The sequence below is a fragment of the Fulvimarina fulva genome (assembly GCF_039652615.1).
Lineage (GTDB): Bacteria > Pseudomonadota > Alphaproteobacteria > Rhizobiales > Rhizobiaceae > Fulvimarina.
Window position 1 is genome coordinate 287,468 of sequence record NZ_JBDJAC010000003.1, and the last position, 53,809, is coordinate 341,276.

General features: G+C 62.3%; 49 protein-coding genes and 2 pseudogenes (1 of these 51 only partly in view). 19 read left to right on the plus strand and 32 right to left on the minus strand.

Translation table 11 applies throughout. From position 1 onward, the window contains the following. The 6 genes from ABDX79_RS06855 to ABDX79_RS06880 form a co-directional block, all read right to left on the minus strand. On the minus strand, nt 1-901 hold the 5' portion of the coding sequence (locus tag ABDX79_RS06855; RefSeq protein ID WP_346219527.1) for an ABC transporter permease. 110 nt of this gene lie to the left of the window's left edge; only the first 901 of its 1,011 coding nucleotides appear in the window; its start codon is at nt 899-901; the stop codon falls past the left edge of the window. Beyond that, complete coding sequence (locus ABDX79_RS06860; protein WP_346219528.1) at nt 902-2,419, minus strand: sugar ABC transporter ATP-binding protein; 1,518 nt, start codon at nt 2,417-2,419, stop codon at nt 902-904. A 7-nt stretch (nt 2,420-2,426) separates the two neighbouring features. Beyond that, nucleotides 2,427-3,608 carry a Gfo/Idh/MocA family protein gene (locus tag ABDX79_RS06865; RefSeq protein WP_346219529.1) on the minus strand — a complete coding sequence of 394 codons (1,182 nt, stop codon included), beginning with the start codon at nt 3,606-3,608 and terminating at the stop codon, nt 2,427-2,429. A gap of 11 nt (nt 3,609-3,619) precedes the next feature. Further along, nucleotides 3,620-4,681, minus strand: a complete 1,062-nt coding sequence (locus tag ABDX79_RS06870) for a sugar phosphate isomerase/epimerase family protein (RefSeq protein WP_346219585.1) — start codon at nt 4,679-4,681, stop codon at nt 3,620-3,622. A gap of 137 nt (nt 4,682-4,818) precedes the next feature. Beyond that, the gene (locus ABDX79_RS06875) at nt 4,819-5,850 is read right to left on the minus strand and encodes a LacI family DNA-binding transcriptional regulator (RefSeq protein WP_346219586.1); all 1,032 of its coding nucleotides are present in this window, start codon (nt 5,848-5,850) and stop codon (nt 4,819-4,821) included. Between the two features lie 425 nt (nt 5,851-6,275). Further along, nucleotides 6,276-7,139, minus strand: a complete 864-nt coding sequence (locus tag ABDX79_RS06880; RefSeq protein ID WP_346219531.1) for an oxidoreductase — start codon at nt 7,137-7,139, stop codon at nt 6,276-6,278. A 94-nt stretch (nt 7,140-7,233) separates the two neighbouring features. Between ABDX79_RS06880 and ABDX79_RS06885 the strand changes: the two genes are divergently transcribed. Next, on the plus strand, nt 7,234-8,136 hold the full coding sequence (locus tag ABDX79_RS06885) for a LysR family transcriptional regulator (protein ID WP_346219532.1): 903 nt from the start codon (nt 7,234-7,236) through the stop codon (nt 8,134-8,136). Between the two features lie 42 nt (nt 8,137-8,178). On the opposite strand, the gene ABDX79_RS06890 is transcribed toward ABDX79_RS06885, so the two are convergent. Continuing rightward, nucleotides 8,179-8,766, minus strand: coding sequence for a TetR/AcrR family transcriptional regulator (locus tag ABDX79_RS06890; RefSeq protein WP_346219533.1), 588 nt, complete (start codon nt 8,764-8,766; stop codon nt 8,179-8,181). Nucleotides 8,767-8,886: 120 nt separating this feature from the next. On the opposite strand from ABDX79_RS06890, the gene ABDX79_RS06895 reads away from it, so the two are divergent. The 3 genes from ABDX79_RS06895 to ABDX79_RS06905 are packed head-to-tail and all read left to right on the plus strand — an operon-like array spanning nt 8,887 to nt 12,690. After that, the gene (locus ABDX79_RS06895; RefSeq protein ID WP_346219534.1) at nt 8,887-9,387 is read left to right on the plus strand and encodes a (2Fe-2S)-binding protein; all 501 of its coding nucleotides are present in this window, start codon (nt 8,887-8,889) and stop codon (nt 9,385-9,387) included. After that, nucleotides 9,384-10,442: an FAD binding domain-containing protein gene (locus tag ABDX79_RS06900; protein ID WP_346219535.1), complete on the plus strand. Its 1,059-nt coding sequence runs from the start codon at nt 9,384-9,386 to the stop codon at nt 10,440-10,442. The genes ABDX79_RS06895 and ABDX79_RS06900 overlap by 4 nt, the downstream gene beginning before the upstream one ends. Then, nucleotides 10,435-12,690 (plus strand): xanthine dehydrogenase family protein molybdopterin-binding subunit, encoded by a 2,256-nt coding sequence (locus tag ABDX79_RS06905; RefSeq protein WP_346219536.1) that lies wholly within the window; start codon nt 10,435-10,437, stop codon nt 12,688-12,690. Before ABDX79_RS06900 ends, ABDX79_RS06905 begins: the two co-directional genes overlap by 8 nt. 567 nt (nt 12,691-13,257) lie before the next feature. Here ABDX79_RS06905 and ABDX79_RS06910 read toward each other — a convergent pair. Further along, entirely contained in the window at nt 13,258-13,581 is a 324-nt protein-coding gene (locus ABDX79_RS06910) for a hypothetical protein (RefSeq protein WP_346219537.1), read from the minus strand. A gap of 119 nt (nt 13,582-13,700) precedes the next feature. Continuing rightward, nucleotides 13,701-14,408, minus strand: coding sequence for a GntR family transcriptional regulator (locus ABDX79_RS06915; RefSeq protein WP_346219538.1), 708 nt, complete (start codon nt 14,406-14,408; stop codon nt 13,701-13,703). 213 nt (nt 14,409-14,621) lie between these two features. Between ABDX79_RS06915 and ABDX79_RS06920 the strand changes: the two genes are divergently transcribed. The 5 genes from ABDX79_RS06920 to ABDX79_RS06940 all read left to right on the plus strand — a co-directional run bounded on the left by ABDX79_RS06920 (nt 14,622) and on the right by ABDX79_RS06940 (nt 20,048). Next, on the plus strand, nt 14,622-15,584 hold the full coding sequence (locus ABDX79_RS06920; protein ID WP_346219539.1) for a Bug family tripartite tricarboxylate transporter substrate binding protein: 963 nt from the start codon (nt 14,622-14,624) through the stop codon (nt 15,582-15,584). Between the two features lie 112 nt (nt 15,585-15,696). Next, a complete protein-coding gene (locus tag ABDX79_RS06925; protein ID WP_346219540.1) occupies nt 15,697-17,238 on the plus strand; it encodes a tripartite tricarboxylate transporter permease in 1,542 nt (513 codons plus the stop codon). Then, on the plus strand, nt 17,225-17,719 hold the full coding sequence (locus ABDX79_RS06930) for a tripartite tricarboxylate transporter TctB family protein (RefSeq protein WP_346219541.1): 495 nt from the start codon (nt 17,225-17,227) through the stop codon (nt 17,717-17,719). The genes ABDX79_RS06925 and ABDX79_RS06930 overlap by 14 nt, the downstream gene beginning before the upstream one ends. Before the next feature lie 73 nt (nt 17,720-17,792). Then, nucleotides 17,793-18,866 carry a tartrate dehydrogenase gene (locus ABDX79_RS06935; RefSeq protein WP_346219542.1) on the plus strand — a complete coding sequence of 358 codons (1,074 nt, stop codon included), beginning with the start codon at nt 17,793-17,795 and terminating at the stop codon, nt 18,864-18,866. A gap of 12 nt (nt 18,867-18,878) precedes the next feature. Continuing rightward, complete coding sequence (locus ABDX79_RS06940; RefSeq protein ID WP_346219543.1) at nt 18,879-20,048, plus strand: mandelate racemase/muconate lactonizing enzyme family protein; 1,170 nt, start codon at nt 18,879-18,881, stop codon at nt 20,046-20,048. A gap of 57 nt (nt 20,049-20,105) precedes the next feature. Here ABDX79_RS06940 and ABDX79_RS06945 read toward each other — a convergent pair whose 3' ends face one another. Further along, nucleotides 20,106-20,807: a helix-turn-helix transcriptional regulator gene (locus ABDX79_RS06945; RefSeq protein WP_346219544.1), complete on the minus strand. Its 702-nt coding sequence runs from the start codon at nt 20,805-20,807 to the stop codon at nt 20,106-20,108. A 73-nt stretch (nt 20,808-20,880) separates the two neighbouring features. Here ABDX79_RS06945 and ABDX79_RS06950 point away from each other — a divergent pair, with 73 nt between their 5' ends. The 3 genes from ABDX79_RS06950 (at nt 20,881) to ABDX79_RS06960 (ending at nt 23,948) form a co-directional block, all read left to right on the plus strand. Continuing rightward, nucleotides 20,881-21,453: a glutathione S-transferase family protein gene (locus ABDX79_RS06950; RefSeq protein WP_346219545.1), complete on the plus strand. Its 573-nt coding sequence runs from the start codon at nt 20,881-20,883 to the stop codon at nt 21,451-21,453. A gap of 463 nt (nt 21,454-21,916) precedes the next feature. Further along, on the plus strand, nt 21,917-22,615 hold the full coding sequence (locus ABDX79_RS06955) for a DUF2848 domain-containing protein (RefSeq protein WP_346219546.1): 699 nt from the start codon (nt 21,917-21,919) through the stop codon (nt 22,613-22,615). 10 nt (nt 22,616-22,625) lie between these two features. After that, nucleotides 22,626-23,948, plus strand: a complete 1,323-nt coding sequence (locus tag ABDX79_RS06960; protein ID WP_346219547.1) for an amidase family protein — start codon at nt 22,626-22,628, stop codon at nt 23,946-23,948. Nucleotides 23,949-23,993: 45 nt separating this feature from the next. On the opposite strand, the gene ABDX79_RS06965 is transcribed toward ABDX79_RS06960, so the two are convergent. From ABDX79_RS06965 to ABDX79_RS07035, 15 genes and pseudogenes are all read right to left on the minus strand, one after another. Then, nucleotides 23,994-27,584, minus strand: a complete 3,591-nt coding sequence (locus ABDX79_RS06965) for a hydantoinase B/oxoprolinase family protein (RefSeq protein WP_346219548.1) — start codon at nt 27,582-27,584, stop codon at nt 23,994-23,996. An 87-nt stretch (nt 27,585-27,671) separates the two neighbouring features. After that, a complete protein-coding gene (locus ABDX79_RS06970) occupies nt 27,672-28,952 on the minus strand; it encodes a TRAP transporter large permease (protein ID WP_346219549.1) in 1,281 nt (426 codons plus the stop codon). Then, on the minus strand, nt 28,949-29,497 hold the full coding sequence (locus ABDX79_RS06975; protein WP_346219550.1) for a TRAP transporter small permease subunit: 549 nt from the start codon (nt 29,495-29,497) through the stop codon (nt 28,949-28,951). Before ABDX79_RS06975 ends, ABDX79_RS06970 begins: the two co-directional genes overlap by 4 nt. A 101-nt stretch (nt 29,498-29,598) precedes the next feature. Continuing rightward, the gene (locus ABDX79_RS06980; RefSeq protein ID WP_346219551.1) at nt 29,599-30,639 is read right to left on the minus strand and encodes a TRAP transporter substrate-binding protein; all 1,041 of its coding nucleotides are present in this window, start codon (nt 30,637-30,639) and stop codon (nt 29,599-29,601) included. A 25-nt stretch (nt 30,640-30,664) separates the two neighbouring features. Next, on the minus strand, nt 30,665-31,480 hold the full coding sequence (locus ABDX79_RS06985) for a putative hydro-lyase (protein ID WP_346219552.1): 816 nt from the start codon (nt 31,478-31,480) through the stop codon (nt 30,665-30,667). A gap of 56 nt (nt 31,481-31,536) precedes the next feature. Continuing rightward, nucleotides 31,537-32,457: a LysR family transcriptional regulator gene (locus ABDX79_RS06990; protein WP_346219553.1), complete on the minus strand. Its 921-nt coding sequence runs from the start codon at nt 32,455-32,457 to the stop codon at nt 31,537-31,539. Nucleotides 32,458-32,465: 8 nt separating this feature from the next. Next, a complete protein-coding gene (locus ABDX79_RS06995; protein ID WP_346219554.1) occupies nt 32,466-33,686 on the minus strand; it encodes an Nramp family divalent metal transporter in 1,221 nt (406 codons plus the stop codon). Nucleotides 33,687-34,361: 675 nt separating this feature from the next. Next, on the minus strand, nt 34,362-34,739 hold the full coding sequence (locus ABDX79_RS07000; RefSeq protein ID WP_346219555.1) for a cytochrome o ubiquinol oxidase subunit IV: 378 nt from the start codon (nt 34,737-34,739) through the stop codon (nt 34,362-34,364). Then, nucleotides 34,736-35,362: a cytochrome c oxidase subunit 3 gene (locus ABDX79_RS07005; RefSeq protein WP_346219556.1), complete on the minus strand. Its 627-nt coding sequence runs from the start codon at nt 35,360-35,362 to the stop codon at nt 34,736-34,738. Before ABDX79_RS07005 ends, ABDX79_RS07000 begins: the two co-directional genes overlap by 4 nt. Continuing rightward, entirely contained in the window at nt 35,359-37,443 is a 2,085-nt protein-coding gene (locus ABDX79_RS07010) for a cbb3-type cytochrome c oxidase subunit I (protein ID WP_463671129.1), read from the minus strand. Before ABDX79_RS07010 ends, ABDX79_RS07005 begins: the two co-directional genes overlap by 4 nt. A gap of 17 nt (nt 37,444-37,460) precedes the next feature. Further along, entirely contained in the window at nt 37,461-38,381 is a 921-nt protein-coding gene (locus ABDX79_RS07015; protein ID WP_346219558.1) for a cytochrome c oxidase subunit II, read from the minus strand. A gap of 439 nt (nt 38,382-38,820) precedes the next feature. Beyond that, complete coding sequence (locus ABDX79_RS07020) at nt 38,821-39,042, minus strand: hypothetical protein (RefSeq protein WP_346219559.1); 222 nt, start codon at nt 39,040-39,042, stop codon at nt 38,821-38,823. Next, nucleotides 39,042-39,617, minus strand: a complete 576-nt coding sequence (locus ABDX79_RS07025) for an APC family permease (protein ID WP_346219560.1) — start codon at nt 39,615-39,617, stop codon at nt 39,042-39,044. The genes ABDX79_RS07020 and ABDX79_RS07025 overlap by 1 nt, the downstream gene beginning before the upstream one ends. A gap of 88 nt (nt 39,618-39,705) precedes the next feature. Further along, nucleotides 39,706-39,909, minus strand: a pseudogene (locus ABDX79_RS07030) (transposase); the annotation flags it as partial. Nucleotides 39,910-40,024: 115 nt separating this feature from the next. Beyond that, nucleotides 40,025-40,600 (minus strand): annotated as a pseudogene (locus ABDX79_RS07035) (IS630 family transposase); the annotation flags it as partial. Nucleotides 40,601-41,006: 406 nt separating this feature from the next. Here ABDX79_RS07035 and ABDX79_RS07040 point away from each other — a divergent pair. Next, nucleotides 41,007-41,953, plus strand: a protein-coding gene (locus tag ABDX79_RS07040) for an IS630 family transposase (protein WP_346219561.1) whose coding sequence is annotated in 2 segments (ribosomal slippage) — nt 41,007-41,343 and nt 41,343-41,953 — 948 coding nt in all. Because the reading frame shifts where the segments join, the coding sequence is not laid out codon by codon here. Between the two features lie 340 nt (nt 41,954-42,293). Here the strand turns inward: ABDX79_RS07040 and ABDX79_RS07045 are convergent. The 3 genes from ABDX79_RS07045 to ABDX79_RS07055 form a co-directional block, all read right to left on the minus strand. Beyond that, nucleotides 42,294-42,503, minus strand: a complete 210-nt coding sequence (locus ABDX79_RS07045) for a cold-shock protein (RefSeq protein ID WP_346219562.1) — start codon at nt 42,501-42,503, stop codon at nt 42,294-42,296. 225 nt (nt 42,504-42,728) lie between these two features. Next, nucleotides 42,729-43,112, minus strand: a complete 384-nt coding sequence (locus ABDX79_RS07050; RefSeq protein WP_346219563.1) for a response regulator — start codon at nt 43,110-43,112, stop codon at nt 42,729-42,731. Continuing rightward, nucleotides 43,102-44,634, minus strand: coding sequence for a sensor histidine kinase (locus ABDX79_RS07055; RefSeq protein ID WP_346219564.1), 1,533 nt, complete (start codon nt 44,632-44,634; stop codon nt 43,102-43,104). The genes ABDX79_RS07050 and ABDX79_RS07055 overlap by 11 nt, the downstream gene beginning before the upstream one ends. Before the next feature lie 714 nt (nt 44,635-45,348). Here ABDX79_RS07055 and ABDX79_RS07060 point away from each other — a divergent pair. From ABDX79_RS07060 to ABDX79_RS07080, 5 genes are all read left to right on the plus strand, one after another. Next, the gene (locus tag ABDX79_RS07060; RefSeq protein ID WP_346219565.1) at nt 45,349-45,534 is read left to right on the plus strand and encodes a hypothetical protein; all 186 of its coding nucleotides are present in this window, start codon (nt 45,349-45,351) and stop codon (nt 45,532-45,534) included. Between the two features lie 241 nt (nt 45,535-45,775). Further along, nucleotides 45,776-46,294: a DUF421 domain-containing protein gene (locus ABDX79_RS07065; protein ID WP_346219566.1), complete on the plus strand. Its 519-nt coding sequence runs from the start codon at nt 45,776-45,778 to the stop codon at nt 46,292-46,294. A gap of 16 nt (nt 46,295-46,310) precedes the next feature. Next, nucleotides 46,311-47,204: a transglutaminase family protein gene (locus ABDX79_RS07070; RefSeq protein WP_346219567.1), complete on the plus strand. Its 894-nt coding sequence runs from the start codon at nt 46,311-46,313 to the stop codon at nt 47,202-47,204. A 401-nt stretch (nt 47,205-47,605) separates the two neighbouring features. After that, a complete protein-coding gene (locus ABDX79_RS07075) occupies nt 47,606-49,660 on the plus strand; it encodes a putative bifunctional diguanylate cyclase/phosphodiesterase (RefSeq protein WP_346219568.1) in 2,055 nt (684 codons plus the stop codon). Between the two features lie 130 nt (nt 49,661-49,790). Next, a complete protein-coding gene (locus tag ABDX79_RS07080) occupies nt 49,791-50,270 on the plus strand; it encodes a BLUF domain-containing protein (RefSeq protein ID WP_346219569.1) in 480 nt (159 codons plus the stop codon). Between the two features lie 97 nt (nt 50,271-50,367). Here ABDX79_RS07080 and ABDX79_RS07085 read toward each other — a convergent pair whose 3' ends face one another. After that, the gene (locus ABDX79_RS07085) at nt 50,368-50,991 is read right to left on the minus strand and encodes a 3-oxoacid CoA-transferase subunit B (protein ID WP_346219570.1); all 624 of its coding nucleotides are present in this window, start codon (nt 50,989-50,991) and stop codon (nt 50,368-50,370) included. Then, a complete protein-coding gene (locus ABDX79_RS07090) occupies nt 50,991-51,695 on the minus strand; it encodes a CoA transferase subunit A (RefSeq protein WP_346219571.1) in 705 nt (234 codons plus the stop codon). The genes ABDX79_RS07085 and ABDX79_RS07090 overlap by 1 nt, the downstream gene beginning before the upstream one ends. A 421-nt stretch (nt 51,696-52,116) precedes the next feature. On the opposite strand from ABDX79_RS07090, the gene queF reads away from it, so the two are divergent. Continuing rightward, a complete protein-coding gene (gene queF / locus ABDX79_RS07095; RefSeq protein WP_346219572.1) occupies nt 52,117-52,578 on the plus strand; it encodes a preQ(1) synthase in 462 nt (153 codons plus the stop codon). 36 nt (nt 52,579-52,614) lie between these two features. Here the strand turns inward: queF and ABDX79_RS07100 are convergent, their stop codons facing one another. Both ABDX79_RS07100 and ABDX79_RS07105 read right to left on the minus strand, forming a co-directional pair. Beyond that, nucleotides 52,615-53,559 (minus strand): bifunctional helix-turn-helix domain-containing protein/methylated-DNA--[protein]-cysteine S-methyltransferase, encoded by a 945-nt coding sequence (locus ABDX79_RS07100; RefSeq protein WP_346219573.1) that lies wholly within the window; start codon nt 53,557-53,559, stop codon nt 52,615-52,617. Then, a partial coding sequence (locus ABDX79_RS07105; RefSeq protein ID WP_346219574.1) for a hypothetical protein occupies nt 53,547-53,809 on the minus strand: 263 nt, incomplete at its 5' end. The genes ABDX79_RS07100 and ABDX79_RS07105, both read right to left, overlap by 13 nt.

Sequence of the window (53,809 nt, forward strand, 5' to 3'; positions counted from 1 at the left end):
TGTCGATGAGGCTGAGAATGAGGACGCCTACGACGGTGCCCCAGACCCGGCCGAACCCGCCTTTCAGCACCGTTCCACCGATAATGACGGCGGCGATCGCCTCGAGCTCCCATAACAATCCGGTGGTGGACGAGGCCGAGCCGAGGCGCGGCACATACATGATCGTTGCAACGCCCACGAGCATGCCCTGAAGCATGTAGGTGATCAGCCGTACCCGCTCGACGGGAATTGCCGAATAGCGGGCCACCTGATCGTTCGAGCCGATCGCGGCGCAATGCCGGCCGTAGGCCGTCTTTCGCATGGCGATTTCGCCGAGGATCGCGACGATGGCAAAGACGATAATGGGCCAGGCGATACCGAGGACGCCGCCGTAATATACCGGGCGGTAGACCTCGCGGAGCGAAAAATCGAGCGACAGGGTTCCGCCGTCGGCGAGCCAGATGACCAGCGAACGGAAGATGCCGAGCGTTCCGAGCGTGACAATGAATGCCTCGATCCGTCCCGCCGTGATCAGGATGCCGTTCAGAAATCCGGCCGCAAGCCCCAGCGTGAGGCAGGCCATCATGCCAAGAATGATCGTGCCCCAATTGATGCCGACCGACGGCACCAGCGCATTGAGAACGATGATCGTGAGGCCCGCGAGAAAGGCCGACATCGACCCGACTGAGAGATCGAGGCCGCCGATGGTGATGACGAAGGTCGCACCGACCGCGATGATGCCGATGAAGGAGGATCGCGCCAGAACGTTGGTGACGTTGCCGGCGGACAGGAAATTGTCGTTCAGCGACATGCCGAACAGGACGAGGGCGACAAGCGCGATGACCGGCCCCCAGACGTGGAGATCGAAGCGCGGCCCGCTGTTTTCGGCGGTTGAGGCTGGTTTGGTTTCGCTCGCGGACATTCAGGCCACCTCCTCGAACATCTCGCTATCGAGCCCCATGGCGCGGCGGACGATGGCTTCTTCGGTCATCTGATCCCCGGCCAGCTCGCCCGTGATACGGCCCGAGCGCATGACGAGCACCCGGTGGCAAAGCCCGATCACCTCCGACATCTCCGACGATATGACGATGACGGCGCGCCCTTCGGCTGCGAGCGAATGAATGAAACTGTAGATCTGCTGCTTGGTGCCGATGTCGATGCCGCGCGTCGGCTCGTCGAGGATGACGATTTCCGGCTCGACCAGCATGGTCTTGGCGAGAAGCAGCTTCTGCTGATTGCCGCCGGAGAGGTTGCCGACCGGACCATCGAGCGATGCTGCGCGAATGTCGAAGCGCTTCACCGCCTCATCAAGCGCCTTCTGTTCAGCTTTCCGGTCGACGAAAAGGCCGGAAAAACGATCGAGCCCGAGCAGCGTCAGATTCTCGCGCATCCCGTATTTGAGGAGAAGGCCCCGCCCCTTGCGGTCTTCGGTGAGATAGGACAGGCCATGTGAGACCGCATCGCGGCAATGGCGTATGCGGACCACTTCGCCGTTCCGCCTTATGGTGCCCGAGCCCTCGCGCAGTCCCATGATGCCTTCCATCAGCTCGGTGCGCCCCGCGCCGACGAGCCCCGCGAAGCCGAGCACCTCACCTTTCGCGAGGTCGAAGGAGATGTGCCGCGCATGGCCCGGGACCGAAAAATCCTCGACCGTGAGGGCCGGCGTTGCCTGTGGCGGCTGCGTCTTTGCCGGAAAGAGATCGCTCAGTTCGCGGCCGACCATGTCGCGCGCCATACGATCGGCGTTCGTCTCCGACACCGTCACGCTGGAGATCATCGCGCCATCGCGCAACACCGTGACTTCGTCGGCGACGCGGACGATCTCGTCGAGCTTGTGGGAGGTGTAAAGGATCGCGACGCCCTCGGCCTTGAGCCTTGCGATCTGCTCGAACAGGACCTCTGCCTCGCGCGAAGTGAGCACGGCCGTCGGCTCATCCATGACGAGAACCCGGGCGTTTCGTGCAAGCGCCTTGGCAATCTCCACCATCTGCTTTTGCGACACCGAAAGGCTGGAGACCGGACGGCGGGTATCGATCGGCGTCGAGAGCTGATCGAGAAGGCTCGACGCACGCTGGCGCATTGCCTTCCAGTCGAGAAAGAGCCCCGTCCTGAGCTCGCGTCCCAGAAAGACATTCGCTTCCGCCGACAACTGTTCGGCAAGATTGAACTCCTGGTGGATCAGGACGACGCCCCGGTTTTCCGCTTCGTCGCTGGAAGCAAAGCTCACCGGCTTGCCGTCGAGAAGAATTTCGCCGCCCGAAACCGGCTGATAGCCGGTCAGGCATTTCATCAAGGTCGACTTGCCCGCCCCGTTCTCACCGACCAGGGCGTGAACCTCGCCAGGCCGAAGCGCGAAATCGACGCCGTGCAGCACCTCGACCGGGCCGAAGGACTTCCAGATCTGCCGGGCTTCGAGAATTGGGTATGGGCGTTCGCTCATGCCGTTCTCATAGCTTCGTCCATGCGCCGCCCGCTTTCGACGAAGCGACGCAGGCCTCGATAAAGGCCATGCCCTCGATACCGTCCTCTATGGTGACGATACCTAAACTCTTGGACGGGGGTCTGCCTTCATCGAGCGCGTTGATGAGATCGGCGGCCTCCGCATAGATCGTGGCGAAACCTTCGAGATAGCCTTCCGGGTGCCCGGCCGGGACACGCGTGACGCGGTTCGCGGCGCCGACGCCGCCCGCCCCTGCCCGGGTCAGGAGCTGCTTGGGCGCGCCGATCGGCGTGAACCAGAGCTTGTTCGGGTCCTCCTGATGCCAGGAGAGGCCACCCTTGGTGCCGACGAGGACGAGGGAGAGGCCGTTTTCGTGGCCGACGGCAACCTGGCTTGCCCAGAGCGAACCTCTGGCGGCGACACCGTCCCGTTCCTTGAAGCGCAGCAGCATCTGGGCGTTGTCATCGAGCACGCGGCCCTCGCCGAAGCTCGTCAGTTCGCAGGCAAGGCTCTCGACCGTCAGGCCGGTGACGAAGCAGGCGAGGTTGAAAGCGTGGGTGCCGACATCCCCGATCGTGCCGCCCGCGCCCGCCTTTTCCGGATCGACGCGCCATGCAGCCTGCTTGGATCCCGTGTCCTCCACCTTGGTGGCGAGAAAATCCTGGATGTATTCGGCCTTGACGATGCGGATCGGGCCGAGCGCGCCGGCCTCGATCATCGCCTGTGCCTGCCGGATCATCGGATAGCCGGTATAATTGTGCGTGAGAGCAAAGGCCTTGCCGGAGCGCCTGACGATCTCGCCAAGCTTATCCGCCTCTGCCCTGGTCGTCGTCACCGGCTTGTCGCAGATGACGTGATAGCCGGCCTCGAGGAAGGTCTTGGCCACCGGAAAATGCATATGATTGGGCGTGACGATCGCCACCGCCTCAATGCCATCCTCCCGCTCCTTCTCGGCTTTCGCCATCTCCTCGTAGGACCCATAGCTGCGCGATGGATCGAGCCCGATCTCGAGAGCCGAGGCTTTCGCCTTTTCAGGCGTCGATGACAGCGCCCCGGCGACGAGCTCGAACCGGTCGTCGATCCGGGCGGCCATGCGGTGAACGGCGCCGATGAAAGCGCCCTGCCCGCCACCGACCATGCCGAGGCGGATGCGGCGTCCGCGCTTGTCGTCGCGTCCTTCGATGGTCATGGCGCCACTCCTTATGAATCGATACCGAGCATGCGGCGGTTGGCGGCGTCGTCGGTGCCGCCCGACGCGAAGTCGTCGAAAGCCTTGTCGGTGGTTTGAATGATGTGGTGGGCGATGAAGGGCGCGCCCTCGGCAGCGCCCTGTTCCGGGCTCTTCAGGCAACACTCCCATTCGAGAACCGCCCAGGAATCATAGCCATATTCGGCCATCTTCGAGAAAATCGCCGAAAAATCGACCTGCCCGTCACCGAGCGAGCGGAAGCGCGCCGCGCGCTTCGTCCATGGCTGATAGCCGGAATAGACGCCTTGGCGCGCAGTCGGATTGAACTCGGCATCCTTCACGTGAAACGCGCAGATCCGCTCGTGATAGACGTCGATGAAGCCGACATAATCGAGCTGCTGCAAGACGAAGTGGGACGGATCATAATTGATCTGAAGGCGCGGGTGGTTGTCCGCCGCTTCAAGGAACATCTCGAAGGTCGCGCCGTCGAAGACATCCTCGCCGGGATGGATCTCGTAGCCGACATCGCAGTCCGCTTCATCGAAGGCGTTGAGAATAGGCACCCAGCGCCTCGCAAGCTCTTCGAACGCCGTGTCGATCAGACCGGCAGGGCGCTGCGGCCAGGGATAGAGAAACGGCCAGGCCAGCGCGCCCGGAAACGTCACATGGCTCTTGAAGCCGAAATGCGCCGACGCCTTCGCGGCCATCTTCAACTGGTCGACCGCCCATGCCTGTCGCGCCTTGGGATTGCCGCGCACCTCCGGTGCCGCGAACCCGTCGAACGCTTCATCGAAGGCCGGGTGGACGGCAACGAGCTGCCCTTGCAGATGGGTCGAGAGATCGGTGATCTCGACGCCGGCTTCCCTAGCGATACCGGCAATCTCGTCGCAGTAGGTTTTCGATTCGGCCGCTTTGGCAAGATCGATCATGCGCGCGTCCCAGGTGGGAAGCTGGACGCCCTTGTAGCCATGACCTGCGGCCCAGCGGCAGATCGCGCCGAGATCGTTGAACGGCGCATCGTCTCCGGCGAACTGGGCGAGAAAGATTCCCGGCCCCTTCATCGTCTGCATCATCATCCTCCCAAACGCCGCCTCCTTGCAAAGGACGCAGCTTGAAACGTCGCACCATCACGGCGCGACGTCACCGAACGGAAGACTTGCATATAATTTTCGCACTTTGAAGTGCGCACGTCAAAACTCTCACGCAAATGTCAGAATGGCAGATTTTCACGGATAAAGATGTCGATCCGGATGCGCTCCTGCTCCTCTATGATGCTTGTCCGGTTGGCCGCAGCCAGCAAGATGCGGGCGGCAGAGCGGACTTGATGGCCCGGGTTCTGAGCGAGCACGGCGTCGAACACCCCCTCCCGAAGAGCTTCGATGGAATGGTCGGTCAATTCGTGACCGACGGTGATCGGGCGCTGGTCCTTCGAGATGCCCGAAAGTGCCTTTGCAACCCCCATATTGCCGGCTCCGGCGTTATAAAGGGCAATGAGATCCTGCTTCGTATCGACGAGCGCCCGTGTCGCCTCTTCCGTGCGTCCCCGATCGTCACGGGTCTCGGTCACTGGGCATATCGAGAGATTGGGAAACTGCCGCTCCAGCACTTGCGAAAAGCCGAAACAGCGATCGACGTGATCGCGCAGCGAGAGCGAGCCGACGAGGACGCCGACACTCCCCCTTCGTCCGCCCGCGAAACGCCCGATCAAGGCACCGGCGCTACGCCCGGCCGAGGCGTTGTCGATCCCGACGAACCGGATCCGGCGTGAGGCCGGGATATCTGAGATCAACGTCACGACACGGACCCCATCGAGAACAAGCCGATCCACTGCGCGGCGCACGTCCGGATGGTCGAGCGCGACGATCGCCGCACCGTCGACCGCACGGTCGATGCCATCGATTGCCGCGGCGAGTTCTTCGGGCTCGAAAACGTCGGCCTGGAGCGTTTCCACCACCGTCCGGCTCGTCAAAAGCCATTCGCGCATACCCTCAATCTGCCTGGCGAGATCGGCCATGAAGGCGTTGGTACCCGTCGGCAGCATGAAAACGAAGCGATATCGCCTGCGACGCGCGAGCCCCGCCGCCAGTGGATCCGGCCGGTAGCCGAGTTCGGCCATGGCAGCCTTCACCCGCTCGACCGTCTTCGCCCTGACGTTGGGTCGCCCGTTAATCACGCGATCCACCGTGGCAAGCGAAACTTCGGCCTTTCTGGCGACGTCGGTTAAGGTCGGGATGACGCTCATGATCATCTAGAAAGCACGGCTTTCTGATGTGCGCAACTCAATGATGTCTCGGCTGGAGGAGAGATTGGGGACGAGCGAAGCGGAAGGCCATCACATCGCGTTCGCAGCGAATGGCACCGGACGGATGGCCGATCGCCTGTGCGTATCGAGATTTCGGATCAGATCGGTCTGGAGGCCAATAGCCTGTCCTTCGATTGAAACTTTGTGGCCAACCCGCAGGCGCCTGCGAACACCATTTCCACCGTTCCCACGGCAGCTGAGATTTCAATCCAGACGCAAGTCGAGGCGGGCTGGATCGATGCTTGCCGCCCAGATGTAAATTCGCATGAGGGGCGATTTTTGCAGCGCTGAGGGCGGCGGCACCCGGACGGCGTTCCAAAGAACTGCTCGCCATCCGGGATTTTGGGCTCGGTACCGATCGATTTTCAGGCACCGATCCGATCGAGTTCGGCGATCGCGGTCTCGGGGAGTTCGAGTTCGGCGGCTGCGAGGTTCTCGGTCAGATGATCGATCGATGATGTTCCGGGGATCAACAGGATGTTGGGAGAACGCTGAAGGAGCCAGGCCAGCGCGACCTGAAGCTCGCTCGCTCCCACCTCGCGGGCGACTGCCGACAACCGTTCCGACTGCAAGGGGTTGAACCCTCCGAGCGGAAAGAACGGCACATAGGCGATGCCGGCGCTGGCGAGGTCATCAATAATCGCATCGTCATCACGGTGGGCGAGATTGTACATGTTCTGCACACAGACGATCTCTTCGATCCGGCGACCTTCTTCGATCTGCGCGGCGGTCACATTGCTCAGCCCGATATGGCGAATGAGCCCTTCTCTCTTCAAATCGGCGACTGTTTCCAACGGTTCGGCAATCGATCCGGCTTCCGGGCCGTGGGGTCCGCCAAGACGAAGATTGACCACCTCGATCGCATCAAGTCCGAGATTGGCGAGGTTGTCCTCGACCGCCTTCCTCAGCGCATCCCGAGAGATAGCCTTGTTCCACGAGCCGTCTTCGCCTCGCAAAAAGCCGATCTTGGTGACGAGGGTCAGATCGTTCGGATAGGGGAACAACGCCTCCCTGATCAGCTGGTTGGTGATGTGGGGACCATAGAAATCGCTGGTATCGATATGGTCGACGCCGGCCTCGAGCGCCCGCCTCAGAACGGCGAGAGCTTGGTCTCGATCTTTTGGCGGTCCGAAGACGCCTTTTCCCGCAAGTTGCATCGCGCCGCAACCCATCCGCGTCACGCGGCGGTCGCCGAGAAGAAAGGTTCCGGCTTTTTCGATCTTGGTCATTGTCGTCTCCTTTGCTGTTCGGCCTCTATCTATGGACGTTGATAGCGTGCGATAATCGGCACACAGCCGCACAGCTTGTTCGGAGAATCGAACAATGGTCGATCTCGACGATCTTCCCGAATTCATCGCCGTCGTTCGCTCTGGCGGATTTCGCGAAGCAGCGCGATCAAACGGGAAAAGTCCGTCCAGCCTCAGCGAAGCGGTCCGCAGGCTCGAAGCGCGCGTCGGTGTCCGTCTTCTGAACCGGACGACGCGCAGCGTCACGCCGACCGAAGCCGGGTGGCGCTTGATGGAGCGGCTCGACCCGGCGCTTGGCGAAGTCGAGGCCGCGCTGGACGTGGTCAACCGTTACCGCGACCGCCCGTTCGGCACGCTTCGTCTCAACGTGCCGGCCGTGGCGGCCCGCCTGGTTCTGCCACGGTTCATCCCGGCGTTTCTCGAAGCCTATCCCGATATTCGCGTCGAGATCATCGCCGAGGACAGTTTCGTGGATGTTCTCGCAGCCGGTTGCGACGCCGGCATCCGCTACGACGAACGGCTCGAACAGGACATGATCGCCGTCCCCATCGGGCCGCGCACACAACGCTTCGCAACGGCCGCCGCGCCCGGTTATCTCGATCGCAAGGGGCGCCCGACCCATCCGAGGGATCTGCTGGGTCACACCTGCCTGATCGGCCGCTTTTCGAGCGGCGCCGAAACGAGCCCATGGGAATTTGAACGGGCCGGCGAGATCGTCAGGATCGAGCCGCCTGCCCGCCTCACCGTCAGCGTTGGAACCGCAACCGATCTTGCGATTGCGACCGCGATAGAAGGCGGCGGTGTGATCCAACTCTTCGAGGACTGGCTCACCCCACACATCGAGACCGGTCGTCTGGAGCCGATTCTGCCCGATTGGTGGCAGTTGTTCACCGGGCCATTTCTCTACTATTCCGGGCGCCGCCAGCTGCCCGGTCCACTTCGCGCCTTCGTCGATTTCACGCGAGACAAACGCTGGTAGGCAGTGCACACCTTTCTCAGCAAGGCCTTCGCCTTAAGATCGTCATGTCCGGCTGAGACCATCGATCAGTGCGTCGATCATCCTGCCCGCATCCTCCTGCCAACCTTCGTGATCGCGCACCATGGCGATGCCGACGATCGAATAGAGAAGATCGGCGGCGGTGACGCTCTCGCGCAGACGTCCTTCGTTCACCGCGCGCTCGATCAGGCCCTGCAGAGGCTCCAGAACTCGAACCGACATTCTCCTGGAAATCTCGGACGTCTTCGGAGCGCTGACGGCGAGCGCCGTGATCATGCCGCGCTTCGTCGCCGTCAGGGCGATCATCGCGGCAGCCCAGCGGCGGAGTGCGGCGACCCCGTCGATCGCCGGATCGTCCCTCAGTTCCCGCGCGAGCACGCCCATCGCGTCGACCTCGCGCGTATAGACCGCCTCGTAGAGAGCCTCGCGCGTCGGAAAGTTGCGATAGAGCGTCGCGACGCCGACACCGGCCCGTTTCGCGATTGCCTCCAGGTTGACCGGCGCACCGTGCTCCTCCGCCAAAACGGCCTTGGCGGCCTCGAGCAAGGCCTCCCGGTTTCTGAGGGCGTCCGCGCGGGGCCTGCGCGGGGCTTTTCCCTCAGCCGGCATCATTTTCTCATTCGGGGCCATTGAAAACGGAGGGACCCTCCACATAAATCATATCAGTTCCGATAATGCCCGTTCTGGACCACCGGTTCTCTCGAGCCCCCTAGCATGAAACGGAGGCGTCGCATGCCACTATCCATCAATCTGACGATCAATGGCGAGGCCCATGCGATCGATCTCGACGATCCGCGCGTCACGCTTCTGGATCTCCTGCGCGAGCGGCTCGGCCTGACCGGCGCCAAGAAGGGCTGCGATCGCGGGCAGTGCGGCGCCTGCACGGTGCTGGTCGATGGCCGAAGGATCAACGCCTGCCTTGCGCTCGCCGCAAGCCAGGACGGCGCCGAGATCCTCACTATCGAGGGCCTTGCGAACGGCGAAGGGCTACACCCGTTGCAGCAGGCCTTCATCGACCATGACGGGTTCCAGTGCGGCTTCTGCACGCCGGGCCAGATCATGAGCGCGGCGGGCCTTTTGTCCGAAGCCAGAACCGGCGGGGACCCCGAGCGCATCCGGGAGCTGATGAGCGGCAATCTCTGCCGCTGCGGCGCCTATGCCGGGATCGTTGCCGCCATCGAAGCGGTCGAGAACGGCACCGAACAGACCAGGGCTCAGGGAGAGACGGCATGAAACGGTTCGATTACGTCCGGCCCGAAACCGTCAGCGAAGCGATCGAGGCACTGGCGGCCCAAAATGCTGCCGTGCTCGCCGGCGGCACCAATCTCCTCGACCTGATGAAGGGCAACGTCGCCCGACCCGACCGCATCGTCGACCTGACGCGGGTGAGCGGCCTCGACGCGATCGAGGCGCTGGACGACGGCGGCATGCGGATCGGCGCGCTCGTGAAAAACTCCAACCTTGCCTATGACGAGACGTTCGCGGCACGTTATCCGATGGTCGCCGAGGGGCTCCTGTCAGGTGCTTCGGCGCAGCTTCGCAATGCGGCGAGCGTCGGCGGCAATCTTCTCCAGAAGCCACGCTGCCGCTACTTTCTCGATCCGGCGAGCGCCTGCAACCGCCGTTCCCCCGGAAGCGGGTGCGATGCGATCGGCGGCGATACCGAGGGCATGGCGATCCTCGGATGGACCGAGTCCTGTATCGCTGTCCATCCGTCCGATTTCTGCGTCCCGCTTGCCGCGCTCGGCGCCATCGTCGAGGTGGAGGGACCGGATGGATCGCGAGAATTGCCGCTCGGCGATCTGCACCGCCTGCCGGGCAACACCCCGGACCAGGAGACGACGCTTCGAGCCAGAGACATCATCACCGCGATCCGGCTACCCGCTGATGCGGCGCGTTTCGCCGACCATTCCCGATATCTGAAACTGCGCGATCGCACGTCCTATGCCTTCGCGATCGTCTCGGCGGCGGCGGCGCTCGAACTCGACGGCGAACGCATCGTCGAGGCGCGGCTCGCACTCGGCGGCGTCGCGGCGAAACCCTGGCGATGCGAGGCCGCCGAAGATGCGTTGAAAGGCCGTCCCGCAACCCGCGAGAGCTTTGAAACCGCCGCGAAGGCGGCCCTTCAGGAGGCAAAGCCGGTGGGCGAGAACGGTTTCAAGATCGATCTGGCCGCTCGCATCCTCGTGCGGGCCCTGTTGAGGGCGAAAGCGGGAACGCCGGCGCAGATGCCCGCTCTTCCCGCTTCCGTGTTCGAACCCGTCGAAGGAGAATTCGACCATGTCTGAGACAGCGATCACCTCCACCACATTGCGCCAGCGGCACGGATCGAATGCCGGCCAGCCGATGACCCGGCGCGACGGACTCGATAAGGTCACGGGTGCCGCGCCCTACGCGGCGGACCGGCGACCGGACGGACTGCTTCACGCGGTCTATGCGGCGGCCACGATCTCCAGTGGCCGCGTCACGGCGCTGGACGTTATGGCGGCCAAGGCCCATCCCGGCGTCGTTGCGGTTCTGACGTCGGACAGTCGGCCGCCGCTCGCCGGCGATCCTGACGCAAAGAGCAATCCCCTCGCCTTCAGGCTGGATATGCTGCAGAGCAAAGACGTCCGTTATGCCGGCCAGCCGATCGCTGTGGTCGTTGCCGAAACCCTCGAGGCGGCGACGGAAGGCGCGGCGCTGCTTGATCCGCAATACGAAACCGCGACGCCACGCGTCGGTCTCGATGTCGATGGCAGCTTCGTGCCCCAGGCCGTCGGTCCGGGCTTTCCGCCAGAGGCTTCGGTCGGCGATGTGGAGTCCGGTCTGTCCGGGGCCTCGACGACGATCGAGGCGCTCTACGAGACGCCGCCGCAATATCACAACGCCATGGAGCCGCACGCGATCGTCGCCGAATGGGACGGCGACCGTCTGACCGTGGATACGCCCTCCCAGGGCATGGCGATGACGCGTGCACGGCTTTCCGAACTGTTTGGCATCCCGGCCGAGAACATTCTCGTCCGCAGCCCCTATCTCGGCGGCGGTTTCGGCTCGAAGGGCAGTGTCACCGGGCCGGTCGCCCTCGGTGTCCTCGCGGCGAAGGCCGTCGGACGCCCGGTCAAGCTCGTCGTGCGGCGCGAGCAGATGTTCGGCCCCCTCTCCCACCGCGGCGCGACGCGTCAGACCCTCAAGCTCGGTGTCGGTGAGCGCGGCGCACTCACCGCGCTGTCGCACCACACCTTGACGACGACGAGCCTCCACGACGACTTCGTGGAACCTGCCTCGAACGCCAGTCAGTCTCTCTACGCGAGCCCGGCGATCCGCATCAGCCACGAAGCCGTGCGGACCCATATCGGCACGCCCGGCTTCATGCGCGCTCCCGGCGAGGCGACCGGCTCGATTGCCCTTGAAAGCGCGATGGACGAGGCCGCCCATGCGATCGGCATGGACCCGCTCGCCTTCCGCCTTGCCAATTATGCCGATGTCGAGCCGATCTCCGGCAAGGCGTTCACCTCCAAATCCCTACGCGAATGCTATGCGGAAGGCGCGGAGGCGTTCGGCTGGGATCGACGTTCGACCGAACCGCGCTCGATGCACGACGAAAAGGGCCTTCTCGTCGGATGGGGCGTCGGCTCTGCGGTGTTCTTCGCCGGCATGATGCAGGGCGAGGCCCGCGCCATCCTCAAGGATGACGGGATGGGGCGTATCGAGGTCGGCATCCACGATATGGGACAGGGAGCCTGGACCGCTCTCGCTCAGGTCGGAGCCGACGCGCTGGCGCTCGATCTTTCCCAGGTCGAGTTCGTCTCGGGGGATTCGAGCCTGCCGAACGGAGGCCTTGCCGGAGGCTCGACCCACACGGCGACCGCCGGCTCGGCGATCGACAAGGCCGGTATGGCGGTCCTCGGCGAACTCGCGGCACTCGCCGCCGCGAACGAGAGCTCGCCGCTTTTCGGTGCCGACAATACCGGGCTTTCGGCAAAGGATGGCCGGCTTTACGTGTCGGACGAACCGCAACGCAGCCAATCCTATGGCGAGATCCTGAAGCAGGCCGGCAAGACCTCGATCGAGGCGATGGGCCAAATCAGCTCCGAACCCCATGGCGCGACCGACGACTACGCGCGCCACTCCCACGGTGCGGTGTTCGCCGAGGTGAAAGTCGATCCCGACCTCGGCCAGATACGGGTCAGCCGCATGGTCGGTGCCTTCGCCGCCGGCCGGGTGATCAATCCGCGCCTCGTCGAAAGCCAGCTCTATGGCGGGATGATCTGGGGGCTTTCCTTTGCCCTCCATGAAAAGGCGGTAACGGACGCGCGAAGCGGCCGGATCATGAACGCCGATTTCGCCGGCTATCACGTCCCCGTTCATGCGGACGTCCCGGCCATGCAGGTGATCATGATCCCGGAGGAGGACCGGCTGGTCAATCCGCTCGGCGTCAAGGGGGTCGGCGAGATCGGCATCGTCGGCTCGGCGGGCGCGATCGCCAACGCGGTCTGGCACGCGACCGGCCGCCGCATCCGTCACTTCCCGATCGGGCCGAAAGATCTTCTATAGGAGCCCCACTGATTGCGGTGGCACCCCCAGGCAGATTGTTGCCGCAAGCTTGATGCCGACGAGGCAATTGCCGGGACGCTTGTCATAGCGGGTGGCGATTCTGAGGGTCGCGTCCCAACGAATGGCGAAGCTGCGCAATCATCGAGGGATCGGCGGCCGGTTCCAGTTGCGAGACGGAACCGAACCGACGCTTTCCCGGATGACCAAGCCCTTGATGAACCGACGCGCGCTAGTCGAATAGAGCGGCAAAGCCGAGACGTTCGCATAGAGAATGCCCTCCTCCCAGGCCGCGCGCGCCTGTTCGTCGAAGCGCTCGGCTCCGGCGCGCTGGGAAATCCTGATCCCGAACGGGGCGAAGCAACCCGTCCGCGATCATCTCGAAATGCATGTCGCTGCGGCAATGCCACACGATCCGCCGATCCCTGCCGACAACGCAAATCTCCGTCGCCTTGCGGCGGACGTCCAATCCAACATCGTCTCCCGTCGCTGCTTTCCATTTCTTCGAGAATCAACAGCGGGAAGCTTCGCCTCCCCGCCGGAGAGCAGCAACCTCATGTATGGGATGCATCAGATCCCGGAACCGCCCTGTTCGAGAAAGTCGCTTTCCAGTGCGGGTTCGATAGGGTGTCCGCCCGCCAGATTGCGGTCGGCTGTAGGCGTCGGAAGCGGCATCCAGGCGACGAGATCGTCGTCTTCATAGGTGACCGGCGCCTCGGGCCCGCTATCGGTCGCGATCCAGCATTTCTCGTGGGCGCCGCGCGGCATCGCCCAGCGAACCGTATCGACTTCCGGCGGTCCCTGTTCGCCGCCGCGCACGGTCACGAGAATGCGCTGGCCGCTGCGGTCGGCCCCCTTCATCGCGGCCCAGCCTTGATTGACGGTCTCTGCCATCTCGAAATTCCTCCCTATGGTGCGCCCCGCTCGGGCCGCGATAACCTATGAGGCCTTGCGTCGAACCTTAGCCAAGCCACGCCCGATCTGTCGATGTCGGCGAAAACGCCCTCCATGCCTTACAGATACCTCATGTCGTAGCGTTTCAGGATCGCCATGATCAGGTCGCGGGCGTTTTCCTTGTGCGCCTGGGCCGCACGGCGCGCGTCTTCCGGCCGGCCCGCAGAAAGCGCCGCGATGATGGCGCGATGCTCGCCGATCGAAGGCGTTGGCTTGGGGCGCAGATTCAGCGTCAACCGTCGCGCACGATGGGACTGGTCCAGATTGACGGTCGCGATGCGCTTCAGCCGGCCATTGCCGGCCTCCTCGATCAAGGCTGCGTGAAACTCGCCGTCCTTCGCAGCCCAGACTTCAAGATCGTCATCCTCGAGCGCCGCCTCGCCCGCGGCGGTCAGCGCTGCAAGCCTCAAGCAGATCGGTTCGCGGCGCTCCTCTGGCAGGGATGCGATGAGAAAGGCGGCCATGCCCTCGACCGCGACGATGACATCGTAGACCTCGCGCATATCGTCCGGCGACAGAGCACAGATGACGACGCCGCGCTTGGTGCGCAGGTCTACCATTCCTTCCGCCTGAAGCTGGATGATCGCCTGATGGACCGGCGTCCGGCTCATGCCGAGCCGTTCTGCGATCTCGAGCTCCGAGCCCTGAAAGCCCGGCGGGAACAGCCCGTCGCGAATCGATGTCTTGATCGCATGATAGGCGGCGTCGACGAGGCTCGAACGCGGCGCAGTCCTGCGGTCTTCAAATGATAATGCTGTGTCCGACACGAGCGAAGATCCTTCCGTCCTGCCGTCGACCCTAGCCGTGAAGCGATCTGCGGACAAGCAAGTTTGCACGCCTTGTTGCATGCAACAGCGCGTGCATCATTGACAGGCGGGCTTATTTCGTGCCTCCTTGATCATGAGATCCGTCAGGACTGCGCGTGGAGGACGCGCCGTCTCAAAGGAAACGGCGGACGAGATTCATGGGAGGAACCATTCATGCGCATAACCACGCTTCTATCGACCGCCGCCTTGGCCTTTGCCCTGTCGGCAGGCATCGCAAGCGCTCAGGACTATCCGTCCAAACCGCTCAACTACATCATCCCCTTCAATGCCGGCGGCGAGTCGGACGTCGCGGCGCGCTTCCAGCAGCCCTATCTCGAAGAGGCGTCCGGTCAGAACGTCGTCGTTCAGTATATTTCCGGCGCGGGCGGCGCCCAGGCCTGGTCGCAGCTCAACGGCATGGAAGCCGACGGCTATACCATGATGGGCTCGAACCTGCCGCACATCATCCTGCAGCCGATGGCGCAGGATGTGGGCTACAAGACCGACGACATCACCAATGTCTATTTCTTCCAGTATACGCCCGATGCCCTGCTCGTTCCGGCCGGCAGCGACTACAAGACGCTGGAAGATTTCGTGAACGCCGCCAAGGAGACCCCGGGCGCCGTCACCGTCGCCGGTTCGGCCACCAATTCGGCGAACCATGTTGCCGCGACGAAACTCAACGAGCTGGCCGGCATCCAGACCACCTATATTCCGTTCTCGGGAACGAGCCCCTCCGTGACGGCGCTTCTCGGCGGTCAGGTCCAGGCGGCATTCAGCTATTCCACCGCAGCGCTCAACCAGGGCGATCAGGTGCGCGTCCTTGCCGTTGCGGCCGAAGAGCGGCTGCCCGCTCTGCCCGACACGCCGACCTTCAAGGAGCTCGGCTATGACATGGTGGGCGGGGCCTATCGCGGCGTCGCAGTTCCGAGCGGAACGCCAGAAGACATCCGCACCAAACTCTCCGATCTTCTGGGCGAGGTGAACGCCAATCCGGAATTCGTGAAGAAGATGGAGGATGCCGGCTTCGTGGTGATCTCCGTTCCCTATTCGGACGTGCCGGCCTTCATGAAAGAGCGCCAGGCGCAGTACGATTCAGTCGCAAAGATCATGGGCATCGAGACCTCCTCGAACTGATCGCTTCCGGCGCGCGGCCTTGGCCGCGCGCTTTGCCTTGCGGGCGATCGGAGGCTGACGGTTTGAACCGGGCCGCTCTTTTTGCCTGCGCACGCCGCGGCAGGACATTCCCATGGACAAGCTTTTCTATTTTCTCGAAGCCTTGAGCTTCGCCAATCTCGGTCTCGCTTTCGCCGGGGTGCTGGCGGGGATCGTGATTGGCGCCTTACCCGGCCTGTCGGCGACGATGGCGGTGGCCGTGCTGGTGCCTTTCACCTTCACCATGAACCCGGCCTCGGGGCTGATCGTCCTTGGCGCGATCTATACCGGGGCGATCTATGGGGGATCCTATTCGGCGATCCTCGTCAATGCGCCGGGAACGCCGTCCGCCATCGCGACGACCTTCGACGGATTTCCCATGGCCAAGCGGGGCGATGGCGCGCTGGCGGTGTCGATCGCAACGCTCGCCTCCGTCATCGGCGGTCTCGTCGGAGCGCTCATGCTGATGTTTCTTGCGCCGCCGCTCGCCACCGTGGCGCTCGCCTTCGGGCCGCCTGAATATTTCTGGCTCGCGGTCTTCGGCCTGACGCTGATCTCGGCGCTCTCCGTCGGCAATCTCATCAAGGGCCTGATGGGCGCCTGTTTCGGGCTTCTCCTGTCGATGATCGGCGTCGCCGTCATCGGCGCCGATGTGCGCTTCACCTTTGGCAGCCAGACGCTGATCGGCGGCATCGACATCGTGGCGGGGCTGATCGGTCTTTATTGCATTCCCGTCCTGATCGATCTCGTCGCGACCAAGGACCCGCATCTGAAGGTCGCAAGCGATTCGTCGGGCTTCAGGCTCGGCGAGTCCTTCGCGATCCTGATGCGCAATAAGGTCAATGCCATCCGCAGCGCGGTCATCGGCACCGTGGTCGGCATCCTGCCGGGCGCCGGAGGCTCGGTGGCCAGCCTCGTCTCCTATTCGGAAGCCCGGCGCTCCTCGAAAAACCCGGAGAATTACGGCAAGGGCGAACCCGGCGGCATCATCGCGACGGAAGCGGCCAACAATGCCACGGTGGGCGGCGGCTTCATCCCGACCCTCGTTCTCGGCATTCCCGGCACGCCGCCGGATGCCGTCATCCTCGGCGCGCTTCTCGTCCAGGGCATCAAGATCGGCCCGCAGCTCTTCACCTCGCAAGGATCGATCGTCTACACCTTCATCTTCGGCCTCCTGATCGGCACGCTTCTGATGCTGCCCATCGGCCTCGTCGTCGGCCGCTACGCCTATAAGAGTATCGTCGCGATCCCGAAGGCCGCGCTCGTTCCGACCATCGCCTTCCTCACCGTCATCGGCTCCTTCGCGATTCACAACAATCTGCACGATTCAGCCGTCATGCTGGGTCTCGGAATCATCGGCTGGGGTCTCAACCGGGCGGGCTTTGCACCCTCCCCCATCGTCCTCGGGCTCGTTCTGGGCCAGATCGCCGAACAGGGCTTCGTTCAGGCCTATCTCATCGGCAATGCGCAAGGGAACGTTCTCGGCCAGTTCTTCGGCCGGCCGATTTCGCTGGCGATCGCCGCCTTCTCCCTCATCACCCTGTTCTATCCGCTGATCGCCGGGGCGATCGGCGCGCGGCGGGCGAAAAAATCGTCCGTCGATCAAACCGTGGAGAGCCGCGATGGCCAGCCTTAAGTCGGTCCATGATCCACTCGGCACCGCCGTTGCCGCAGGCTTCGTCTTCGTCGGCGTCTTTCTCGCCTACGACTCGCAATCCATGACAGCGATGGGCTCGGTCTTTCCGATCACCGTCTCGGCGGCGATGGCCATTCTCGGCCTCGTCCTCGTCGTGCGAAATCTCGTTCTCGGCATGCGCCATCACGCCGAGGCCGCGAGCGGGTCGCAGGAAGACGTCGGCGTCGATGGCGGCTCGAACATGCGCCGCCTGCTCTTCGTCATCGCCATGATCGCCTGGATCGCGCTTGTGCCGGTACTCGGCTTCTTCGTTTCCAGCTGCCTTGCCTATTTCGCGATCATGATTGTCTCGGTCCATGAGCGCATGGGCCTCAAGGAGGGCGCGCTTCTGATCGTGCTCGGCTTCGTCATCCTCGGCGGCTTCACACTGGTGATGTCGAAGGTTCTCCTCATCCCGATGCCGCGCGGCATGTTCTTCTGATCCTCGCGCGCCCGTCGCGCGTTCACCGAAGACGAAACGCCGTCCATCCACGCTAGAGCTGAAAGACCATCGCATGTCCAAGACCAACGCCCTCAAGATCGCCACCATTCCCGGAGACGGGATCGGCCGCGAAGTCGTGCCGGAGGGCATGCGCGTGCTGGAGGCTGCGGGCCGCAAATTCGACATTGCCTTCCAGTTCGACGAGGTGGACTGGAGCTGCGACGTCTACAAAAAGACCGGCCGGATGATGCCCGAGGACGGGCTCGAGGGCTTCAAACAGCATGATGCGGTGTTTCTGGGTGCCGTGGGCTGGCCGGACGTGCCGGACCACGTCTCGCTCTGGGGCCTGTTGATTCCGATCCGCCGCACCTACCACCAATATGTCAATCTGAGGCCCTGCCGGCTTCTTCGCGGCACCACGAGCCCGCTTGCGGGGCGCGGGGCCGATGACATCGATTTCTACGTCGTGCGTGAAAATGTCGAAGGCGAATATTCCGAAGCCGGCGGGCGTCTCTATCGCGGCATGGAGGACGAGATCGCCATTCAAGAGGCGATCTTCACGCGGCGCGGTGTCGACCGCGTGATGCGCTACGCCTTCGAACTCGCCAAGACCCGGAAGCGCGGCCATGTGACCTCGGCGACGAAATCCAACGGCATCGTCCATACGATGCCTTTCTGGGACGAGCGCTTCAAGGCGGTGAAGGCCGACTATCCCGACATCGAGACCAGCCAGTATCATATCGATATTCTCTGCGCCCATTTCGTCCAGCATCCCGACTGGTTCGACGTGGTGGTCGGCTCCAATCTCTTCGGCGATATTCTCTCCGATCTCGGCCCCGCCGTCGCCGGCTCCATCGGCATCGCGCCCTCGGCGAACATCAATCCGGAAGGCGATTATCCCTCCATGTTCGAGCCGGTGCATGGCTCGGCGCCCGATATCGCCGGACAGGGGATTGCCAATCCGATCGGCCAGATCTGGTCGGCGGCCATGATGCTCGACCATCTCGGCCGCCCGGAAGCGGCCGCCGCCGTGATCGAGGCGATTGAGACCGTGATTGCCGATCCGGCATCACGCACGAAGGATATGGGCGGCAAGGCGACCACGGCCGAATGCGGCGAGGCGATCGCACAGGCTCTCGCCAGCTGACGGAAAACCACCATGCGCATTACCGAAATTCGCGAGAAGACCGTCTCGATCGCCAGCCCGATCGCCAACGCCTTCATCGATTTCTCCAGAATGACCTGTTCGGTCGTCGCCGTCGTCACCGATCAGATGCGGGACGGCAAACCGGTGATCGGCTTCGGCTTCAACTCCAATGGCCGTTATGGCCAAGGCTCGCTCATGCGCGAGCGCTTCATCCCCCGGCTGATGGAGGCGGACCCGAACAGTCTCGTCGACGAGGCGAACAGCAATCTCGATCCCTTCGCCATCTGGTCGAGGATGATGACGAATGAAAAACCCGGCGGGCATGGTGAGCGCTCGGTCGCTATCGGCACGATCGACATGGCGGTCTGGGACGCCGTCGCAAAGATCGAGAACAAGCCGCTCTATCGCCTCCTGGCCGACCGCTACCGGGACGGCGTCGCCGATGACAGCGTCTGGGTCTATGCCGCCGGCGGCTATTATCATCCGGGCAAGGAGATCGAGGGGCTGAAGGACGAGATGAAGTCCTATCGCGATCGCGGCTACCGGGTCTGCAAGATGAAGATTGGCCTCGCCTCGCTCGCCCACGACGTGAAGCGGGTGGAGGCGGCGCTCGAGGTCCTCGGCGAGGGCCAGAACCTGTGTGTCGACGCCAATGGCCGTTTCGATCTCGATACCGCGATCGCCTATGCCAAGGCGCTCGAACCCTATGATCTCTACTGGTATGAAGAGGCCGGCGACCCGCTGGACTACGCGCTGCAGGCCGAGCTCTCAAAGCACTATTCCGGCCGCATGGCGACCGGCGAAAACCTCTTTTCCATGCAGGATGCCCGCAATCTCATACGCCATGGCGGCATGAACCCGGCGCGCGATATCCTGCAATTCGACTGTGCGCTTTCCTATGGCCTCGTCGAATATATGCGCACGCTCGACATGCTGGCCGAAAACGGCTGGTCCTCGCGCCAGGTGGTGCCCCATGGCGGACACCAGATGTCCCTCAACATCGCCGCCGGCCTGCATCTCGGCGGCAACGAATCCTATCCGGACGTCTTCCAGCCCTTTGGCGGCTTTGCCGACGATATCGCGGTGGAGGACAGCTGCGTCGGCCTGCCCGACCTGCCCGGGGTGGGGTTTGAGGGAAAATCGGCGCTCTACGAACTCTTCAGGCGTGAACTGGTCGATTGAAGCACCGGACGTCTGTATCTTGAGAACCGACCCCGGCTTCATCAGCCGGATACGGTATCAGTTGCAATCCCCTGCACCGGTGCCCCAGCGAGCGACATAGTCGCGCAACAGGTTCGCCCTCCGCGGCCGGAAGCTGGTTCCACCGGGGCGCAGCTCCGCAATGCGGCTGACGTGGAAGAGCCGGTAGTCCTGACGAAGCTGGCAGAAACCAAGCAGCATCAGTGCCGCCGGGCTGTATGAGAGGCCAAGCGGCCAGATCTCTCTTTCGGTGACGCGCTCCTGCAAGTCGCAATAGGAGATCCATAGGCTCGTCTCGTCCCAGCACGCTTGCCGCACCAGATCGATGTCTATGCTCACCTGCGGCCGGGCGTCCACCGGCCGCCAGGACCGCAGGATCGTATGCATGGACTGACGGCTCTGCCCCTCCGGGAGCGTCGCGATAATCCGGGCAATTGCGTCGCGTCCCGCGCGGGACAAAGCAGCATCGCCAAGCTGGTCGAGACTGCCGATCCCCAGCATCAGAGCTTCGATCTCGATCCGTGAAAAGCTCTGCGGCGGGAGCACCGGATCTTCGGTCAGCGTATAACCATAGCCCGCCGCGCCATCGATCAGTGCGCCTCCAGCGCGAAGGGTGGCTATATCGCGATAGAGTTGCCGGCAGGAGATTTCGGTCTCGGCGGCAAGACGCGCCGCCGTCACCGGTGCCGGAAGACGGCGCAGCGCATCCATCAAGCGCATCAGTCGATCCTGCCGGGCCATTTCCTACTGCCTCACTCTGTCAGGAGGGCCAGTCTAAGCCGGTCTCGTCGAAACCAGAAGCGAGACTCCCCCCATGGCAACCCTTTATCATTCTCCGCAATCGCGCTCGGACACCGTCATGACGCTGGTCCGGATGTTGAAAGCGGATGTCGAAATCCGCGAGGTCACGATCCCCCGTCAGGACGGTTCCGGCGCACCGGACCCCGACAATCCCCATCCCGAAAAGAAGGTGCCCTATCTGGTGGACGGCGACGAAGCCGTGCGGGAACGTGGCGCGATCATGCTTTATCTGACGGATGCCTTTCCCAAGGCGAAGCTGGGGCCTCTTCCAGGAGAAGCTGGTCGCGGCGCTTACCTGTCATGGTTGTTCTATTATCAGGGTGTGATGGAGCCTGTGATCATTTTGAAGTGGGCGGGATTGAGCCATCCCGCCGTGACCTCTTCGTTGCGAGACTTCGACAGGGTGGTCGCCAATCTGTCGGAAGCCCTCGCGAAAGGCCCGTGGCTTCTCGGAGATCGCTTCAGCGCCGCCGACATGTTGTGCAGTTCACCCTTCGTCTGGTTTCCGGACCTGATGCCGGACAATGAAGCGATCCAGTCATGGTCCGCCCGCTGCGCTGAGCGCATGAGCGAGGCAACGGCCTGAGATTGAGAAAGGGGCAGACCGGCCTTCATTATCGGTCTGCCCTCCATTGCGGCCATTCGTTCGTCCTATCCGGCTTCACGCGGTCGCCTGAAGCGCTTCCTCAAGCCGTTCGATGCCGGCCTGGATCTGCTGCTGCAGCGGTCCGCGCGTCTCGAGCGGCCCGGTCATGGGATCCATGGCAACTTCGATGAAGGAAAAAACGGGCGGCATCGGTACGGAGCCGGATCGGTGCGAAGATCAGCGCGAACGGGCGCCGGCTTTACATTGCCCCGCTTGGCGGCATGGCACTGCCTCTAGCCGCCGACCGCGAACGCCATCACCTTGCGACGCGCGAGAGACAGCCGCCATTGCCGTTTGCGCCGGTGTGATCGATAAGGCCAGAGACGATTGTCCTACGAAACCCGTCTGATCGCTTCGCGGTGCCGGATTTCATAAACCACGAGTTCCACCAAAGGGTTATGCCATGGATGCTGTTCTGAAAATCCGTCTTCCAGGTTCCGAGCCAAAAGCGGTGCCGATCAGGAACGCAATCATCGCCGGATGGACCGGGCGCGATCGGGCGTCGGTGGATCATCATATCGCCGAGCTGAAGGAGATCGGCGTCCCGCCGCCCTCGACGGTGCCGCTTTTCTACCGGGTCAGCGCCCTGCTGTTGACGAATGCGGCGACGATACAAACGGTCGGAGGAACCGGATCGGGCGAGGTCGAACCCGCTCTCATCGACGACGGCGAAGCGCTCTATCTCGGGCTTGGCTCGGACCATACGGACCGGGAACTGGAAGCCCAATCGGTCGTCATGTCCAAGCAGGCCTGCCCGAAGCCCGTCGCGGTGGATGTCTGGCCCTTCGCGGAGGTGAAGGATCATCTCGACGAGATCGAGCTGCGGTCCTTCATCCGCGACGACACGTCCGCCGACTGGGTTACCTATCAGGATGGCACGGTGGCAAAGATCAGGCCCCTTGCCGAGCTGATCGAAACCTGCCCGCTTTCTGCCGGAAACGGACGGCTTGAGGCCGGCACCGCCATGATGTGCGGCACGCTAGGTGTCCTGTCGGGCGGCGTCAGGCCGGCCCGCTTCTTCCGCATGGAGATGCACGATCCGGTGCTCGACCGGACGATCGAGTATCGCTACGAGACCGAATATCTTCCCATCATTGCCTGAGGCCGAGATTATGCGCGTTCCCTCCTTCATGAGCCAGGCCTCCGGTCGTCTTCGCTTTCGCGCAGTGGACCGGGCCGCCGATGCTGTGAGACGTGTCCACGAACTCGGCGAGGCGACCGCCGGCACGATCTTCACCCGCTTCAATGCGGCGAAGATCGTTGCCCGAGCCGAGACCGTGGACCGGGATTCGACCCTCAAGGAGGGGCTGTTGGCCGGGGCCCTCGTCACGATCAAGGATCTCTTCGACGAAGAAGGCGAGGTCACGACGGCCGGTTCGCGGCAGCTCGAAGGCGCATCGCCCGCGACAAGCGATGCCGAGGCGGTGAGACGGCTTCTTGCGGCAGGCGCGGTGCCGTTCGGGCGCACCTCGATGACCGAATTTGCCTATTCCGGGATCGGGCTCAATCCGCATTTCGGAACGCCGGGCAACAGCCATGATCCCGAGCGCATTCCGGGCGGCTCGACTTCGGGCGGCGCGATCGCCGTCGCCTATGGTCTGGCCGATGCAGCGCTCGGCTCGGATACGGGCGGTTCGCTCCGCATTCCGGCAGCCTTCAACGCGCTTGCAGGGTTCAAGCCCACGCAGTCATCGGTTTCGCTGGAGGGCGGCTTCCCGCTTTCGAAAAGCTATGACAGCTTCGGCGCGATCGCCCCCGAAATCGCCACTTGCGCCGCCATCCACGCGGTTCTTTCCGGCGATGCGCTTCCGCAGGAAGGCTCAACGGAAGAACGCCCCCTGCGCTTCGCCGTTATGCGCACGCTCGTCACCGACGACATGGACGAGGCCGTGACGCGGGATTTCGACGGCGCGCTCGAACGTCTCGAAGAGGCCGGGCACGACATCACCGACGTGACGCTCGACGCGCTTTCCGCGACGGGCGCGGTCAACCGGATCATCGTCGCGGCGGAGGCCCATGGGGTCCATCGCGATCATCTGAACGCACTGGAAACGTCCGGCGATCCGCGTGTCCTGAAGCGGATTCGCGCCGCCGAGACATTCTCAGAGATCGAGATCAGCGACGCGTACGAAACGCGCAAAAGAGCGGTTGCGGCCTTTAAGGAACTCGCCAGCGGTTACGATGCGATCCTCATGCCCACCGTGCCGATCGTCGCGCCGCTGATCGAAGAGGTGGAGGACGATTTCGATCGTCTGAACGCCCTCGTCCTGCGCAATCCCTCGACGGTCAACTTCGTCGACGGATGCGCGGCCACTGTCCCGATGCATTCGGGCGACGGCCTGCCGACGGGGCTGATGATCGTCGGCCCCGCTGGCTGCGACTGGCGGGTTCTTCAAATCGCCGACATGGTCGAAGCGCTTCTCGCGGAGGCTTGAAGCGCCTTCTATCTCCGTTCGGCTCAGTGCCAGCCGGATACGGTATCATTCCGGCTTGCCGAAGCCGCCGCCGCCGGGGGTTTCCATGACGAAGACGTCGCCCACAGCCATCTCCACCTGATCGTTGCCGGACAGCGCCTCGACCTTGCCGTCGGCGCGTTCGACGGCATTGCGGCCGGGTGCGCCCGGCTCGCCGCCTTCAAGCCCGGCGGGCCGGGTCTCACGGTGTGAGGACAGGACCGTCGCAGTCATCGGCTCGAGGAATTTCAGCCGCCGCACGATGCCGTCGCCGCCGTGATGACGGCCCGCGCCGCCCGAACCACGGCGGATCGAAAATTCCTCGACCCGTACCGGGAAGCGGCTTTCGAGAACCTCCGGATCGGTCATGCGCGTGTTCGTCATATGGCTGTGAACGGCGCTTGCGCCATCGAAATCCTCGCCGGCTCCAGTTCCCCCGCAGATCGTCTCGTAGTTCTGATGGGTTTCGTTGCCATAGACGAAGTTGTTCATCGTGCCTTGTGACCCCGCAACGACCCCGAGCGCACCGTAAAGGGCGTCGGCGATCGACTGACTGACCTCGGTGTTGCCCGAGATCACCGCCGCCGGATAGGCCGGGTTGATGAAGCTGCCCTTGGGAACCTTGATCTCCAACGGCTTCAGACAGCCCTCGTTCATCGGAATGTCGGAACCGACGAGCGTGCGGAAGACATAGAGAACGACCGCATGGCAGATCGAGAGCGGGGCGTTGTAGTTGTAGCGGTCCTGATCGGAGGTCCCGGCAAAGTCGATGACCGCCTCGCGCGCCTCGCGGTCCACCGTGATCGCAACCTTGATCTCGGCGCCGCTGTCCATGGGATAGGTGAAGGAGGCGTCCTTCAAGACGCCAAGCACCCGGCGCACGCTCTCCTCGGCATTGTCCTGCACATGGGCCATGTAGGCGTGAACCACGTCGAGGCCGAACTGGGAGACGATCTTGAGAAGCTCTTCCGTTCCAGTCGCATTGGCCGCGATCTGGGCGGAGAGGTCGGCCATGTTCTGGTCGATGTTGCGGCAGGGATAACGCCCGGAGGCGAGAATCTCGCGGGTTTCCTTGGCCCGGAACGCCCCCTTCTCGACCAGAAGGAAGTTGTCGATGACGACGCCTTCCTCCTCGATCGTTTCGCTGTCGGGCGGAGCGGAGCCCGGCGTCTTGCCGCCGATATCGGCGTGGTGTCCGCGAGAGGCCGTGTAGAAGATGATCTCGTCTCCGGCTTCATCGAACACCGGCGTGATCACGGTTACATCGGGCAGATGGGTGCCCCCGTTGAAGGGGTTGTTCATCATGAAGACGTCGCCGGGGTGAATATTCCCCTCGTTCTGGCGGATGACCGTGCGCACGCTCTCGCTCATGGAGCCGAGATGGACGGGCACATGGGGCGCGTTCGCGACAAGATTGCCCTTCGGATCGAACAGGGCGCAGGAGAAGTCGTAGCGTTCCTTGATATTGACCGAATAGGCCGTGTTGGCGAGGGTCGCGCCCATCTGCTCGGCGATCGACATGAAGAGGTTGTTGAAGACTTCGAGCATGACCGGATCGACATCGGTTCCGATCGCCTTTTCCCGCGAGATCTCCTTGACGCGGGTGAGAATCAGGTTGCCCCCGTCGATGCATTCGGCCCGCCAGCCGTCCTCGACGACATTGGTTCCGGTCGGCTCGATCAGGATGGCCGGTCCGTCGACCTCCTGGCCCTTTGCCATCTCAGTGCGATCGATCAGCGGCACGTCGCGCCATTTACCGCCTGAGAACATGCGGGCCGTGCCGGCCTCGGCCTTGCTCGTCGCGGTCGCGGGCAGTTCCACATCCTCGCCGGTCTCTCCGATTGCCTCGGATGTCAGGAGATCGATGATGAGGATCTCCGTGTCGGGCACGAAGCCGAATCTCTGCTTGTGAGCCTTTTCATAGGCCTCGCGCATCTCGCCTGTCGGGCCGAACGGAACGGCAAGGGTCTGATGGGCACCGCCGGTGCGAATATGCGCGGTTCGAATGAGCGTGATGCTCTCTTCGCCGATCCCCTGATCGGTCACTTCCTTCGTCACCGCGCCATCGAGTTCGGCGAGCGCCTTCCCGGCTGCGTCCACCTCATCGATCGATCCGCCGAACTGATGCTCGCGGATCGCGCGCACATCGGCAAGGCCCATTCCGAAGGCGGAAAGAACGCCTGCGAACGGGTGGATGAAGATGCGCTTCATGCCGAGAACGTCCGCGACCTGACAGGCGTGCTGACCGCCCGCCCCGCCGAAGCAGTTCATCGTGTAATTGGTCACGTCATAACCGCGCTGGACCGAGATCTTCTTGATCGCGTTGGCCATGTTCTCGACGGCGATCCGCAGGAAGCCCTCGGCAAGCTCTTCCGCCGAGCGGTTCTGACCGGATTCGGCGTTCACCTTTGTCGCGAGGGCCGCGAATTTCTCGCGGGCTGCGTCGGCGTCCAGCGGTTCGTCTCCGTTCGGGCCGAAGACATGGGGAAAGTGATCGGGCTGGATCTTGCCGAGAAGGACGTTGCAGTCGGTGACCGCCAGTTCGCCGCCGCGGCGGTAGGAGGCGGGACCGGGATTGGCCCCGGCGCTTTCCGGGCCGACCTGAAGCCGCCCTTGCGCGTAGGTCAGCAGCGATCCGCCGCCGGCCGCGACCGTATGGATCGACATCATCGGCGCACGCATGCGAACGCCCGCGACCTCGGTCTCGAAGGAGCGCTCGAAGCTTCCGGCATAGTGGCAGACATCGGTCGAGGTGCCGCCCATGTCGAAGCCGATGAGCTTGTCATGCCCGGCGGCCTCGGCGCTGCGGACCATGCCGACGACGCCGCCCGCCGGCCCCGAGAGGATCGCATCCTTGCCCTGAAAGAGGTTTGCTGCGGTAAGGCCGCCATTCGATTGCATGAACATCAGCGCGTCGACCCCGCCCTCGTCGGCGGCGAGCGCATCGCTGACCTGATCGACATAGCGGCCGAGAATGGGGGAAAGGTAGGCGTCGACGACAGTTGTATCGCCACGCGAGACAAGCTTGATCAGCGGGCTCGCCTCATGACTGAGCGAGATCTGATCGAAGCCGATTTCCCGGGCGATCTCGCCGATCCGTTTTTCATGGGCCTGATAGCGATAGCCGTGCATCAGGGCGATGGCGGCGGCGCGGAAACCCTCGTCGAACGCTCTCTGCAAAGCCGCGCGTACCGTGTCCTCGTCGAGCGGACGGACGGTCTCGCCCTCGGCGGAGATGCGCTCGGGCACCTCGATCACCTCGTCATAGAGAAGGCTCGGCAGCACGATATCGAGATCGAAGAGTTTCGGCCTGTTCTGGTAGCCGATGCGCAGGAGGTCGCCGAAGCCTTCCGTGATGAGGAGAAGCGTGCGCTCGCCCTTGCGCTCCAGAAGCGCGTTCGTCGCAACGGTGGTGCCCATCTTCACGGCCGAGATGCGTCCGCGCGGCATCGGATCACCGTCATCGAGGCCGAGCATCTCGCGGATCCCCTGGACGGCGGCGTCCTTGTAGCGTTCGGGATTTTCGCTGAGGAGCTTGTGCGAGACGAGCTCGCCCTCGGGCGATTTTCCGACGATATCGGTGAACGTGCCGCCGCGATCGACCCAGAACTGCCACATGGAACTATACCTTTCGTCTTCACGCCCCCCGAAGGCGGGCGCGTTGTTCAAGTTTCGTCGGCGCGCTGGCAGCGCCGGTCGGAGGGTTCAGAGTGCGCCTGGCAGGAACAGGGCGATCTGCGGGAATGCGATCAGCGCAGCCGCCATCAGCAGCATCACGAGCACATAGGGAATGGCCCCGATCATCACGTCGCTCATGGAGCCCGATTTTCGCGCCCCTTGCACGACATAGAGGTTGAGCCCCACCGGCGGGGTGATGAGCGCCATCTCGACGAGAACGATCATCAGGATGCCGAACCAGATCGTGTCGTAGCCCTGGGCTTCGACCAGCGGCACGATGATCGGGATCGTCACCACCATCAGGGACAGCGTCTCGATGAAGAAGCCGAGCACGATGTAGATGAGGACGACGACGAGGATCGTCGAAAGCGGCGTCAGGCCGAGCCCTTCCAGAAAGCCGCGCAGCGCCTGGCCGAGACCCGCCGATGCGAGTGTGAAGTTGAGAAACGAGGCGCCAATCACGACCAGCATGATCATCGAGGTGATCTTGAGGGTGCCCCTCAGGCTCTCGCGCATCATCCCGAAGGAGACGCCACCAAAGGCGAGCGCGATGACGAGGGCGCCGGCGACCCCTACGGCCGCAGCTTCCGTCGGCGTCGCCCAGCCCTGATAGATCGTCCCGATGATGATGGTGAAGAGCAGGATGATCGGGACGAGATCCTTCAGCGCCTCCAGCATCTGGGCGAGCGGGAAGAAACGTCGCTCGCCGCCGAGGGATGGCTTTATCGTGCACAAAAGCGCCGTGACCGCGACGAAGGCGAGCGCGAGGAGGATGCCGGGAACGAGACCTGCGAGAAACAGCTGCGGGATCGAGGACTGGGTGAGGAAGCCGTAGACGATGAGGTTAATCGAGGGCGGGATCATGATGCCGAGCGTTCCGCCGGCCGCGATCGCGCCGGAGAACAGCTTCGGATCGTAGCCGAGCTTCTCGGCCTGGGGCATCGCGACGGTCGCAACCGTTGCCGAGGTCGCGACGGACGATCCCGATGTCGCCGAGAACATCGTCGCCGTTGCGATATTGGCGTGGATCAGACCGCCCGGAAGCCATGAAATCCAGCGGTCGAGCGCAGCATAAGTGCGTGTCGCGACACCCGAGCGCACAAGGATTTCTCCGAGGAGAACGAAGAAGGGGATAGCGATCAGCGTCGCGCTGTTGGAGGACGACCAGACGAGATTGCCGAGACCGCGCAGAAGCGGAAAGGGCGAGAAGAACTGATCGACGCCGAAGCCCAGCAGGAAGAGAACGATACCGACGGGGATGGACAGGGCGAGAAGCCCCAAGAGAGCGGTGGAAACATAAAGGATCACGACATCATCTCCTGCTCGGAGGAGGAACCAATCGCAGCTTCTGCGCGATCGAACTTACCCTGGAAAACGAGAATCGCGCTGCCGACGAGCGTCAGCCAGGCCATCGCCGCGAACCACGCCCAACCGGCGAACCAGGGGAGCTGCACGAGGGCGAGCGGCGTTTCGAGCTGGGTGTTGGCGGCCGAGCCGTTAGCGATCGAATTCGCAACGACCGGCCAGCACTGGACGGCGATCACCGTCACCGTCGCGGCCAGAACCGCCTGCGAAAGAAGGTCCATCATGACGCGGCCCCTGGAGGCCAGCCGTATTCTCAGGATGTCGATCCGCACATGGCCAAGTTCGAGCATGGTGAAGGCCATGCCCCAGGACGTCGCGATCGCCATCACATAGCCGCTGATCTCATCGGTCCCGCCGAAGGAATGGCCGAACTGCCTGAGGACGATGTCGGCAAGCACGAAGGCCGCGCAGGCAAGAAGCATCACGCCAATCAGGATGGCGACCCAAAGATTCAGTCGCCTCAAAAACAACAGTCCCGTTTCGATCATGATCGCGACCTCGTCTGCGCGGATTTTCAAGGGAGAGAGCGGGCCACGCCGGCGGCGCCTGAAAAGGCTTGCCCATTGAAAGTGCCGCCGGCAGAGCCGGATCAGTTCAGCGGAATGGCGACGCCGACCGTCTGGCCGACGGTGTCGTTCCAGCGCTTCGACCATTCCGGGCCGGCGCGTTCGGCCCATTCCGGCAGCACGTCGGCCTCGAGAATCTTGCGGGCCTCCGCGAAGTCCTCGTCGCTGGCGGCGACCAGCGTCATGTTGCGCTTGTCGCCGGAGGCGCATTCACCCTCGCCGGTCAGACAGGCGATGTCGTTTTCGAGCGCGTTCTGGGCCGAAGCCCAGGCCGGGTCCTCGAAATTCGTCTTGATCTCGGAACTGATCGTCTTCTGGAGCTCGGGCGAGAGCGAATTCCACTTGTCCATGTTGATCGCGGTCACGACCGGGTCCCAGCCGCCGAGCGGCAGCGGCATCAGATGGGTGGAGACTTCCCACCAGCCCGCGCTGTATCCCGAGCCCGCGCCGGTCACCGCGCAGTCGACGACGCCCTTCTGCAGCGCGCCCGGAACCTCCGAGAAAGCGACATTGATGCCCTCGGCGCCCAGCGCCTCGAGGAACTTGGCGGTCATGCGGCCCGAGGCACGGACCTTGAGACCCTTCAGATCGGAAAGACCGGAAATGTCGTGATTGCAGAAGACGACCTGCGGCGGATAAGGAGCGATCGCCAGAACATGGCTGTTGAAACGCTCCTCGAAGATGTCCTCCACCATCGGCCGCGCCGCATCCACCATCGCGCGGGCATCGCTGGCATCGACCGCGACGAGGGGAACGTCGAGACCTTCGAGTTCCGGAGCATCGGCGACGGCATAGTCGGAGACGGTCATGCCGACGTCGAAGACGCCCTGTCCAAGCAACCGGAAGACATCCGCCGTGTCGACCCCCATCTGGTCATGGGTCGTGAGCGCAACCTGAAGCTCGCCGTTCGTGGCGGCCGGCAGCGTTTCTTCCCAGAAGGTCTTCTCGTACTGCTTATGAAGCGGAAGGCTCGACCAGCTTCCAACGACGTTGAGGCTTTCGGCATGGGCCGGCAGAACGGTCATTGCGGTCGCTGCGGCGAGTGCGAGGGTCGTTTTCGTCATGGTTGTATCTCCGTTGAGGTTGATGTCAGGCGGCGGAAAGGATCGGGTGCTCGGCGTCTTCCGGCACGTCGGTAATCAGCATATGGCCCGGCTTGTGGGTGATGCAGACCGGCAGCCCGGCCTGTTCAAGCGCGACCTGTGGCGTGACACCGCAAGCCCAGAAGGCCGGCACATGGCCTTCCGGCAAAGGAGCGGAATCGCCCCAGACCGGTTTCGAAAGATCGTCGATCCCGATGGCGGCCGGATCGCCCACATGAACCGGTGCGCCATGAGCGTAGGGAAAGCGGGCGCAGATGCGCATCACGTCTTTGACGCGGTCTTCTGCGATGGCACGCATGGAGACCACCATCTTTCCACCGAACGGGCCGGCGGGAACGGTGTCGATCGCGGAGCGAAACATCGGCACGGTCCGGTCGTTCTCGATGTGCCACATGGGAATGCCCGCCCGCGTCAGCGCGTTCTCGAAGGTGAAGGAGCAGCCAAGGGCAAAGGCGACGAAATCATCCTGCCAAAGGTCGGAGATATCCGTCAGGCTTTCGGCGAGTTTTCCGTTCCGATAGACATAATAGGCTGGCACATCCGTGCGGATGTCGACGCTCATCCCGAGCGTCTTCATCATCGGATCGCCCGTATCGGTAACGCCGACCAGCGGACAGGGCTTCGGATTTCGCTGGCAGAAGCGCATGAAGTCGAGCGCGGCCCGCTCCGGCATGATCGCCACATTGGCCTGGAGCGTCCCGATGCCCAGCCCGGCGGTGTGGGACCTGTATTCGCCGGCCCGAACAACCTGGCGAACCTCGACGGCGCTTCTGGTTTTCAGGGTCTCGTATGTCGTTGCCATGAACCTGCCTCCTCAAGAGGCGATTTGAACGCATGGCGCTTATAAGTACAAATCGATTATTTTTCTCCTTTGGTATCAGGATTTTTGATATCAACGTAAGCGATAGCTGCTTCCCGCGACAGTCGCGCAGCCTGCTCGACGAGATGGCGTTTCGGATCGCCGATATAGGACGCGGTGAAACATAAGGCCGGCGCCTTCCATCCCGGATTGAAGGTGCAGATCGTTCCCTTTTCCAAATATGGCCTCGCGAGCGTCTCGGGGAGCGCAGCAACCCCTATGCCGGCCTCCACCAAACGGAAACAGGCCGAGAGCGAGGACGAGGGAAACATCGAGATGTCCGGACCGACATGTTCGAGAAGCCGTTCCTTCAGCACCCGATAGGGCTGGGTCTGACGCCCATAGGTGATGACCGGACGCTTCAGCCACGACGCCTCGCTCGCGCCGGGGCGCTCGTCCTGCACCGAGCGATACCAGCCGAGCTCGAACGGCGGCAGCTCTATATTGTCGACCCGATGCTCGGAAATCGGGCCGAGAAGAAAAGCCAGATCGATCTCGTAATTCAAAAGCGCCGCGCGCAGATTGACCGAGATATCGACATCGATTTCGATCCTGAGTTTGGGAAACCGCTGATGAAGACGGGAGACGAAGTCGGGCAGCCAGCACTGGGTGACGGTCTCCGATGCCCCGATCCGCAGAAAGCCCTCGAGCGTACAGTCGGCGATCACATGTTCCTCGACGAGTTCCGAAAGGTGCTCGAAGCGTTCCGCGTAGACGTAGAATATTTCGCCGTCGCTGGTGAGGCGCATCCCGCTCTGCGTTCGCTCGAAAAGCAGCTTGCCAAGCGAAAGTTCGAGCTTCTTGATCCGCGCGGTGACAGCGGGCTGCGAGATGTTCAGGGAAACGGCTGCCTTGTTCAGCCCGCCAAGGCGAACGGTTGCGAGAAAGGACCGAATTTCGTCTGAATTGAGCCGTGCCATCCCGGATGTCAGCCGATAACGCCGAAGACGTTGAGTAGCGTGTAGGCGCCGAGAAAGGTGGATAACAGGAGGACGAGCACCGCGAACCCGTTGCCGACCGGCCCGTTGACGTATCTGCCGAGAAGCGCCTTGCGGTTCATGACGAGGAGCAGGAACAGGGCGACGAGCGGAAGGAGCAGGCCATTGGCGGCCTGGGCCACAAGGATCGCCCGGACAGGACTGGTGCCGAAGAAGGCAAAGGCGGTCCCGACGAGAATCACGACGGTCCAGACGGCACGAAACCGCATATCCTTGAGCGACGAAGACCAGCCGAGCACGCCGGATACGGCATAGGCCGCAGCCAGTGGAGCCGTAACCGAACTCGTCATGCCGGCGGCGAAAAGGCCGAGTGCGAAGAGCCATTTGGCATAGGAGCCGAGCAGCGGCTCCAGCTGTTCGGCCATCTGACCCGCGCTTTCGATCGAGGTCCCCGATCCATGGAACGCGGCGGCCGCCGTCACCAGAATGGCAAGGGTGATGAAACCCCCGAGAACGATCGACGCGACCGTGTCGAACCGGGATTCGCCGAGGGCCTTGCCGGTCTCGATGCTCTTGCCCCAACGGTCCTGAACGGACGAGGCGTGCAGAAAGAAGTTGTAGGTGACGACGGTCGTTCCGATGAGGCCGATCGTCGTGAGAGCGGACCCGGACGGGATCGAGGGAACGAGCCCGGCGGCCATCGCGCCGAGATCCGGTCCGACCATGATCGCGGTGACGAGAAAGACGATGCTCATGACGACGACGAGAACGACCAGAACCCGCTCGATCAGCTTGTAGATACCGGATGCGAGCAGCCCGAAGGCAGCGGCGCCTACGAGAAGTGCCCAGATGCGGTTCGAAAGTCCCGTGACAGATTCCATTCCGAGGGCCGCGCCGGTCACATTGCCTGTCTGGAAGGCTGCCGTGCCGAACCCGATCGCGAGAATGACGAGGCCGACGATGGCGAGTTTCGCGAACCTGTTTTCGAAGGCCCCGCGCAGGGCTTCGCCGAGACCCTTGCGGCTGACAATGCCGAGCCGGGCGCTCATTTCCTGAAGCACGATCGTCGCGACGATCGCAAAGACCAGCGCCCAAAGGAGAGCGAAGCCGGTCTCGGCGCCCGCGACGCTGGCGGTCGTGACCGTACCGGGGCCAATGAAGGCAGCCGCCACCAGAAGGCCGGGCCCCATGGATTTCAATCTTTCGAGCATCCTGACCCCCATTGCCGGATGATCGATCTTAACGCCATTTCCACAATCTGAAACCCGGTTCCTGCCTCGGTGGGGGCAATGTCTTTCGGGCCGGCCGCATGATCCATTTCAGATCTCGTCGACAGACAGGTCCGACAGGCTCGATCGTGCAGGTGACCGATATTCTGGCCCGAAAAATTCAGCCTTACTTAGCTTCAGCAAACATGGCTGGCCTGCCCCTACCGGGTGGTCCGGTGTGAATCTTCGTGCATTGTCGGGCTGAAGTGCTCCCCGTTTTTGGTCCGCCCGGCTGGAGAATTTCCGGGGGTTGTGAAGTGCTCCTTCGCGCCGACTACCTCATGGTGCGGGATAAAAATCTCGCTTCGATGCTGCAAGCCCCCTTTTCAGGGCATAGGTCGCACCGGTTTGCAAAGCTGCCTGCCCCCCTTCTTTTGCGCGTCACGCCCTGCCATGACCGCGTCAGTAACGCTCGCGCTGGAGACCTGCCGGATCGAACACCCAATCCGCCACGCGCGCGTCTTGATACGAGAGCCCGGCCGTGTCAGCCGGAGGCCGTATCATACCGGCGGACCTTTGAAACCATCGGTTTCATGGGTCGTCGGCAGCCCGAGCGGCGTTTGAGCCGTTTGCCGGGCGTGGATTGAACCAACGGGTGAATTCATTCGTCCGGCGGTATCAGTGCGTGGACATGTCATGCATCGGCGCGCCGCTGCCCATCGTTTGATGCATCCGTCCGCTGAGATCGGTCATGATGTACCAGGTGCCGCCCGCCATGATCGCCAGCAGGCTCACCGAGAACAACACCAGCAGGAGATCCTCACGCGATTGGCCAGCTGAGATGCCGAGGTGCAGAAAATTCCGCAGATGCGCGATGATCTGCAGCACGGCCGCGACACAGATCAACACGATCGTCAGGGTTGTCGGAAGGTCTGCCAGGAAGGCGGCGAACGCCCCTATGGTCAAAAGAAGGCTGACGACGAAACCCGTGGCGTAGGTCCTGATGTCGTCAGCCTCGCTCTCGTGGTGGAGTTCTCCGGTATTTGGCTTGGTCATGCGAGTGGCACCAGAAAGACGAAGGAAAAGATTCCGACCCAGATGAGGTCGAGGAAATGCCAGAACACACCCAGCATCGACAGCCGGACCTTGACGATGTCGTCGAGGCCACGCGTCAGGATCTGCCCGATCATCAGGAACATCCAGAGAATGCCGGAAAAGACGTGAATTCCGTGCAAGCCCACCAGCGACCAGTAGCAACTGAGCCAACCGCTGACCTGCGGCGTGCCGCCCAGGCTCGCCTGGGTCATGAAGTCCGTGACCTCGAAGTACAGGAAGCCCGCGCCGAAGAGGATACACACCAGCAGCCAGGCGATGATATGGCCGGAACCCTTCTGGTATTTGAGCGCCAATGACACGCCAGCATAGGAAATACCGCCGACGAGCAGGAAGGCCGTCTGCAGCGAAACGCTGGTGATGTCGAACAGCTGGTTCGGGCCCGGCCCGCCCGACATTCCGATCGGATTGAGGTAGGAGGCATAAGACGCAAAGAGGATCCCGAAGACGATGAGGTCGCTCATCAGGAAGACCCAGAAACCGAACACGGTGGTCTCCGCCTGAGCATCGGCCTCGCCATGCTTCTTGCCCAGGTTGAGGCCGGGATAAAGACCGCCCTTGGTCATCCTGCAAACTCCGCAAGTTCGGGAACGCCGCGATTGCGCTCGGTTTCTTCGTCGGCCCGCTTTGCGGGGGCGAGGCTTGCGACTTGTTGGCGGAATCGGCGATCCTCGGCCTCCACCTCCGCAGCCGGAATGATCTTCGGCTTGACGACGCGCATTCCGCGCACCGCAACGATGCAGGGAATGGCGAGGAAGCTGAGAATCGCAAGCCACCAGATATGCCACACCATGGCAAAGCCGAGGGCAAAGGCCGCAATCGCGATCAGCAGCCCATGCGACGTGTTGGCCGGCATTTCGATATCGACGTATTTCTCAGGTGCCTTCCAGGCATCGCCCGTGCGCTTGGATTCCGCCCAGTCGTCGCGCGCCCGCACCTGCGGAATCCGCGGGAAATTCCATTCCGGAACGGGCGCGGGGCTCGACCATTCCAGACTGTGGCCGTTCCAAGGATCGCCGCCGGGCACGGCCAGAGCCTCGCGATTGCGGTAGCTGGTCCAGAACGTCCAGAAGATGCTCGTCAAAGCGCACAGCATCAGCACGGCGCCGAAGGCCGCGATATACATCCAGGGCATGAAAGCCGGGTCCTGGAAGGTGGGCGAGCGTCGCGGCAGACCCATCAGGCCCATCACGTAAAGCGGCGTGAAAGTGAAGACGAAACCGGCCACGAACAGGTAGGCGGTTCGCCGTCCCCATGTCTCGTCGAGACGGAAGCCGAACGCCTTGGGGAACCAGTAATGGATGCCCGCCAGCATTCCGTAGAGTACGCCCGGGATGATCACATTGTGGAAATGGGCGACGAGGAACGTCGTATTGTGGACCTGATAGTCGATCGTCGGATTGGCGAGGATGATACCCGTCAGTCCCCCGATCACGAATAGCAGGAAGAAGCCGACCAGGTAGACGATCGGTGCGGTGATCCGCACGCGGCCCCGCCACATGGTCGCCATCCAGTCGTAGATCTTCACACCCGTCGGGATGCCGATGATCATGGTCGCGATACCAAAGGCGATGTTGACGCTCGCGCTTTGCCCCATGGTGAAGAAGTGATGCAGCCAAACGGTGAAGCTGATCACCGCAATGCTCATGCTGGCGATCACCAGTGAGGTATACCCATAGAGGCGCTTGCCCGAATAGGTGGAGCTGATCTCCGAAAACACGCCGAAGGCCGGCAGGATCAGGATGTAGACTTCCGGATGGCCGAACATCCAGAAGATGTTGGCATAGTTCATCATGTTGCCGCCGGCGTCATTCGTGAAGAAATGGAAATCGGCGTAGCGGTCCAGCGCCAGCATTCCGCTCGATACGGTGAGCGCGGGCATGGCGTAGATCAGCATGATGGCGACGCACAGCGAGGTCCAGCAGAACAGCGGCATACGCATGAGATGCATGCCAGGCGCGCGTTCCTTGAAGATGGTGACGGCGAAATTCATGCCCGTCAGCGTCGACCCCATGCCTGATATCAGGATCGCCCAGAGCCAGTAATCCACCCCTTCGCCAGGGCTGTAGACCTTGCCGGTATAGGGCGGATACATGGTCCAGCCGCCTGTGCCGAACTGGCCGACCGCGAGCGAGATCATGACCAGCGCGGCCCCTGCCGCCGTCAAGCCGAGGCTCACCTGATTGAGCACAGGAAAGGCCATGTCGCGGGCGCCGAGCTGTTGCGGCAGGACGAAGTTGATGAGGCCGATCAGGAGCGGCATGGCGACGAAGAAGATCATGATCGTGCCATGCGTGCTGAACAGCTGGGCGAAATGATCGGGTGCGACGAGGCCGCTTTCCGGCTGCGCCAGCGTGCCGAGCGCGGTCGCCTGATGGGCGCGCATCACGAACCCTTCGATGATGCCGCGTGCCAGCATGACGAGCGCGAGCGCGATATACATGATGCCGATCTTCTTGGCGTCCGGCGAGGTGAGCCAGTCGCGATACAAAGGCACCCACCAGCGCATCCAGGTGAGGACCGCCACTGCGGCGATGGCGCCGAGAACCAGTATGCTGGCCGCCCCGGCTCCGATGAGGGTACTCGAGCTCACGTGTTGGAAAAGATCGGTATAGGGCGTCACATTCCAGTTGAGATTGCCGAAGATCCAGCTGGTTTCAGTGTTCATTCCCCGGCCTCCTTCTTGCTGCCCTCGGGCAGTCCGATACCACCCCAGCGATCGCTCGCGGGCGCGTTTCCGGGCCGGTGGTATTTTGCGAGGATCTGTTGGAAGATGTCCTTCTGCGCCAGCGTCATGGCAATCGGCACAGCTGTTTCCTCGAGACCGAGGTCGCCGCGAGCCTCCGCCAGCACCGTTCGCCGGCGCAGGATGGCATAGGTGTTTTCGTCAAGTGTCAGTCCGCTTTCGGCGCGCGTTTCCCACGACGTATAGTCAGCGGGCTCGACTGCGCGGACCGTGAATTTTTGCCGGCCGAAACTGTCGCCGTTGAATTGCGTGTTCTCGCCTTCCGCATTGCCAGCCTTCGTGGCGGAAAAGTTCAGCTTGGTGGTCATTCCCGGCATGGCGTAGATCTGCCCGGTCAGCGGAGCGATCAGCAGGCTCTGCATGACGGTGTCGGTCGTCAGCGTCAGCTCGACCGGACGCCCGACAGGAACGACGAGCTCCCCGACGGTCGCGATTCCTTCCTCGGGATAGATGAACAACCATTTCCAATCGAGGCCGATCGCCTGGACCTGCAATGGGGCCGGTCCCAGCGGATCGTAAGGGTCGAGCTTTGCGGTAGCGTACCAGAGCCAGCTCGACAGCACGATCACGATCACTGCCGGCACCCCCCAAAGGGCGTATTCGAGCTTCGCGGAAAATTCCCAGTTGGGTGCGTATTCGCCGCGCGGCTTCGAATACCGATAGCGCCATAGGATAAGGGGTACGCCGATGAGCACGGGCAGGATCACGATCATCGTAATCAACGTCACCCGAATGAGATGTGTGAATTGCTCCTCGGCAACAGGCCCCATCGGCTGGATAAAGCTCTGCTGGAGAGCGTCCGTGGCCGCGAAGGCATCCGAAGTCATCCATGCAAGCAAGAAGCCGGCGCCTATCTTGGCCCACACCATAGAGTTTATCCCCGCCAGATTTGTTCTGAGAGTTGCCAAGATCCGGAAGCCTTCTTTCAGGTCCGGACTGCCGCTGCCCCTCGCGAAAAAAGCCCGCGGCAGGGCGTATGTGTGCTTCAAAAATCCACGCATCGAAATCGTCTGATAGCGCCGGCCCTATGAATTGACCGATGGATCCATTCCTGTCCGACAAACCTCTCCATAGTCGCCTGGGTTGATGCCCCTGCCCTTCGCCGGACATCGACGATGATGTTCGCCACCCTCTTCGACACGGTCTTCCTTTCGCCTCATCGCCTTAAGGTTGCAAAAGCAGCGATCAGGCCGCCTTATTCTTGCCGCATCAGACGAGTCCGATACAAATTTGTTGCGCCGCAAGAGCACTAAAATCAAGCCCTGAAGCCGCACGCACTCAAAGGTTTCGGGGTGCGGAACCGCCGGCCCCGTCGTTTCGCCCGTGAATTGGCTTGATCCTGACCTCGCCGAGAATCTTCCTGCTGATCCCCGTAAACAGCAGGGCGAACAGCACGACCCCAGCAAAGACATAGATGTCCAGGTCATGCTTGCCGGTGAGATGCCGCAGGAAGAAAACAAGCAAACCACCATTGGTGAGCGTTCCAACCCATAAAAGCATCAGGTGGCAGCCCCTGGGGCCCTATGCTTTATGGCAGCACCCAGCGGAACGAAGGTATGCACCATCAGGAAGGTCGCGCTGGCGACATCGCCGATCTGGGAAAGATCCAGGGTCAGGATCATCACGATGACGATGCCGACCGTGGCCACCATCGCGATGTTGCCCTCGCGCAGGAACAGGGGCTTCGCCAGAACCGGGCTCACCTCGTTGTGCCGCGCCATGAAGCCGATCGTGTTCGACCCGGAAAAGATGTTGGCGTTGATGTTGGTCATGGTCGAAACCATCGCGGTGAGGCCGATGATCAAGAAGCCCGCGGCCCCGAGATCGGGCCGGGCGGCGGCGGCCAGGGCGTGATCCTTGGCACTTTCGATGGTGGACAGGTCGATGCTGCCGAAGACGGCGATATCGAGCCCGACGTAAACGGCGCCGACCAGCAGGTTCGAGATGAAGATCGCCTTCGCGATGACCGCACTGTGTTTGACGCTCCCTCCGGCATTCGCGATCACGGCGAAGCCGGCAAAGGACAGGTTGGCCAGCGCGACGGCGTTGACGAAATTGCCGAACCCGAAGGCCACCGCACTGTCGTTCGCCGAATAGATAGCACTAGAGCGTCGGGCGACTAATCAGCAACATAGCCTTCGGCCTTGAGATAATTCCAGCATTCGTCTGCCCGGCCCGCACGCCTCGATCACGCTCGGCCTGACGCACCCACTTGCGCAGCGTCTCGCCCGAGCAGCCGATCTTCGCCGCAATCGAGGCGATCGCCTCCCACTGCGAAGCGTAGTCGCCCTGATGCTCCCGAACCATGCGGACAGCCCGTTCCCGGACCTCCGGCGAATATCTCTTCGATGTCGGTTTCGTCGTCATGATGACCCCATTCTCTCAGAAAGTGAGGTCTCCGGGAAAGCCGGGGCGGTTCACCGAGCGCTTGCCAGAGGTCGCCCGAAGTTCTTGCCTTTGCCTTTCGCAGAAGGGTTTTGAGCTTTGAGAAAGCCATTTCGATCGGGTTCAGGTCCGGCGAGTATTTCGGTCGCAAGAGGCGCCAGGCGTCGCGCTTGGCAAGAGCCTCGGCAGCCCGAGGGCTTTTGTGGACATTCAGATTGTCCATGATCACGACGTCGCCTGGCGACAGGCAGGGCGCCAGTTGGGTGCGCACGTAGACATCGAAAGCCGGGCCGTCCATCGCCCCGTTGATGACCCTCGGCGCAATCAGGTCATGACAGCGCCGCCCCGCGATGAAAGTCTGCGTTTGCCACCTGCCGAAGGGGGCGTCGGCCCGCAGCCTTTCGCCCTGAACGCTGCGGCCGCGCAGCGGCGTCATGTTGTTCTTCACGCTGGTTTCGCCGATGAACACCAGCCGCCCCGGCTGCCGGCGCATGAAGGGCTGGCGGCGATCACGCCATTCACGCCGGGCCGCTTTCACATCGCAGCGTCCTTGCTCCGATGCCAGCAGCGTTTTTTTATAGGTGAACCCCGACCGGCAGAGCAGCTTGGACAGGTTCGACGGATCGACCGTCACCCCTTGCTGCGCCTCGAGCCAGGCGGCAAGGTCCGGCATGGTCCGGCATGATAATATCCGGCTTGGCCTTCACTTTGTCGATGATGGCGTCATGATGAGGAGCAAGTTTCCCAGATGCCTTCGGGCGACCTTGCTTGGCCGGCGCCACCGATCCCGTTGCCGCATAACGGGCCTGAACTCGAACCGCCGTCGACGGCGCTACTTCAAACCGCGCCGCCATCGCCCGACGCGAACTGCCTGCCCCAATGCCCCGAACGATCCGAAGCCGCAAATCTGATGAAACTGATTTTCCCATGGCGCACCTCCACCACCAGGAGATCAAAATCTACGCCAAAACAGAACCCCTCGATTCAGACTTCACGCCCGGTGCTCTAGAGCGTTTTCCGACTGGGTAGAGTCTGATCGCAGTTCGTGATTCAAGCTGTTGACCGAAAGGGAGGCAGCGATGGCACGGGCATTATCGATCGATCTTCGACATCGGGTTTTGGCGGCGATGCGACAGGGCGCAACGACGCATTCTGCGGCCGAGCGGTTCGGGATCGCGATTGCGACGGCGGTACGCTGGCGATCGCAGGACCGTTCGGGCCGATCCGATCCGCTGCCGATGGGCGGCGACCGTCGGTCGGGCCGGGTCGAGGCGGAAGCCGACTTTCTCCTCACTCTGATCGACGAGGCTGACGATATCACGCTTCACGAGATGCAGCAGCGCCTGGCCGACGAGCGCGGACTGAAGGTCGGCGTTGGCACGTTGTGGCGGTTCTTCGATCGGCGCGGCATCACGTGGAAAAAAAGACCGCGCATGCGAGCGAACAGGATCGCCCGGACATCCTGAAACGGCGAGAGACTTGGTTCGACAGCCAACTCGACCTTGATCCCGAGCGGCTCGTCTTCATCGACGAAACGGGTTTGAACACGAAGATGGCTCGGCGTTACGGCCGCTCACCGAAAGGCGAACGATGCCGCTCAGGAGTACCACACGGGCATTGGAAGACGACCACGTTCACCGGTGCCCTACGGCTGACCGGCATGACGGCACCAATGGTTCTGGACGGTGCCATGAACGGCGTTGCCTTCCGAGCCTATGTCGAACAGGTCCTGGTGCCGACGCTCACGCCTGGCGACATCGTCGTCATGGACAACCTTCCGGCTCACAAGGCTGAAGGCGTGCGCGAAGCGATCGAGAAGGCCGGTGCCTACCTTCGCTTTCTTCCGCCCTACAGTCCCGACTTCAACCCGATCGAGATGGCCTTCTCTAAACTGAAGGCGCTGCTTCGAGCCTGCGCCGAACGGACCGTCGACGGACTATGGCGCACGGTCGGATCGCTCCTGCTGCGCTTCGAGCCTGATGAGTGCGCAAACTACTTCAAAGCCGCCGGGTACGATGCAGCGTGATCGGAAAACGCTCTAACGAAAAGGACGGCAGAGGAACGGCCAGAAATCGATTGCGGCGATCGCAGCGATGGCGGCACCGAACTCGGGACAGTCGCGGAAAGTCCAAGCGCATTTACCGTCTACGGCGCGACGACGGTGCTGCGGCACGATGGAGATGCGCGATGACGGTGGTTTGAACAAAAAAACCCCGCAACCTTTTCAGGGTGCGGGGCGAGAAGCGAGCATGCTTCAAAAGTCGCAGTGTGAGGCTTTGAAGCTTCTCAAGCCGCCAGTACATCCGTGGTCGACCTGAGTTGCTCTGAGCCTGTCGCGTGCGACCGAAGCGCAATCGTGCTTCGTGTCAGGCCATCGAAATGTTTTCGGCAGCCATTTTTCCGCTCTTGCGGTCGGCGGCGAGCTCGTAGTTCACCTTGTCACCTTCAGAAAGGCCCGAAAGGCCCGAACGCTCGACGGCGCTGATGTGAACAAAGGCGTCCTGGCCGCCGCTATCCGGAGAGATGAAGCCGAAACCCTTTTGGGCATCGAAGAATTTCACGGTTCCCGTCGTCATGGGATACCCTTTTCATAAACAAAGTCAGTCCGGCATACGCTCGTCGTATACCGTTGTAGATCGATATATCGGGAAAGATTTCAACTAGACGCCGCTTCAGCGGCGAAAGGCCAATAGATCCGGCCGTCGTTCGACATCCCTTACTTACGCCAAGCGTCGGCCAATTACAAGGAGGCACAGCATTTATTCTATCGCACAACCTGTCAGAGCCAAACGGAAAGCGCCTCAGATTTTCATTCTCCGATCCGCCTTGCGCAAAGCATTGAGGATGGTCGCGCGCAGATAGGGCTTGGAGAAGAAGACGCCGCCATTCGGCACCTCGTCATCGGCAAGACTCGAATGCCCCGACACGATGATGATCGCGATGTGCGGCCAGCGATTGCGGACAATGCGGGCAAGATCCAGGCCGTCGAGCTCGCCGGGCATGTCGATATCGGTGAAGAGGATGCCGATGTCGTCGCGCGCATCGAGGATCTTCAGCGCCTTGTCCGCGTTCGACGCGTCGCAGACGGTAAATCCCTCGTCCTCGACCATGTCGACGGCATCGGCGCGGATCAGCGCCTCGTCCTCTACGATCAAAACGCATTTGCCGGTCATCTCAATGTCCACGTTCTGATCCTGCTTCCTCGGAAGAGCGTTCCGGGATTTCTGTGGGGAGACGACCGTTCAGACGATAGGAAAGGCCTGCGGGCTCGAATTCGGTCTTGCCGCTACCATCGAAATAGGACGGGACGATCTGGTTGGTAAGCCGGGAGCCAAATCCCTTGCGCGCGGGCTCGATCACGTCGGGGCCGCCCTGTTCGCGCCACTCGAACCAGAACGCTCCCCCCTCTTCCAGCCCCCAGCAGATGTTGACGTGGCCCTCTTCCTTGGCCAACGCGCCGTATTTCACCGCATTGGTGGCCAGTTCGTGAAGGGCGAGCGAAAGACCGAGCGCCGCCTGGGAGGGAAGATCGAGCCGAGGACCGGTGAGCGTCACCCGGTCGCTTCGCTCCAGATGCACCTTCAGCGCGCTTTGAACGACGTCGTGGATCGTCGCGCTGGCATAGGTGGTCTGCCGCAGGAGATCCTGGGCATTGGACAGGGCTCCGATCCGCTGATCGATCGTCACGCCCGCCTCCTCCATCGAGGATGCGTGCCGCATCGTCTGCGAGACGATCGCCTTGACCATGGAAAGCGTGTTCTTGATGCGGTGCGCCATCTCGTTCTGGAGTTCGCGCTGTTGCTGCTCGGAGCGCTCCTTGGCGGCAAGAAGCTCGTTCGCATCGAGCAAGGCCGCGGCCTGTTCGGTCTCGGCGGTGATATCGCGCGCGCTCGAATACAGCTTGTCGCCTTCGGGCAATGCGACCCATGAAAGCCGCCGCCAGTCTCCCGACTTCGTTCGGTAGCGGTTCTCGAAGCGCAGCAACGGGTTGCCTGCGCGGAGCGTCTCCAGACCGCTTGCACTGGCGTCGAGGTCGTCGGAGTGGACGAAAACCTTATAGGAACGCCCCTCTATCTCGCTGGCCTCCCAGCCGAGCGTTGCCGTCCATGAAGGGTTCACGCGATCGAACGTCCCGCTCGGAATGTCGATCACCGACAACAGATCGGGATTGTAGCGCCAGTTCCGGGCCTGTACTGCGGCCTTTTCCATCGCGAGCTGGGCCTGACGGCGCTCATCGGTGACATCGCGAGCCGCGCAATAAAGAAGCCCGTTTTCCGGGACAGCGGTCCAGGAAAGCGTCCGATAGCCTCGGTCCTTCGAGCGGAACCGGTTCTCAAATTCGAAGGTCTGCAAACCGTCGGCGAGCTGGACGATCTCGGACCTGGTTTTGGCCCGGTCGTCCGGATGCTCCATCCATTCCGAAGTGCGCCCGATGATTTCGTCCTCGCACCAGCCCAGAATGCGTGTCCAGGCCGGGTTGATGGAGATCCACACGCCGTCGGCGCCGGCAACGCCCAGCATGTCGCCGCTCAGCTGCCAGATCCGCTCTTTCTCGGCGGACTGGGTCGCGACCTGCTTTTCGAGGGTTTCGTTGTGCTCGCGAAGCTCGCGCTCCGACGCGCCCTCTTCGGCACGGCGTTCGGCGTCCGCAGACAAGCCATCGCCTTGCGCGCCAGCGACCGGTGCAGAGGCAGCATGTTGTTTCATGAGCGTCCCTCGACAGAATGGTGCGAGACTACACGCATCGCGCATGACACCAGTCACGTCCGGGACACCGCTGCACGCTATGTTGTGGCCCTATAAATCTGTGCCTGTCAAATGCGCGGCAAAGAAAATTACGCGCGCCAATCCACGCAAAGGATAATTGAAACAAACGGATACGACCGAAAGCCCAATGGACCGGAGGCAGCCCTCGAGATTTTGCCGCGTCGAATCGCCCAACAAAACTTGAATATGAACCGAATCCAGAAATTGAACTTCTTTTATGATCCTCTGGTATTGCAAGACGCGGATCGAAGACCAGTTAATAAGGCAGAAGAAAAAATGGTTTTCCTTCTGTCCCTGTCGCCGCCCGTCGGACGATGCCATCGTTCATCGCACGGACAGCGCCCCTCGGTGATCGGGCGTTTTCGCTTCAGGCCCGCACGCGAGGGGCAAAGGTCTTTCCATCACCGCCCTACGGCTTCCAGCGAGAGTGATGGGGGTTTCGGCGACAGCGTCGCGGGGCCCGTTCGTTAGGCATTTTCCGGGAACAGGCTGTGAAGGAATTGGTCATGAACGACAACAAGTCTCCGGATGACAAACCCGGAATTCGCCCATCAGGGGCGCCACAGACGAGTTCCGAGCGGCGTTCCGCCCGTATGGATCTTGAAGATCTCGCCAATGCCATCCGCCTGCCAGAACGTCCAAAGGAGTGTCCCGATGAACCGACCGATCGATAGCAGCTATTACCGTTTGAGGGCTGAGGAATGCGGCGAACAGGCGGGATCGTCCACTCTTGCCAATGTTCGTGAAAAGATCTTGACCTCCCAGAAAGCCTGGCAGGAAATGGCCGACCGGGCCAGCGAACGAGAAGAGAGCGCCAGGACCGCCCACGCGCAGGCCTGATAAGACGACCGTCAAGGGCGAGGACCGGCACCGCAGGGGCGCGTTCGACAGCACCGATCCGTGCGCGACGAACCGTTGGCCGCTCGTTCCTCGCCTTTTCAAACCGTCCACCGCGCCGCGACAGGCTCGCAGGAACTGAAGTCCCGCCAAAGGAATGCCGAATGACCGGCATTTCCCCTGATCGGGTTCGGAACGCAAACTCTCTCCTCACTCTTCCTTCAAGTCACAGCAGGAGCAGCCCTTGTTTGGTCTTCCCGAACCTCTCGACGCCGTCATTCGCGGTGTCCTTCTAGGCACCGTTTCTCTCGCCTTCATCATCGTCCTCGTCCGACTGGTGGGTCTGCGCTCGTTCTCGAAGATGACCTCCTTCGACTTCGTCATCACCCTCGCCACAGGCTCGCTTCTTGCAAGCGCCGGCACGGTCAATCACTGGCCCTCCTTCATCCAGGCTCTGATCGCGATCGCCACGCTCATGGGCCTTCAGGTGGCCCTCGCCCTTTATCGCCGCTCCAGGGGCGGCGCGAGTTCGCCAATGGAAAACGAGCCGCTGATCCTGATGAAAGACGGCGTCTACCGCGAGGATGCGATGGGCGGGAGCAGGGTCTCGAAGGACGATGTGCGCGCGAAACTTCGCGCGGCAGGCGTAAGACGTCTCGCCGATGTCCGCTACGTCGTTCTGGAGACCACGGGCGATGTCAGCATCATTCAGGGCAAGGACGGCGACGACGTCGACAGCGACCTGATCGAGAACCTGCGATGAACAGCGCGACACGCTCATGATCGGTTCGGCGCCGCCCCTGCACCTCACCATCAGGCATCGAACCGCCTATCGATACCATCAGGCCGTTGGGCTGAACGCGCACCGGATGATGTTGCGCCCCCGCGAAAGCCACGAACTTCATCTCTTCGGAGCCGAGCTGCAGGTCTCGCCCGACGCCCGGATCAATTTTACCCAGGATGTCTTCGGCAATACGATCGCCACGGCCAGTTTTTCCGGCATGACGGATCGCCTCGTTGTCGTCAGCACCCTCGATCTGGAACTGAGTGCGCCGGCCTGGCCGATCTTCGCCATTGAACCCTCGGCCATCTCCTATCCGTTCCGCTATTCAGATGCCGAATGGGCTGACCTCGGCATGCTGTCATCACCATCCTATCCGGACGCGGACAAGCTGCGGGCCTGGGCCGAAGGGTTTGTCCATCGGCCGAACACCGATACGCTGAGCCTTCTCAAGGATATCAGCACCGGCGTCTCGAACGCCGTTTCCTATCAGTCCCGGGAAGAGGAAGGGACCCAGTCCCCGCTCTTGACGCTCCAACGTGGTTGGGGATCATGTCGCGACCTCGCGGTGCTCTTTACCGATGCGGTACGCTGCCTCGGCTTCGGCGCGCGGATCGTCTCCGGCTACCTCTACAATCCCTTCGGTGACGCCATCGGTTCGGAAGGCGGCGGGTCCACCCATGCCTGGACCGAGGTCTATGTTCCGGGTTCGGGCTGGATCGTCTTCGATCCGACGAACCGGTCGGTCGGCGGATTCAATCTCATTCCGGTCGCGGTGGCCCGCCACATCGATCAGGTCATGCCGGTCTCCGGCAGTTTCCAAGGTTCAAGCGACAGTTTCGCGGGCATGACGGTCGATGTAGAAGTGACCGGCGGTCCGTCCTTGCGATAGACTTGGCTTTCTCGATCAGAGACCGCCGGACGGCTTTTCGTCCGCCACACGCCTGCGGCACATAAGCGATCTGGCAATCCGGCATCGGCGAAGCGATCAGACGGGTTTTCCTCTGAGGCTTCGGATACCATCATGAGACAAGACGAAGCAGCAAAGCGACGTGTGGTTTCTTGCTGATCGCCTGTTACTCCAGACGAGGAAACCGGCTTCAACAACAGGAAGCCGCCGCATCATCGACGATAACATTCCTTGCATGAAGTTACGATTTACGTTGTTTAACAACTGACAATCTGATCGGCGCTCTTCTTCGCTATCATGGCCGTCGTGAGACAGTCTCTTAGGATTTTGACTGTTAACAGGTTTGCCTGCGGTCGAAATCCGGTTCACGTCAAGAGGCAGGCATGCGTGTCGTCAGTTGTCTACTCACCGAGCATAATCCATGGCTCGTTTTTCTGGCCGCCGCTATGTGCCTCATCGGATCCGTTGCAACGGTCAGGCTTTGGAAGAGATCGCTGATCGCCTCGGGCCGGAGCCATCTGGACTGGTGCTTTCTCACCGCCGTGACGGCGGGCGCGGCGATTTGGGCCACCCATTTCATCGCCATGCTGGGCTACGAACCACCGGCGGCGGTCACCTTCGATCCGCAATTGACGATCATCTCCATTGTCACCGCCATTCTCGGCACCGCGCTCGGATTTTGGCTGTCGGCCTCCCGTAATCCCGTTATCGCTCGCGCTTTGAGCGGCGCGACACTCGGCCTTACGGTTGCCGCCATGCATTTCGTCGGCATGTTCGCCTATCGCGTCGATGGCATCGTGACATGGCATCCGGATTATCTTGGTGCGGCCATTGCCCTGTCGCTTGTCTTTTCGATGGCAACGACATGGATCATGACATTGAAAAGCGCGCCCCTCGAACGCCACCGGACCACGGCCGCGGTCGGAACCCTCGTCCTGGCGATCGTATCCCTGCATTTCACCGGGATGGCCGCTTTCGAGGTTTCCCCGATCCTGGGAGTTTCTGTCGGCGCCGATGCCGAAGCTTTCGGCGCGATGGCGATGAGCATCGCCGTCGTCGCCCTCTTGATCGTTTTCACGGGTCTGTCGAGCCATCTGATCGACGATCGCTCGCGCCAAGAGTCTGAGAGGGAGCTGATCTATATCGCCACCCATGACGAACTGACCGGCCTCGCGAACCGGCGGTTCTTCAAGGAGGCACTGAGCGAGCGATGCGACAGGTTTCGCCTCGGCACCGGCGAGCGGTTTGCCCTGATGATGATCGATCTCGATCGCTTCAAGCCGGTGAACGATACGCTTGGCCATTCGGTCGGCGATATCGTTCTGACCCGCCTCGCGGGGCGGCTGCGCAAGCTTCTATGCGATGGCGAATTGCTGGCGCGGCTCGGAGGCGATGAATTCGTCGTTATTTGCGGCGATGGCGCGGACGAGGCCAAGCTGCGCAACCGTGCCGACGCCATCGTCGAAATCCTGTCGCGCCCGATCATCGTTCAGGGGCATGTGATCGAGCTTGGAGCGAGCGTCGGGGTCACAACGGTCGGGAACGACGGTGCAACACCCGAAGAACTTACCCAGAACGCCGACGTCGCTCTTTACGCCGCAAAGGCGGCCGGTCGATCGACATATCAGTTCTACAAACCCTCCATGTCGAGCGAGATCCAAGCCCGTCGCGCCCTTGAGGCGGATCTTCGCAGGGCGGTTATCCGCCAAGAGTTCGAAGTCTATTACCAGCCGCAGACCGACGCGAAGACAGGTGCCTTTACCGGTGCGGAAGCCCTTATTCGCTGGCAGCACCCTGAACGGGGATTGCTCTCGCCGGCGGTGTTCATTCCGCTTGCCGAAGAGCTCGGCCTGATCGGAGAGATCGGAAGCTGGGTCTTGAGAAAAGCCTGCCAGGAAGCCGCGACGTGGCCGGCGCACCTGACCGTGGCCGTCAACCTCTCGCCGATTCAGCTCGTCGACCGCCGCCTTGCCCGCATCGTCAAAAGCGCGCTGTCGGAGTTTCATCTGCCGGCTCATCGGCTGGAACTCGAAATCACCGAGACCTCCCTGATCGGCAACGATGTGCAGGCCCTGGCCGTTCTCAACGAAATCCGGGCTCTCGGCGTCTTCATTTCCCTGGATGACTTCGGCACGGGCTATTCGTCTCTCAGCTATCTGCACCGCTTCCCGATAGACCGGATCAAGATCGACCGCTCTTTCATTTCGCGAATACCAAGCGACCCGGACAGCCTCGCGATCATTCAGGCCATCACCCAGCTCGGAAAGAGCCTCGGCATGAAGATCACGGCCGAGGGCATCGAGACGCACGAGCAGCAGACGTTCACGCGGGTTGGTGGCTGCGACCATCTTCAGGGCTATCTGATCAGCAAGCCGATTCCCTATGATGACGTCACGCGCCTGTTCCAAAGCGACCGGTCGAGCGAGGCCGCCGCGTGACGGACCGGGCCAGGAGGCGACGAGCCGGCATCGTGCCCCGTCTCAGGAACCTCGTTCCGCCTGATGCTGCGCCGCCAAAGCGGCGGTGCCCTTCGCCATCGTGGGTTGATTTACGCAAGGATCGACAACTATGTATCGCCTCCTCTTCACCAGCATTGCCCAGTTGGACGACCATGCCGATGGCGCCGGCGGAGCTATCTCGCATATCGTCGAGAGGTCGCGGGACAACAACCGAAAACGCGAACTGACCGGCGCGCTTCTCTACGCGAACGGAACGTTCATTCAAGCCCTCGAAGGGCCTGCATCGCACATCGAGACAGTCTTCGAGGCCATCAGCGCCGATCGTCGGCACAAGCAAATCAAGGTCATCGAGCTGGAGCTGACCAAGGCGCGGCTTTTCGAAAACTGGAACATGGCGTTCGTCGGCACATCAAGCGAGCCGACAAGACTGAGCGTCAATCGCGACCTCATGCATATCGCGGTGACGGTCGATGCCCGGCCCGCCGAAGCGATCCGCCAGATGCGCGTCCTCATCAACGAGATGTCGCGGCGTACAGATAGCGGCGGGCAGACAGGATCGTCTCAACGGTCGGCAGCGATGGGCGCATAGAGCGTGATGCCGAACGGTTGCAGATTTTTCGGATAGTGCCGACGGACCTTCGAAAGCCGCGCTTTTAAAGGGCCGTCGGCAAAATTCGTCATGGCCCTCAGACGATGGTCGCCTCGGTGGCGGCGCGCAGCTGGTCTTCAGAGACGCCATCGGCGAGTTCGACGATCTTCAAGCCGCCCTCGACAACGTCCAGCACGCCGAGATTCGTGATGATCCGGTCCACCACTCCCGTGCCGGTCAGCGGCAGGGTGCAGGATTTCAGCACCTTCGATTCACCGGCCTTGTTCTGGTGATCCATCACGACGATGACCTTGCCGACACCGGCGACCAGATCCATCGCGCCGCCCATGCCCTTCACGAGCTTGCCGGGGATCATCCAGTTCGCCAGATCGCCGTTCTCGGCCACTTCCATCGCGCCGAGGATCGCCGCCGCGATCTTGCCGCCCCGGATCATGCCGAAACTCATCGCGCTGTCGAAATAGGCCGTGCGCGACAATTCGGTGATGGTCTGCTTGCCGGCATTGATCAGGTCGGGGTCTTCCTCGCCCTCGTAAGGAAAGGGTCCCATGCCCAGCATGCCGTTCTCGGACTGGAGCGTGATGTCCTTGTCGCCGACATAGTTCGCCACCAGCGTCGGAATGCCGATGCCGAGATTCACGTACATGCCGTCTTCGAGTTCCTTCGCCGCACGGGCGGCCATCTGGTTGCGATCCCAGCCCATCAGGCTTCCTCCCTCGCGCGCGTCGTCACTTTCTCGATCCGCTTCTCATGCTCGCCCTGAATGAGGCGGTGCACGTAAATGCCGGGCAGGTGAATGTGATCGGGGTCGAGGCTGCCACGCGGCACGATCTCCTCGACCTCCACCACGCAGACCTTGCCGCACATGGCCGCCGGCGGATTGAAGTTTCGCGCGGTCTTGCGGAAGACGAGATTGCCCGTGTCGTCCGCTTTCCAGGCCTTGACGATGGAGAGGTCGGCGACGATGCCGCGCTCCAGGATATAGTCCTCGCCGTCGAAGCTCTTCACTTCCTTGCCCTCTGCAACGAGGGTGCCGACGCCGGTCTTGGTGTAGAAGCCCGGAATGCCGCTGCCGCCGGCACGCATACGCTCGGCAAGGGTCCCTTGCGGGTTGAATTCGAGTTCAAGCTCGCCCGACAGATACTGGCGCATGAACTCGGCATTCTCGCCCACATAGGACGACATCATCTTCTTCACCTGCTTGGATTCCAGAAGCACGCCGAGACCGAAGCCGTCGACGCCGGCATTGTTCGAGGCGACCGTCAGATCCTTGGTGCCCGCGTCGCGGATGGCGGCAATCAGCAGTTCGGGAATGCCGCAGAGGCCGAAACCGCCAGCAGCGATCAGCATCCCGTCATGAAGCAATCCCTCAAGCGCTTCGCTCGCGCTGCCATATACCTTTTTCATCGGCCCTCCGATCGATGTTCGTGATAATGAGACACCTTGATCCCTCGCGTCATGCGTTATGCCATGCAAGACAGCATGGGGTTTGAGATCGACATCGTCCTCTTCCCGTTCGAGACAAGGGCGAACGTCTTGTCAAGATGGGTTGGCCTGTCTCGAGGACAGCCTCCGGTCCGGCCGCCAAGATGATCGTTGGCCTCCACTGGGGGTATCGTGAGGCAGCCGAGCGTCCGCAAGTTCAAAGATCCAGGAAGCAATGAGAGGATTTCTGCATGATCGGTGTTTTTCCTGCCGCGCGCCCTTCGATTTGAGTGCGGAAGAAAGCCGCGTTCTATAGAGATCGCATCTTGAAAGCCGCAGCGCACCGCAGAAAGAGCGCTCGGGTTCACAGACTGGAAAAAACGCGAAGGTTCGATCCACCGACATGACCGACACCAGCACCCTGTCCCAGCTCGGCCGTCACTCCGATACGCCCCGCTCGCCGGAGGAAGCCGTTCTCGAAACCGTGCCCTTTGACACGGGCGATGGAACGCCGACCGTCGTTCGGTTCACCTGCCCGGAATTCACATCGCTCTGTCCGGTCACCGGGCAGCCGGATTTCGCCCATCTCGTGATCGACTACGTTCCCGAAAAACGTCTGGTCGAATCGAAATCGCTCAAGCTTTTTCTGACGAGCTTTCGCAACCATGGCGCCTTTCACGAGAGCTGCACGGTGATGGTTGCCAAACGAATCGTGGAGGCAACTGAGCCTCGCTGGCTGCGAATCGGCGGCTACTGGTATCCGCGCGGCGGTATTCCGATCGACGTCTTCTGGCAGACCGGACCGGCACCCGAGAGCATCTTCCTGCCGGATCAGGGCGTTCCGACCTACCGCGGACGAGGATAGGCCCCTTGCCGCGCTGACGGGTTTCAGCGGGCGGCCCTATTCCCTGGCGAGGACGCCGGACTCCCAGCCCAGCATGGCGCGCTTGCGAGTGATGCCCCAGTGATAACCGGTCAGGGCCCCGCTTTTTCCGAGAACCCGGTGGCAGGGTACGACAAAGGAAATCGGGTTGCGCCCCACGGCGGCCCCCACGGCCCTCGCAGCCTTGGGTGCGCCGATTTCACCGGCGATGTCCGAATAGGTCGTCGCCCCACCGAACGGGATTCTCGTCAGCGCTTCCCAGACCCTGACTTCGAAATCCGTTCCGATGAGCACGAGGCGGAGCGGCTGATTGGAGCGCCAGGCATGGGGGCTGAACACCCTCTCAGCCAGCGGCCTTGTCCCTTCCCAATTTTCAACGAAGCTTGCTTTCGGCCAGCGCCGACGCATGTCGGCGAGCGCATCTGCGCGACTGTCCGGGGTGTCGTCGGCAAATCCGATGCCTGCAAGCCCGCGCTCGGTCGCGACCACGATCGATGTGCCGAAGGGGGTCGGATGATAGCCATAGAGGAGCTGCAGGCCCTCGCCTTTCGCCTTGAAGGCACCCGGTGACTGGGCCTCATGCTTGACGAACAGATCGTGGAGGCGCGAGGGGCCCGAGAGCCCTACCTCGAAGGCTGCATCGAGCAACGGCATTCCCTCGCCGAGCAGACGCCTGGCATGGTCGAGGGTTACCGCCTGCAGGAAGGCTTTCGGAGAGAGGCCACACCAGCGCTGGAAGGTCGCAGCAATCAGCGCCTGGTCGACATCGAGTTGCTCGGCAAGCTCTGCGAGGCTGGGTTGTTGACGATAGGTGAGCGAAACGGCTTCGATCGTCCGGCGCACGAGGTCATAATCCGATGTCGGGTGCGGCGCGGATGGATCGCTTGCGCCCCCCTTCCCCGCCAAGGCGGTGCCGGCAGCGGTCGCATGTGTTTCGAGTGGATCGGTCATCAGTCGCAGCATGGCATAATTCTCCTTGTTGGAGGAGAATCGCACCGGCACGCAAAGGGGACCACCCGTTTTTGCGCGCGATAGCGGATCGCAGATGACGTCTGTGGCTGGGCAGCGGTCGTCTTCGCGGTCTGCGGCTTTCCCGCCACTTCTTTTTGTGGTTTTGAGACGCGTAAAAGCCCCGGTTTATGGCCGGGGCTTTTGTTTGTTTGTTGTGAAGAAGAAGATTTTTTGATCTTGGTATTTGCGGACCTGGCGGCGA

Coding starts and splice junctions, on each gene's coding strand:
- ABDX79_RS06900 (WP_346219535.1), top strand. CDS start 9,384: ATGAAACGGTTCGATTACGTCCGGCCCGAAACCGTCAGCGAAGCGATC.
- ABDX79_RS06885 (WP_346219532.1), top strand. CDS start 7,234: ATGGTCGATCTCGACGATCTTCCCGAATTCATCGCCGTCGTTCGCTCT.
- ABDX79_RS06870 (WP_346219585.1), bottom strand. CDS start 4,681: ATGATGCAGACGATGAAGGGGCCGGGAATCTTTCTCGCCCAGTTCGCC.
- ABDX79_RS06985 (WP_346219552.1), bottom strand. CDS start 31,480: ATGGCAACGACATACGAGACCCTGAAAACCAGAAGCGCCGTCGAGGTT.
- ABDX79_RS06910 (WP_346219537.1), bottom strand. CDS start 13,581: ATGGCAGAGACCGTCAATCAAGGCTGGGCCGCGATGAAGGGGGCCGAC.
- ABDX79_RS06860 (WP_346219528.1), bottom strand. CDS start 2,419: ATGAGCGAACGCCCATACCCAATTCTCGAAGCCCGGCAGATCTGGAAG.
- ABDX79_RS07020 (WP_346219559.1), bottom strand. CDS start 39,042: ATGCTTTTATGGGTTGGAACGCTCACCAATGGTGGTTTGCTTGTTTTC.
- queF (WP_346219572.1), top strand. CDS start 52,117: ATGACCGACACCAGCACCCTGTCCCAGCTCGGCCGTCACTCCGATACG.
- ABDX79_RS06880 (WP_346219531.1), bottom strand. CDS start 7,139: ATGACCAAGATCGAAAAAGCCGGAACCTTTCTTCTCGGCGACCGCCGC.
- ABDX79_RS06980 (WP_346219551.1), bottom strand. CDS start 30,639: ATGACGAAAACGACCCTCGCACTCGCCGCAGCGACCGCAATGACCGTT.
- ABDX79_RS06965 (WP_346219548.1), bottom strand. CDS start 27,584: ATGTGGCAGTTCTGGGTCGATCGCGGCGGCACGTTCACCGATATCGTC.
- ABDX79_RS07075 (WP_346219568.1), top strand. CDS start 47,606: ATGCGTGTCGTCAGTTGTCTACTCACCGAGCATAATCCATGGCTCGTT.
- ABDX79_RS06875 (WP_346219586.1), bottom strand. CDS start 5,850: ATGAGCGTCATCCCGACCTTAACCGACGTCGCCAGAAAGGCCGAAGTT.
- ABDX79_RS06895 (WP_346219534.1), top strand. CDS start 8,887: ATGCCACTATCCATCAATCTGACGATCAATGGCGAGGCCCATGCGATC.
- ABDX79_RS07005 (WP_346219556.1), bottom strand. CDS start 35,362: ATGACCAAGGGCGGTCTTTATCCCGGCCTCAACCTGGGCAAGAAGCAT.
- ABDX79_RS07055 (WP_346219564.1), bottom strand. CDS start 44,634: ATGAAACAACATGCTGCCTCTGCACCGGTCGCTGGCGCGCAAGGCGAT.
- ABDX79_RS07100 (WP_346219573.1), bottom strand. CDS start 53,559: ATGCTGCGACTGATGACCGATCCACTCGAAACACATGCGACCGCTGCC.
- ABDX79_RS06955 (WP_346219546.1), top strand. CDS start 21,917: ATGGATGCTGTTCTGAAAATCCGTCTTCCAGGTTCCGAGCCAAAAGCG.
- ABDX79_RS06975 (WP_346219550.1), bottom strand. CDS start 29,497: ATGATCGAAACGGGACTGTTGTTTTTGAGGCGACTGAATCTTTGGGTC.
- ABDX79_RS06995 (WP_346219554.1), bottom strand. CDS start 33,686: ATGCTCGAAAGATTGAAATCCATGGGGCCCGGCCTTCTGGTGGCGGCT.
- ABDX79_RS06925 (WP_346219540.1), top strand. CDS start 15,697: ATGGACAAGCTTTTCTATTTTCTCGAAGCCTTGAGCTTCGCCAATCTC.
- ABDX79_RS07070 (WP_346219567.1), top strand. CDS start 46,311: ATGATCGGTTCGGCGCCGCCCCTGCACCTCACCATCAGGCATCGAACC.
- ABDX79_RS06920 (WP_346219539.1), top strand. CDS start 14,622: ATGCGCATAACCACGCTTCTATCGACCGCCGCCTTGGCCTTTGCCCTG.
- ABDX79_RS07090 (WP_346219571.1), bottom strand. CDS start 51,695: ATGAAAAAGGTATATGGCAGCGCGAGCGAAGCGCTTGAGGGATTGCTT.
- ABDX79_RS06865 (WP_346219529.1), bottom strand. CDS start 3,608: ATGACCATCGAAGGACGCGACGACAAGCGCGGACGCCGCATCCGCCTC.
- ABDX79_RS07080 (WP_346219569.1), top strand. CDS start 49,791: ATGTATCGCCTCCTCTTCACCAGCATTGCCCAGTTGGACGACCATGCC.
- ABDX79_RS06890 (WP_346219533.1), bottom strand. CDS start 8,766: ATGATGCCGGCTGAGGGAAAAGCCCCGCGCAGGCCCCGCGCGGACGCC.
- ABDX79_RS07045 (WP_346219562.1), bottom strand. CDS start 42,503: ATGACGACGGGAACCGTGAAATTCTTCGATGCCCAAAAGGGTTTCGGC.
- ABDX79_RS06950 (WP_346219545.1), top strand. CDS start 20,881: ATGGCAACCCTTTATCATTCTCCGCAATCGCGCTCGGACACCGTCATG.
- ABDX79_RS06990 (WP_346219553.1), bottom strand. CDS start 32,457: ATGGCACGGCTCAATTCAGACGAAATTCGGTCCTTTCTCGCAACCGTT.
- ABDX79_RS07060 (WP_346219565.1), top strand. CDS start 45,349: ATGAACCGACCGATCGATAGCAGCTATTACCGTTTGAGGGCTGAGGAA.
- ABDX79_RS07000 (WP_346219555.1), bottom strand. CDS start 34,739: ATGACCAAGCCAAATACCGGAGAACTCCACCACGAGAGCGAGGCTGAC.
- ABDX79_RS07085 (WP_346219570.1), bottom strand. CDS start 50,991: ATGGGCTGGGATCGCAACCAGATGGCCGCCCGTGCGGCGAAGGAACTC.
- ABDX79_RS06945 (WP_346219544.1), bottom strand. CDS start 20,807: ATGGCCCGGCAGGATCGACTGATGCGCTTGATGGATGCGCTGCGCCGT.
- ABDX79_RS06960 (WP_346219547.1), top strand. CDS start 22,626: ATGCGCGTTCCCTCCTTCATGAGCCAGGCCTCCGGTCGTCTTCGCTTT.
- ABDX79_RS06930 (WP_346219541.1), top strand. CDS start 17,225: ATGGCCAGCCTTAAGTCGGTCCATGATCCACTCGGCACCGCCGTTGCC.
- ABDX79_RS06905 (WP_346219536.1), top strand. CDS start 10,435: ATGTCTGAGACAGCGATCACCTCCACCACATTGCGCCAGCGGCACGGA.
- ABDX79_RS06935 (WP_346219542.1), top strand. CDS start 17,793: ATGTCCAAGACCAACGCCCTCAAGATCGCCACCATTCCCGGAGACGGG.
- ABDX79_RS06940 (WP_346219543.1), top strand. CDS start 18,879: ATGCGCATTACCGAAATTCGCGAGAAGACCGTCTCGATCGCCAGCCCG.